This window comes from Saccharopolyspora erythraea NRRL 2338 (assembly GCF_000062885.1).
Classification (GTDB): Bacteria; Actinomycetota; Actinomycetes; order Mycobacteriales; family Pseudonocardiaceae; genus Saccharopolyspora_D; species Saccharopolyspora_D erythraea.
This window is the reverse complement of record NC_009142.1, coordinates 4171218-4227994: the sequence shown is the minus strand read 5'-3', so window position 1 is coordinate 4227994 and position 56777 is coordinate 4171218. Positions and strand designations below refer to the sequence as shown.

Genomic DNA, 56777 nt, shown 5'->3' with positions numbered 1-56777 from the left:
CGGTCCACTGTGACCTCGGAGGAGTCGGCGCCGCGCACCGACCCGTCGCGCGGGCCGAGGACCTCGGGGATCGCACCGCGCTCGGAGAGGCCGCGGCGGATCTGGTCGACCTCGGTGGCGTCCACGCCGTCAGCCACCAGCACCGCGATCTTGCGGGTGGCGATCGAGTCCATCACCGCGTTGGCCTGGCTGAGCGCGGGCGAGCTCATCCCGTGGTTGGGCCGGACCTCGTCGGCCGGCGGGTTGACACCGATGCCTTCGGCGACGGCGACGGCCATGCCGTGGTCGATGTGGTTGATCTGCTCGACCACCGCCTCGCGCACGTGGTGGTGGTCGACCTTGCCGAGCTCGAAGCGGAACGCGTCGACGATGTGCTCCTTCTCCCAGGCGGCCATGCTGTTCCAGAACAGCGTCGCCTGGCTGTAGTGGTCCTGGAAGCTCTCGCTGCGCCTGCGGATCTTGTGGCCTTCGACCTTCTCCTGGTAGTGGCTGAACGCACCGCCGCCGCCGACCACCGGGCAGCCGCCCGCCAGGCTGTTCGGCGAGTAGCTGGTCCGTCCCCTGTGGATCTTCTGCTGCCCGTGGCCGTCGCGCTGGTTGTTGGACACCTCGGCCAGCGGCCGGTTCACCGGGATCTGCGCGAAGTTCGGGCCGCCCAGCCGGATGAGCTGGGTGTCCAGGTAGGAGAAGTTGCGCGCCTGCAGCAGCGGGTCGTTGGTGAAGTCGATGCCCGGCACCACGTTGGCGGTGTGGAAGGCGACCTGCTCGGTCTCGGCGAAGAAGTTGTCCGGGTTGCGGTCGAGCACGAGCCTGCCCACCGGCCGCACCGGCACCTGCTCCTCCGGGATGATCTTGGTCGGGTCCAGCAGGTCGAAGTCGAAGTCGAACTCGCGTTCCTCCTCGACCAGCTGCACGCCGAGCTCCCACTCGGGGAACTGCCCGGCCTCGATCGACTCCCACAGGTCGCGGCGGTTGAAGTCGGGGTCCTTGCCCGCCGCCTTCTGGCACTCGTCCCAGGCCAGCGAATGCGTGCCCAGCATGGGCTTCCAGTGGAACTTCACGAACGTGCCCTTGCCCTCGGCGTTGACCAGCCGGAAGGTGTGCACCCCGAAGCCCTGCATCATCCGGTAGCTGCGCGGCAGCGCCCGGTCCGACATCAGCCACATCACCATGTGCAGCGACTCCGGTTGCAGCGACACGAAGTCCCAGAACGTGTCGTGCGCCGACTGGGCCTGCGGGATCTCGTTGTCGGGCTCGGGCTTCACCGCGTGCACGAAGTCGGGGAACTTGATGCCGTCCTGGATGAAGAACACCGGCATGTTGTTGCCGACCAGGTCGTAGTTGCCCTCGCTGGTGTAGAACTTCGTCGCGAAACCGCGCACGTCGCGCACCGTGTCGGCCGAGCCGCGCGAGCCGGCGACGGTGGAGAAGCGGACGAAGACCGGCGTTCGCTGGCTGGGGTCGGACAGGAACCGCGCCACCGTGTAGTCGGCCATCTTGCGGTCGTAGGGCTGGAAGTGCCCGTAGGCGCCCGCACCGCGGGCGTGCACGACGCGCTCCGGGATCCGCTCGTGGTCGAAGTGGGTGATCTTCTCCCTGGCGTGGAAGTCCTCCATGAGGGTCGGGCCGCGCTCGCCCGCCTGCAGGGAGTCGTCGGTGTGGTCGACGCGGACGCCCTGCTGGGTGGTGAGGTGGGTGCCCTGCGGGTCCTGGCGTACCTGATCGAGCTGCTCGTTCTTGTCGCGGTGCTGCGAAGCCATAGGGGAACCCCCGGGTGTGACGGTCACGGTCTGCAGAAGCAGGTTTCCCCGCGGCACCGGAGGTTTAAGCTCAGCCGAACGCGGGCAGGTGCCCGATGATCTCCGGGGCGCCGGCCACGATCAGGAAGTGCACCGCCCGTCCGGCCAGTCCGGCCAGCAGGAACCAGCCGAACCGGATGCCCGCGGCGCCGGAGGCGAAGCACATCAGGGTGAACGGCGGGATTCCCGGGATCGCGCTGAGGAACAGCACACCGCGGCCCCACCACGGGCGTTGCTCGTTCTTGTGCCGGAACCGCTCCATCCACCGGGCCCACCGGCTGCCGGCCCTGGCCCGGGTCATCCTGCCGAGCCGTTCACCGAGCGTGACGCTTCCCTTGCCCGCCAGGTAGAACAGCGTCTTGCCCGCCACCTGGCCGACCGCGGCCGCGAGTCCCAGCGCCCACCACACCGGGCCTTCGACGGTGGAGAGCACACCCAGCAGGTAGAGCTCGATGTTGACCACGGGGAACACGCTGCCCAGCGCGGCGGTGCCCGCGGTGGCCAGCAGCCATCCGATCATCGACATGCACCGTGGTCGCGAGGGGATCGGGCAGGCATCGGTCGTACTCCAGACAGCGGTAGGGGCCGCACGAGACTACCGGGTGTGTTCGGCGGCTCGGCCCCGGCGTGGGTCAGTCCTCGGCGTCAGGGTCCCAGCTCAGCAGCCGGACCCGGCTCACCGTGCGCAGGTGCCGTCGCATCGCGGTGACCGCCGCGCGCGGCTGCCGGTCCCGGATCGCCTCGGCGATCCGCTCGTGCTGCGCCAGCGACTTGGACGGCCGGTTCGGCTGGCGCAGCGACTCCTCGCGGCTCTCGGCGATCTCGGCCGCGATGGTGCGCATGAACTCCGCCAGCATCGAGCTGTGCGCGGCGGCGGTGACGGCGGCGTGGAAGCGCTGGTCACCGGCCTCGCCCCGATCGCCGGACTCGATCTGCGCGCGCATGTCGGCCAGCGCGGCGTCGATCTCGGCGAGGTCCTCGTCGGTGCGCCGTTCGGCGGCCAGCTCCGCCAGCTTGGTCTCCAGCGCCTCGCGCGCCTCCAGAACGTCGGGCAGGCGGCGCTTGCGGGCCACGAGCTCCTCGACCGGCTCGGCGTCGAGGCGGCCGCGGCGCAGGTAGGTGCCGCCGCCGTGGCGCACCTCGACCAGGCCCTGCACCTCCAGCACCACGATGGCCTGCTTGACCGAGGCGCGGCTGACGCCGAGCCGCTCGGCGAGCTGGCGCTCGGGAGGCAGCCGGTCGCCCGCGCCGAGCCCGGAGTCGGCCACGTGCTCCCGCAGCCGCTGCACGACCTGCTCGTACAGCCGCGGGCGGGCCAGCGGGCGCAGGGCCTCGGACAAGTCGGAATCCTCCGTCGGACCGGGAAGATCGGTCGCTAGTAAGGCTAGCACCGGGGGGCAGTGGCGCAGTGGCTGAGCCAATCAGCTCTTGACGCCGCGATCGACTCGGCGCAAAGTGGTTCAGCCAGTGAGCCACTGTGCCCGGGATCACCCCGCTCGGCGGAGCGCCCGGCACGGCCGACCTGAGCGAGGAGGGGCAGTGCCGCCCGAAGTCGTATCGATCCTTGCGCTCGTCGCCTGCTTCGTCGTCGCCACGACGTTGTCGGTGAACATGGGCGTGCTCGCCTTCGCGGCGGCGTTCCTGGTGGGAACGCTGGCCGGAGGGCTGTCCGAGGACGAGATCTTCGCCGGGTTCCCCGGCGACATCTTCGTCGTGCTGGTGGGCGTCACCTACCTGTTCGCCATCGCCAGGGCCAACGGCACCACCGACTGGCTGGTCCGGTGGTCGGTCCGGCTGGTCGGCGGCCGGCTCGCGGTGCTGCCGTGGGTGATGTTCGGCATCGCCGCGCTGCTGACCGCCATCGGCGCGGTCAGTCCCGCCGCGGTCGCCATCGTGGCGCCGATCGCGCTGAACCTCGCCGCCCGGCACGGGATCAACCCGCTGCTGATGGGCGCCATGGTCGTGCACGGAGCGCAGGCCGGCGGGTTCTCGCCCATCAGCGTCTACGGCGTGATCGTCAACGGCGTGGTCGCGGGCAACCGGCTGCCGGGCAGCCCGCTTGTGCTCTTCGCGGGCAGCTTCGCGGTGAACCTGGTGATCGCCGGTGTCGTGTTCGTGGCGCTGGGCGGAATCCGGTTGGTCCGAGCCGCGGCCACGGTCGGCGCCCCCGCGCCGAGCGGCGGTGCCGACAGCACCGACGCCGATGTGGCTCCCACCGAAGATCCGCGGCTCAATCGCGACCGGGTGTGCACCCTGCTCGGCCTGGCGGCGCTGGTGGTCACGACCCTGGGCTTCGGCCTCGACGTCGGGCTGGTGGCCATGACCGTGGCCGTGGTGCTCACGCTGATCTCGCCGAAGGCCGCGGCCGGCGCGCCCGCCGAGGTCACCTGGCCGACGGTGCTGCTGATCTGCGGCGTGCTGACCTACGTCGGAGTGCTCCAGGAGATGGGCACCATCGACTACGTCGGCAATGCGGTGGCCACGGTCGGAATTCCTCTGCTCGCCGCGCTGCTGCTGTGCTACATCGGCGGGGTGGTCTCCGCGTTCGCCTCGTCGGTCGGGCTGATGGGCGCGCTGATCCCGCTGGCGGTGCCGTTCCTCACCACCGGAAGCATCGGGGCGGTCGGCATGGTGACCGCGCTGGCCGTGTCGTCGACAGTGGTGGACGTCAGCCCGTTCTCGACCAACGGTGCGATCGTGCTGGCCAACGCCAAGGGCGTGGACCGCGAGGTGTTCTTCCGCAGGCTGCTGGTCTACGGCGCGATCGTCACGGCGGTGGCGCCGGCGGTGGTGTGGCTGGTCTTCGTCGTGCCGGGTCTGGGTTGACCCCGGACCGTGGTCGCTGCCGGGTCCGGGTTGGAGGAGCGAAGAGGTGGAGGTGCACATGGGTGCCGCAGAGCAGGTGCTGTTCCCGAAGCTGCGGGAGCCCGACGAGCGGGAGGCGCTGCGCTTCGGCGAGCGGTCCCTGGACTACCGCGAGCTGGCCGGGGTGACCGCGGCGCTGGCCGAGCGCGTCGGGCGGGCACGGAGGGTCGCGGTGTGGGCGACCTCGGTGCCGGAGACCTGCGCGGCGGTCGTCGGCGCGCTGGCGGCGGGGGCGGCCGTCGTGCCGATCAACCCCAAGGTCGGCGAGCGCGAGCTGGCGCACATCGTCGGTGACAGCCGGCCGGAGCTGCTGCTGGTCGCGCCGGGGTTCGAGGCGCCGGAGGGGCTCGGGGACATCCCGGTCCACGAGGTCGACCTCACCGTCCGCGGCGGGGAGCTGCCCGCGGAACCGGACGAGGAAGAGGCGGCGCTGATCGTCTACACCTCCGGCACTACCGGGCCGCCCAAGGGAGTGGTCCTGCCGCGCCGGGCGATCCGGGCCAACCTCGACGCGCTGGCCGAGGCCTGGGAATGGACCGCGCGGGACGTGCTGGTGCACGCGCTGCCGCTGTTCCACGTGCACGGCCTGATCCTGGGCACGCTCGGACCGCTGCGGCTGGGCGGAACCGTGCACCACCTCGGGCGGTTCTCCTCGCAGGGCGTGGCCGAGGAGCTCTCCGGCCCGGCCACGATGATGTTCGGCGTCCCGACCATGTACCACCGGCTGGCCGACGACGCGGAGAAGGACCCGCGGATCGCCGAGGCGGTCGGCGGGGCGCGGCTGCTGGTGTCGGGTTCGGCGGCGCTGCCCGCCGTCGAGCACGAGCGCATCGAGCGGCTCACCGGGCAGCGGGTCGTCGAGCGCTACGGGATGAGCGAGACGATCATGAACTGCGGGGTTCGCGCCGACGGCGACCGCAGGCCCGGCTACGTCGGCAGGCCGTTCGCCGGAGTGGAGCTGCGGCTGGTCGACGAGCAGGGCGCCGAGATCACCGAGAGCGACGACGAGACCGTCGGCGAGATCCTGGTGCGCGGCCCGAACCTGTTCACCGGCTACCTCAACCGCCCCGACGCCACCGAGGCCGCGTTCACCGACGGCTGGTTCCGCACCGGCGACGTCGCGACCCGGGCGGCGGACGGCTACATCCGCATCGTCGGCCGCCGCGCCACCGACATCATCAAGAGCGGTGGCTACAAGATCGGTGCGGGCGAGATCGAGAACGCGCTGCTGGAGCATCCCGCGGTCGCCGAGGTCGCGGTCACCGGCGAGGCCGACCCCGACCTCGGGGAGCGGATCGTGGCGTGGGTGGTGCAGGCCGCCGAGGTCGCCGAGCAGGAGCTCGCCGACCACGTCGCCAAGCTGCTGACCCCGCACAAGCGGCCGCGCGTCGTGCGGTTCGTGGAGGCGCTGCCGCGCAACGAGATGGGCAAGGTCATGAAGAAGGCGCTGGCGGGGTGAGGTGCCGCCATGGCTGAGACCGGTGCCCGCGTCCTGGTGGAGGCCATCGCGCGGCGGTTCGAGCGGTTCGAACCGCCCGCGGTGGCGTGCCGGGAGCCCGACGGCCCGCTGGGCTGGCCCGGCTACGGCGCCCAGCGCGAACGCGCGGCCCGCGCGACCGGCTCGGACGAGTCGGTGGTGTGCGGGCGGGGCGTGGTCGGCGAGCTCGAGGCCGTCCTCGTCGCGTTCGACTTCGGCTTCCTCGGCGGTTCCGTCGGCCAGGACGCGGGTGCCCGGATCGTGGCGGCCTTCGATCACGCCAGGGGGCACCGGCTGCCGGTGATCTCGCTGGTGGCTTCAGGCGGCAGCCGGATGCAGGAGGGAATCCTGGCGTTGAGCCAGCTCCAGCGCATCGCCGAGGCGTGCCTGCGGACCCGTCGGGAGGGGATCGCGCACATCGCGGTCCTGCGCAACCCGACGACCGGCGGCATGTGGGCGTCGCTGGCGGCGGGCGCCGACGTCGTGCTTGCCCAGCCGGGCGCGGCGGTGGCCTTCGGCGGTACCCGGGTGCGCGATCCGCGCGCGACGGGCGAGCCGTTCACCGCCGAGGGCAAGTTCGCCGACGGCCAGGTGGACCGGATCGTCGACGACGCCGAGCTGCCCGGCGTGCTGGCCGAGCTGGTCCGGCTGCTGCATCCGTCGCGGCTCGCCGGGCCGCCGGAACCGGCGCCGCTGCCCGAGGCCCCGGACGTGCCCGATCTCCCGGCCTCCGGCTGGGAAGCGGTCAGCCGTGCCCGCGCCGCTGATCGGCCGCGCGCCGGGTGGTACCTCGACCGCTACTTCTCCGCCCGGTTCGAGATCAGCGGCGACCGCGCGGGCGGGACCGACCCGGGGATGCTCTGCGGACTGGGGGAGCACGCGGGCAGGACGGTGGCATTCGCGGCGCAGACCGGCACGGCCAACACCCCGGCCGGCTTCCGGACCGCCGCGCGACTGGTGCGGCTCGCGGACCAGCTGGGCATCCCGGTGCTGACCCTGGTCGACACCCCCGGCGCGGCCAACGGCGCCGAGGCCGAGCGCGACGGGGCCGGGCCGGCCATCGCCGAGCTGTTCACGGCGGTGGCCGCGGCGCGGGTGCCGGTCACCACGCTGGTCATCGGCGAGGGGGGATCCGGCGGGGCGCTGGCGCTGACTTCGCCGGACCGGACCTGGATCACCGCCGACGCCTACTTCGCGGTGATCGTGCCCGAGTCCGGGGCTGCGATCCTCAAACGCGACCCGTCCGAGGCTCCGGAGGTCGCCGACCTGATGCGGCTGCGTCCGCAGGACCTGGTGGCACTCGGTTTCGTCCGGGGCATCGCCCGGTGACGAGATCACGCCAGCGAGTGAGTGGAACGCCTGCTCTGGGCCGTCCCCGCTGCTTTCGGTGATCAAAGACACCTGTCGGTGGTGGCGGACCGGGTGATTTCGTGTTCTAAACTCAGGCTAGCCTGACCAAGGTAAGGCTAGCCTGAGTAAAGGAGCGGGGGCCGGATGGACCGGACTGGGATCGCGGGCAAGGTCGCGTTGGTGACCGGCGCCGGCCGGGGGATCGGCGCCGCGGTGGCCACCGCCCTGTCCGACCTGGGGGCCACCGTCGCCGCCGTGGACATCGACGCCGACGAGGGGACCGCGGTCGCGGCGCGACTGGCCGAGCAGGGCGGCAAGGCCGGACCCTATGTGGCCGACGTCGCCGACGCCGCGTCCGTGGCCGGCGTCGTCGACCGGGTCGAGCGCGACCTCGGGCCCGTCGACATCCTCGCCAACGTCGCGGGCGTGCTGCACCCGGGCAAGGTCCACGACCTCGCCGACGAGGACTGGCACCGCACCTTCGCGGTGAACACCGACGGCGTGTTCCACCTCTGCCGGGAGGTCACCCGGCGGATGGTCCCGCGCGGGCGCGGCTGCGTGGTGACCGTCGGGTCCAACGCCGCGGGCGTGCCCCGCCACGGCATGGCCGCCTACGCGGCCTCCAAGGCTGCGGCGACGCTGTTCACCAAGTCCCTCGGGCTGGAGCTGGCAGAGCACGGCATCCGCTGCAACGTGGTGTCGCCCGGCTCGACCGACACCGACATGCTGCGCGCGCTGGCCGGCGAGGGCGACGCGAGCCAGGTGATCGAGGGCTCGCCGGAGACGTTCAAGGTCGGCATCCCGCTGCGCAAGCTCGCCGCGCCCGAGGACGTCGCCGACGCCGTGGCCTTCCTGGCATCCGACCGCGCCGGGCACATCACCATGCACGACCTGTACGTGGACGGTGGCGCGACGCTGCGCGCCTGACCTGCTCGCCAGCACCGCGACCGGTGCACGGAAAGGTTCACATGACCATCGACAGTGATATCGACACCGCCGGGGATCTCGACGAGATCGGCAAGCTGCTCGCCGCCGACGACGCCACCCGCCTGCTGGAGGCCTACGAGCCCGGCTCGTCGTTCTTCTTCTCCTCGGCGCGGGCGACGATGCTGGCGCGCGGTGTCGACGCCACCGTGCCCAAGATCGAGTGCGGGCGCAGCGGTCTTTCCGATCGGGTGGCGCAGTTCCTGACCGGTGCGCGCGACTTCGGCCGCCGCAACCCCCTGGTCGTCGGCGCGGTGCCGTTCGGCGAGAACCTCCCGGCGCACCTGGTGCTGCCCAGGGAGGTGGTGCGCGCCGCGCCGCCGAACGTGATGGTGCCCAGCGCGTCCGCGCCGAGGCCGCTGTCCTGCCGGATGCGGCAGGTGCCCGCGCCGGAGGAGTACGAGCGCGGTGTCGCCCGCGTCCTGCGGCGGATGCAGAGCGGGGAGCTGAGCAAGGTCGTCCTGGCCCGCTCGCTGGAGCTCTCCGCCGACGAGCCGATCGACGTGCGGCGGCTGCTGCGCAACCTCGCGCTCAAGGACCCCGGCGGCTACACCTTCGCCGTGGACCTGCCCGCGAGGGGCCAGGACGGCACCCGCGACTCCTTCGGGCCGCACCCGGAGCTGCACCGCACCTTCGCGGGTGCGAGCCCGGAGCTGCTGGTCTCCCGCCGCGGGATCAGCGTGCGGTCCAACCCGATGGCCGGTTCCCGGCCCCGCAGCGCCGACCCGCTGGAGGACCGGCGCCGCGCCGAGGAGCTGGAGGACTCGGAGAAGGACCTGCGCGAGCACGCCGCGGTCGTCGAAGCCGTCACCGACGCGCTGCGGCCGCTCTGCACCACGCTGCGGGTGCCCAGGCGCCCTTCGGTGGTCGCGACCGCCGCGATGTGGCACCTGGCCACCGAGATCACCGGCGAGCTGCGCGATCCGGACACCTCGTCGCTGGACCTGGCCGTCGCGCTGCACCCGACTCCGGCGGTGTGCGGGACCCCGACGGCCGAGGCGGGCCGGGCCATCACCGAGAACGAGCCGTTCGACCGCGGCTACTACGCGGGCGTGGTGGGCTGGTGCGACGCGGCCGGCGACGGCGAATGGGTCGTGGCGATCCGCTGCACCGAGGTCGAGGACGCCTCGCTGCGCCTGTACGCGGGAGCGGGCGTCGTCGCGGGTTCCGACCCCGCCGACGAGCTCGCCGAGACCTCGGCGAAGTTCCGCACCGCGCTGGCGGCCATGGGCCTGGACCACGCCCTGTGAGGGAGGATCACCTTGACTGACGACGAGATCCTGCCTGGGTGTCCGACCTGGCCCGCCGAGTTCGCCGAACGCTACCGGGCGGCCGGCTACTGGCGCGGTGAGACCTTCGGCCGGATGCTGCGGGACCGCGCGAACGCCCACCCCGACCGGGTCGCGGTGGTCGACGGCGACCGCAGGACCACCTACGGCGAGCTCGACGCGCGCGCCGACCGCCTGGCCGCCGGCCTGCGCGGGCTCGGCATCACCGCCCGCGACCGCGTCGTGGTGCAGCTGCCCAACATCGCCGAGTTCTTCGACGTCTGCTTCGCGCTGTTCCGCATCGGAGCCGTCCCGGTCTTCGCGCTGCCCTCGCACCGGCTGACCGAGATCGGCTACTTCTGCGAGTTCAGCGAGGCGGTCGCCTGCATCACCACCGACGTCGAGGCGGGCTTCGACCACCGGGTGCCGGCCGCCGAGGTCGCTCGGCGGGTGCCGGGGCTGCGCCAGGTCCTCATCGCGGGAGACCCGGGCGACTCCGGTTTCATCGCGCTGGAGCAGATCGACGGCGAGCCGACGGACGACCCGGGCCCGCGGCCGGGCGACATCGCCTTCCTCCAGCTCTCGGGCGGGAGCACCGGCGTGCCCAAGCTGATCCCGCGCACGCACGACGACTACATCTACTCCTTCCGTGCCAGCAACGACATCTGCGGCGTCACCGAGGACACCGTCTACCTCGGCGCGCTGCCGATCGCGCACAACTTCCCGATGAGCTCGCCCGGCACGTTCGGCGTCCTGCACGCCGGGGGCCGCGTCGTGCTGGCGCGCAGGCCGAGCCCGGACGAGGTCTTCCCGCTCGTGGAACGCGAACGCGTCACGATGGTCGCCGCGGTCCCGCCGCTGGCGCTGGTCTGGCTGGACGCCGCGGCCGGCACCGAGCACGACCTGTCGAGCCTCCAGGTGCTGCAGGTAGGCGGCGCCAAGTGCAGCGAGGAGGTCGCGCGCCGGGTCCGGCCGGTTCTGGGCGCCACCCTCCAGCAGGTGTTCGGCATGGCCGAGGGGCTGGTGAACTACACCCGCCTCGACGATCCGGAGGAGGTCGTGCTCACCACGCAGGGCAGGCCGATCTCCCCCGGCGACGAGGTGCTGGTGGTGGACGACGGCGACCGGCCGGTCGCCGCAGGGGAGACCGGGCACCTGCTCACGCGCGGCCCCTACACGATCCGCGGCTACTACAAGGCCGACGAGCACAACGCCAAGGCGTTCACCCCGGACGGTTTCTACCGCACCGGCGACGTCGTGGTCGAGGGCAGGGCCAAGGACCAGATCAACCGCGGCGGCGAGAAGGTGGCCGCCGAGGAGGTCGAGAACCACCTGCTGGCCCACCCGGCGGTGCACGACGCGGCGGTGGTGTCGATGCCCGACGACTACCTGGGCGAGCGCACCTGCGCCTTCGTGGTCCCGCGCGGCACGCCGCCGAAGGCCCGCGAGCTCATCCGGTTCGTCCGGGAGCGCGGGCTCGCCGGGTACAAGGTTCCGGACCGGGTGGAGTTCCTCGAGCGGTTCCCTCGGACCGGGGTGGGCAAGGTCAGCAAGCGAGACCTCCGGGAGGTCATCAGCCGCGAGCTGGTACCGGAGCTCGGCAAGGACGCAGGACGATGAGCGGGGGAGCGGTGGCGCTTCCGGCGATCGCACCGTATTCGGTGCCACGACAGGAAGAGCTCCCGGCCAACCGGGTGGACTGGCGGCCCGCGGCCGACCGGGCGGTGCTGCTGGTGCACGACATGGAGCGGCACTTCGTCAACGCCTTCACCCCGGGCCGGGAGCCGCTGACCGAGGTCGTGGCCAACATCCGCACCCTGCGGGCGAGCGCGCACGCCGCGGGCGTGCCGGTGGTCTACTGCGCGCAGCCCAGCGGGCGGCCGGGTGCGACACCGGTCCGGTGCGCGGAGCTCGCACCGGACCGCTCGCGCCGCCGTCAGGTCACTTCGACCAAGGCACCTGCGGAGACCGGTAGAAGTCGATCCCGAGCGCGGTCAGCCGGGGCCCCTGCGCGGCCAGCCGCTTCCTGAACGACTCCCAGTCGTGGGTGGCCGCCGGCGACCAGCCCAGCTCGGCGATGGCGGGCAGCCTCGGGAACGCCATGAACTCGATGTGGTCGGAGTTCTCCAGCGTCTCGCTCCACAGTGGAGCCTCCACGCCGAGCACTGCTTCCTCCGGCACGCCCTGCAGGTACCGGCCGGGGTTCCAGCGGTAGGCGGTGGCCACCTCGATGTAGCCTGCCCAGCTCAGCCCCAGCTCGGTGTCGGCGTCGTACTTCATGTCCAGGTAGGACTTGTTCGCCGGGGAGAGCAGGACCTTGTTGCCGCGGGCGACGGCCGGGGCCAGCAGCGGGTCGGAGTCGGTGGTGCCCCAGTACTGCAGCACCGAACCCGCCTTCGGCTCGGCCTTGGCGTACTCGTGCCAGCCGACCGCGGTCTTGCCGTACTTCTCGACCATCGGCAGGACCCGGCCCATGAACGTCTTGTAGTCCTCTTCGGACGTCGAGTGCGCCTCGTCGCCGCCGATGTGCAGGTACGGGCCGGGGGTGATGGCCGAAAGCTCGCGCAGCACGTCGTCGACGAACTCGTAGGTGATCTCCTTCGGCACGCACAGCGAGCTGAAGCCGACCTCGATGCCGGTGTAGAGCGGCGGGGCGACGCCGTCGCAGTTCAGCTCGGCGTAGGAGGCCAGCGCCGCGTTGGTGTGACCGGGCAGGTCGATCTCGGGCACCACGAGGATGTGGCGCTCGGCGGCGTAGTTGACGATGTCGGTGTAGTCCTGCTGCGTGTAGTAGCCGCCCGGGCCGCCGCCGACCTCGGTGCTGCCGCCGTATTCGGCCAGCCGCGGCCAGCTCTTGATCTGGATCCGCCAGCCCTGGTCGTCGCTCAGGTGCAGGTGCAGGCGGTTGACCTTGTACATCGAGATCTGGTCGATGTAGCGCTTGACCTGCTCGACGTCGAAGAAGTGCCGGGCGACGTCCAGCATCGCCGCGCGGTGGCCGAAGCGCGGCTGGTCGGTGATCTCACCGCCGGGCACCGTCCACGGCCCCTGCTGCACCTGGTCGCTCTCGACCGAGGCGGGCAGCAACTGCCGCAGCGTCTGCACGCCGTTGAACAGGCCCGCGGGGGTGCCCGCCTCGATCCGCACGTTCTCCCCGGTCACCGCCAACCGGTAGCCCTCGGCGCCGAGGTCGTCCGAGCGCTCGATCTCGAGGGCGATGTCGCCGGGGCGCGGGTCGGCGCCGACGACCGGCAGCTCGAACCCGGTGGAGGGGCGCAGGATCTCGCCGAGCTGGTCGCCGACGGCCTTGGCCTCGCCCTCGGCGCTGATCCGGGCTTTCTCGCCGAGCGAGAACTCGACGGCGGGATCGGGCTCGACGTGGGCCGGGGCGGGGATCACCTGGTGCATCCGGGAGTCCTGGGCTTCGACGCCACCCGCGACCGGCGCGGTCAGCAGACCGCCGGTCAGCAGTGCGCCGGTGAGCAGCGCCGCCACCGACGTCGCGCGGCGGGTCGGCAGGTGCTGCGATGATCGTTTCATGGTCTCACCGCTCGGGTCGGGGACAGCTGACCCACAAAGGTATAGACCAAATCCTGAGCGATAGAAGCGTCCGAACGGACGTACCGGACACCGCGCCCACCCGGGCTCGGGCCCGCGGGCGCGGGCTCAGCCGCCGCGCCCGCGGGTGAGCACCGCGCCTGCCGAGGCCAGCGTCACGCAGCACAGCCCGGCGACCTGCCGGTCCGCGAGCACCTCCGACAGCAGCAGGAGGCCCGCCGCCGCGCCGACGGCGGGTTCGAGGCTCTGCATTACGCCGACGGCGCGCGGCGGCAGCCGGCGCAGGGCCATCAGCTCCAGCGAGTAGGGCACCACCGCCGACAGCAGTGCGAGGCCGAGGCCGGGCAGCAGAGCGGCGGTCGAGAGCAGCGCCGTCCCGGACTCGGCGATGCCGAACGGCAGCGCCAGCACGGCCGCCCACGCAACCGCCAGCGCCAGCGGAGCGCCGTCAGCGGCGAGTTCCCCAGCCCGGCGGCTCAGCAGCAGGTAGCCGCCCATGCCCGCCGCCGACAGCAGCGCCAGCCCGACACCGACCAGCGGTGGCGCCGGGCCGGAAGGAGCGCAGAGCAGCAGGACTCCGGCGCCCGAGAGCAGCGCCCAGACCACGTCACGGGGCCGCCGGGATCCCGCGAGCGCCACCGTGAACGGGCCCAGCAGTTGCAGGCTCACCGCGACGCCGAGCGGAAGGTAGCGCAGTGCCGGATAGATGATGTTCATCGCCGCGATCGCAGTGCCGAACCCGACGATGAGCCCCCGCGGCCGCCACCCCGCGGGAATCCGCGGTCGCCACAGGGCGAGCAGCACCGCCGCGGCCAGCCCGAGTCGCAGCGTCACCACGCCTGCCGGCCCGACCACGCCGAACAGGTGCTTTCCCCATGCCTGCCCGAACTGCACGCTGCACACCGCACCCAGCACGAGCAGGGGCGGTGGTAGTCCGCGGTGCGCACGGCCTCGGCCGGTTCGGGCTGGCGGGGATTGCATGGCCCGAGTCTGCGATCACGGAGCCGTGCAGGTCCATTTCACATTTCTACCTACTACTGTGAAGAATCGACTACATGATCGACCTGCGACGCCTGCACGTGCTGAGGGTCCTGCGCGAGGAAGGCACCGTGACGGCCACCGCGCGGGCGCTGCACCTCACCCCGTCGGCGGTGTCCCAGCAACTGCGCCAACTGGCCGCCGACGTCGGCGCGGAGCTGCTGAACCACGAAGGACGACGGGTGGCGCTCACCTCCGCCGCGCACGTCCTGCTCGGCCACGCCGACACGATCGCCGCCGAGTGGGAACGCACCCGGGCCGACCTGGCCGAGCACTCCGACGGGGCGGCGGGGCGGGTGCGCATCGCCGGTTTCGCCAGCAGCTTCGGGTCCCTGCTCGTCCCCGCGGCCGCACGAGTGCGCGAGGCGAACCCGCGGCTGGAGGTCAGCCTGGCCGAGACCGACATCGACCAGGGCCTGCGGCGGTTGCTCGCCGGCCGGGCCGACATCGCGGTCCTGCCGGTGCCCGGAACGCCGCCGCTCGACGACCCGCGCTTCGACCAGCGAATCCTCCTGCGCGACCGGCAGGACCTCGTGGTGTGGACCGGTCACCGGCTGGCCGGCCGCGACGCGGTCGAGCTCGCCGAGACCGCGAGCGAGGACTGGATCGCGCCCCACCACGACCAGCACGAGCTGATCAGGGTCGCCTGCGCCGCCGCGGGCTTCACCCCGCGGGTCGCGCACGAGGCGGCGGAGTGGAGCTGCGTGCTGAGCCTCGTCGAAGGCGGCTTCGGCGTCTGCCTGCTGCCCGCGCTCGCCGGCGTCGCCGCCCACCGCGGACTCGTGCGGATCCCGCTGCTCGGCGAACCGGCCCCGGCGCGCAGCGTCCTGACCTGCGTCCGCAGGGGCAGCCGGGCGCAACCGGCCATCGCCGTCGTCATGGCGGCGCTGGAGGATGCCGCCCGCCGCGTGTCGAGCGGCTGATGCGGCACCGCACGGGCGGTCCGCGCCCGCCAACACCCGGCCCGGGGTCCCGTCAGCCTCCAGGGCGCAGAGCCGGGCGCAGGGCGTCGAGCACCGCCGGATCCTCGATCGTGGACGGCACCTTCGTCTGGCCGGTGTCGGCGATCTCGCGCATCGACTTGCGCAGGATCTTGCCGGAGCGGGTCTTGGGCAGCCCGTCGACGACGCTGACGTCCCGGAAGGCCGCGACCGGGCCGATCTGGTCGCGGACGGCGGCAACCAGCTCGCCGCGCAGCTTCTCCTCGTCGACCTCCACCCCGGCCTTGAGCACCACGAAGCCGCGCGGGACCTGGCCCTTCAGCGCGTCGCGCACGCCGATCACCGCGCACTCGGCCACCGCGGGGTGCTCGGCCAGCACGGCCTCCATCGAACCGGTCGAGAGGCGGTGCCCGGCGACGTTGATCACGTCGTCGGTGCGGCCCATGACGAACACGTAGCCGTCCTCGTCGACGTGCCCGCTGTCGCCGGTCAGGTAGTAGCCGGGGTAGCGCTCCAGGTACTCGCCGCGGAACCGGTCGTCGGCGTTCCACAGCGTCGGCAGCGTCCCGGGCGGCAGCGGGAGGCGGATGCAGATCGCGCCGTCCCGGCCGGTGGGCACGGGTTCGCCCGACTGGTCGAGGATCTCCACCTGGTAGCCGGGCACCGGCACGGTCGGCGAACCGGGCTTGACCGGCATCGGCTCCAGCCCGCGCGGGTTGGCGCAGATCGGCCACCCCGTCTCGGTCTGCCACCAGTGGTCCACGACCGGGATGCCCAGCTTGCCGACGGCCCACTGGTAGGTCTCCGGGTCCAGCCGCTCCCCGGCCAGGAACAGCGACCGCAGGCTGGAGATGTCGTGCTTGGCCAGCTCGACCGCGTCGGGGTCGACCCGCTTGATGGCCCGGAACGCCGTCGGCGCGGTGAACAGCGACTTCACCCCGTGCTCGGCGATCACCCGCCAGAACGCGCCGGAGTCGGGCGTGCCCACCGGTTTGCCCTCGTAGACGATCGTGGTCGCGCCCGCCAGCAGCGGTCCGTAGACGATGTAGGAGTGGCCGACGACCCAGCCGACGTCGGAGGCCGTCCAGAACACCTCGCCCGGCCCGATGTCGTAGATGGCCGACATCGACCACCGCAGCGCCACCGCGTGCCCGCCGTTGTCGCGGACCACGCCCTTGGGCCGGCCGGTCGTGCCGGAGGTGTAGAGGACGTAGAGCGGGTCGGTCGCCGCCACGGGCACGCAGTCCGCAGGTTCGGCCCCGGCCACGGCGTCGTCCCAGTCGAGGTCGCGCTCGCCGAGCGCGGCGGTGGCCTGCTCGCGCTGGAGCACGATGACCCGGTCGGGCCGGTGCTCGGACAGCCGCAGCGCCTCGTCGACGATCGGCTTGTACTCCACGACGCGGTTGGGCTCCAGCCCGCACGAGGCCGCCACGATCACCTTCGGGCGGGCGTCGTCCACGCGGGCCGCGAGCTCCCGGGGGGCGAAGCCGCCGAAGACCACCGAGTGCACGGCACCGATCCGGGCGCAGGCCAGCATCGCCACCGCCGCCTCGGGCACCATCGGCAGGTAGATCACCACCCGGTCGCCCCGCTCGACCCCCTGGGCGCGCAGGGCGCCCGCGAACACCGACACCCGCTCCAGCAGCTCCCGGTAGGTCCACCGCGACACGGTGCCGGTCATCGCGGAGTCCCAGACCAGCGCGTCCTGCTCGCCGCGGCCGTCGCGCACGTGCCGGTCGAGAGCGTTGAAGCAGGTGTTGAGGACTCCGTCGGGGAACCACCGGTACAGCGGCGCCCGCGAGTCGTCGAGTGCCCGGCTCGGGCTCCGCTCCCAGTCGATCGCGTCGGCCGCGTCCAGCCAGAACCCTTCCGGGTCCGACGAACTCCGTTGGTAGGCGTCGGCGTATGCGCCCATGACGATGTACCTCCCGCGCGTGCCGGACTGCTGACCGTGAGTGTCCTACCGCACCCGCGCGCTCGGCACCACCACGGCGCCGCGGCGGTGAACGAACGCCGAGCGGTCGGCGGACTTCAGCCCGGCGGGTGCGGGCCGCGACCGCCGGTGGTCACTTCGGCGACCGCCCCCGTCCACTTGTCGCCAGACGGGCCGAATCGGCGCGACAGGGCGTGATCGATCGAACACAATCCTTTGCAGGCCGGGGATTCGGGCTAACGACACACCGGGGTGGACCGACAACCGGTACGGAGGTGCTACCGGAGATGAGCACGGACACGTCGACTACGACGGAAACCGATTCGAGCGGAGCGGACCAGGCCGACCTGCCCACCGCGCCGCGCAGCGTGGTGTGGAGCGGCGGCCACTCCTACGTACTCGAAGGTGTCAGAGGCGCCCGCTGGGCCGGCGTCGACGACCGCCGCCGTGCCCGGTTCCTCACCGACGCCGACCTCCGCCGCCGGGGCTGGAGCCACCGTCCACGTTGAGCACCCCGCCGGGGGACGGACTGCCCAGCCGCCAGGACCGTTGCCCGAGGTGTGTGGCACCCTGATCGGTGCCGGATGCGCATACCCGCATCCGGATGCGGGTAGTTCGTGACAACCGTTTCGGGGAGGGGCTCGTGGTGCAGGACGCCGACGGCACCACGGAGAACACCGCGCGGGGAACCGGCTCGGAGCCGGACCCGGAGCGGTCGCGGCCCGCCGGATCGGAACAGGGGGCCGACCCCGGACTCGCGCGGATCAGGGAAGCCGCCGCCGGCGTCTGGGACGATCCGTGGCTGACGCTGCCGAACCTCCTCAGCGCGATCCGCCTGGCCGGCGTTCCGCTTTTCCTGTGGCTGCTGCTCGGCCCGCAGAACGACCTGCTCGCGCTGCTGGTGCTCGTCATCAGCGGCGCGACCGACTGGCTGGACGGCAAGCTGGCCCGCTGGTTGAACCAGTACAGCCGGGTCGGGGAGCTGCTGGACCCCGCCGCCGACCGCCTCTACATCGTCGCCACCCTGGTCGCGTTCGTGATGCGCGACGTGGTGCCCTGGTGGGTCGCCGCGGCGCTCATCGGACGCGACGTGGTGCTCACGCTGTGCCTGCCGGTGCTGCGCTACCACGGCTACGAGCCGCCCGAGGTGCACTACCTGGGCAAGGCGGCCACCTTCTGCCTGATGTACGCCTTCCCGCTGCTGCTTCTCGTGCAGGGCGACTTCACCTTCTCCGCGGTGGTCCGCCCGATCGCCTACGCCTTCACGTGCTGGGGCGGCGCGCTCTACCTGTGGGCGGGACTGCTCTACCTGTCCCAGGTCGTGGCCGCGGTCCGCGCGGCGCGCAGGGCGGCGCGGACCTGACCCGGGTGCCTTGCGGCCCGCGCTGTCGGCGAAATACGCTCGCCGGACCCGCCGGGCGATCTTCACCCGGTGGGAGCACACGGCTCTGGCAACACAGGAAGGGCGGGACCAGGTGACGGCCCCCGAACGGATCAGGTACACCAGCGAGCACGAGTGGGTTCTGCCCAGCGGTGAGGGCACCGTTCGCGTCGGAATCACCGACTACGCCCAGCGTCAGCTCGGCGACGTGGTCTTCGTCCAGCTCCCCGACGAGGGGAGCAAGGTGAGCGCGGGCGAGAGCATGGGCGAGGTCGAGTCGACCAAGAGCGTCTCGGAGCTCTACGCCCCGGTGGAGGGCGAGGTCGTCAAGGGCAACGAGCGCCTGGGCGACGAGCCGGACCTGGTCAACACCGACCCGTTCGGCGACGGCTGGATGGTCGAGATCCGGCCTGCCGACCCTGCCGCGCTCGACCGGCTGCTCGACGAGAACGCCTACCGGCAGTTGACCGACCAGGACTGATCGTCGATCTCGGCGGTGTCCTCGACCTTTGTCGGGACTCGCGCGCAACTCGCCGTTGACGACACGGTACGTTGGAAGACACTTCGCACGATCTATCCGCGTAGAGGAGAGCTCAGGTGAGCCACAACAGCGGCTCCGGCGACGTTCCGCCGGAGCAGTCACCGGAGACCACCTCGGTCTTCAGGCCCTTCCTCTCGGAGCCGGAAAGCACCGAGAGCGCGCCCGCGGAGCAGCCTGCCGCGTCCGGGGTGGACGCGCTGCCCGCAGGCGCCGCCCTGCTGGTGGTCAAGCGCGGCCCGAACGCGGGTTCGCGATTCCTGCTCGACCGGGACACGACCAGCGCCGGACGCCATCCGGACAGCGACATCTTCCTGGACGACGTCACGGTCTCGCGGCGGCACGCCGAGTTCCGCCGGGAGGGCAACGACTTCGTGGTCGTCGACGTGGGCAGCCTCAACGGCACCTACGTCAACCGCGAGCCGGTGGACACCTCGGTGCTCGCCAACGGCGACGAGGTGCAGATCGGGAAGTTCCGGTTGGTCTTCCTGACCGGCCCGATCGACGGGGGACAAGGCCGCTAGGTCGGCGTGAGGAACGGGCATCGGGGCGGCGCCGAGCAACCGGCGCCGCCCCGGTCGTTCGTGGTACTGCGCGAACCCGCGCGGCGACCCGGCCGGACCCGCCCGCGGATGCGCCGGCGCCCCAGCCGAATCACGTGTTTGCAGTTGGGTTTCGGGGCCTTCCGACCGCCCCTACGGGGCCGGTCGGCGGTGTATCGTGCTGAGTGTTGCTCAATGGTGAGCTCAGGTATCGGTTCTCGGCCTGCCGAGGCGCCAGGCCGCGGAAAACGGTGGCTGATCGACAGCCGAGGGATGGGCGTGTCCGCCGTATCGCGGGTAGCGTCGGAGACGCCGGTGCGAGATCCTCGACGAGGACGTCACGCCCCGGCGCGCTGGAGGAGGCGATTTGACGATGAGCAGTGAGATGCGCGTCGTCGGCGTGCGAGTGGAACTACCAGCCAACCAGCCGATCCTGTTGCTGCGCGAGACCGAGGGCGAGCGCTACCTGCCGATCTGGATCGGCTCGGTGGAGGCGACCGCCATCGCGTTGGAGCAGCAGGGCGTGCGCCCTGCGAGACCCCTGACCCACGACCTGCTCAAGGACGTCATCGGGGCGCTGGGGCGGGACCTGGAGCAGGTCCGCATCACCGACCTGCAGGAGGGCACGTTCTACGCGGAGCTCGTCTTCGACGGTGACGTGCGGGTCTCGGCCAGGCCGAGCGACTCGGTCGCGCTGGCGCTGCGGGTGGGTGTGCCCATCCACGCCGACGAGTCGGTGCTCGACGAGGCCGGGCTGATCATCCCGGACGAGCAGGAGGACGAGGTCGAGAAGTTCCGGGAGTTCCTGGACTCGGTCTCGCCGGAGGACTTCCGCGGCGCCGACACCTGAACCGGCGCCCGGTGCGGGCTTGGACGGGCCCCCGGCGCGCGGTCGCGCCGGGGGCCTCGTCGTCTCCCCGCGCGTCGCGTTGACCTCCCCCCTGGGCGGGCTTACCGTCGAAGACACGCGAATCGCCCGCTTGTGATTCCCGTGCGAGCTGCTCGTGCGGCGCGGGCGTTCGCAGCCCTGAGTCACGCACGGTCCAGGGCCTTGGCGGTCGGTCGGCATCATGCCGGACGAGGGGAGGCAGGCGTGGTCGAGCAGGCACCCAACCGGGATGCTGCCGCGGAGCAGGGTGAGCTGTTCCCGGACGCCTCGCTACCGGACGAGCTCGTCGGCTACCGCGGTCCGGCCGCCTGCCAGATCGCGGGTATCACCTACCGCCAGCTCGACTACTGGGCGCGCACCAAGCTGGTGGGGCCGTCCATAAGAGGTGCGGCGGGCTCGGGCTCCCAGCGCCTGTACTCGTTCAAGGACATCCTGGTGCTCAAGGTGGTCAAGCGACTGCTGGACACCGGTGTTTCACTGCACAACATCCGCGTCGCCGTGGACCACCTGCGCCACCGCGGCGTGCAGGACCTGGCCAGGATCACGCTGTTCAGCGACGGCACGACCGTCTACGAGTGCACCTCCGCCGAGGAGGTGGTCGACCTGCTGCAGGGCGGCCAGGGGGTTTTCGGCATCGCCGTCAGCGGGGCGATGCGGGAGATCAGCGGAACCATCCACGAGTTCCCCGCGGAGCGCGCCGACGGTGTGGAGGTCACCACGTCGGCCACCGACGAGCTGGCACGCCGCCGCCGGGACCGCCAGACCGGCTGACACCCGGCGGAGGCCGATGGGCCGGATGGGTGCGGTGCGTGGCCGCCGGGCGTGGTGCGAGGGTCCTCCCACGCCTCCAGATCAGGTAGGCTTCCCTGCATCGCAGACCCCGCGCGGGAGAGTCCGCGCCGGTAGGACACCGGTGCGGCGCCGAAGGAGCAACCACTCCCCGACAACCTCTCAGGCCAACCGGACCGCGCGGGCGAGATACCTCTGGAAAGCGGGTCGTCACGGCAGTGGTGACCCCGCCGACGGTGCAAGCCCGGGTGCGATCCGGGTGAAGCTCTCAGGCGTTCGCGCAGCGGACATTGACAGAGGGGGAGGGCAGCACCCGCCGTGCTGCCGAACCCTGTGTCCGCCGCGAAAGATCGAGGTTTGGCGATGACCGACGTGACCCATGACCGCATCCCGCTCGCCGCGCTGGAGCACGGCACCCCGTTCGCCGACCGCCACGTGGGTCCCGCTCCCGCCGAGCTGGCCCACATGCTGGACGTGATCGGGGTCGGCTCGCTGGAGGAGCTGGGCCAGAGCGCGGTCCCGGAGGGCATCCGCGAGCGAGACCTGCACCTGGCGCTGCCCGAGCCGGCCACCGAGGCGCAGGCCCTGGCCGAGCTGCGCGAGCTGGCCGGGCGGTGCCGCCCGCACGCCGAGATGATCGGCCTGGGCTACTACGGCACCGTCACCCCGCCGGTGATCCTGCGCAACGTGCTGGAGAGCCCGGCCTGGTACACCGCCTACACGCCGTACCAGCCGGAGATCTCGCAGGGGCGCCTGGAGGCGCTGCTGAACTTCCAGACGATGGTCGCCGACCTGACCGGGGTGCCGGTGGCCAACGCCTCGATGCTGGACGAGGCTACCGCGGCCGCCGAGGGCATGACCCTGGTCCGGCGGGCCGGGCGGTCGAAGTCGCCGAGGTTCGTCGTCGACGCCGACACCATGCCCCAGACGCTGGAGGTGCTGCGGACCCGCGCCGAGCCGCTGGGCATCGAGGTCGTGGTGGCCGACCTGTCAGAGGGCGCCTCCGGCCTGCCCGAGGGCGAGTTCTTCGGCGCGCTGCTGGCCTACCCGGGTGCCTCCGGCGCGCTGCGCGACCACGAGGCGGTCATCTCCGAGGTCCACGAGCGCGGGGCGATGGCCGTGGTGTCCGCCGACCTGCTCGCGCTGACGCTGCTGCGCGCGCCCGGTGAGATGGGCGCGGACGTCGTCGTCGGCACGACCCAGCGCTTCGGCGTGCCGATGGGCTTCGGTGGCCCGCACGCCGGCTACATGGCGGTCCGCAAGGGCATCGAGCGCCAGCTTCCGGGCCGGCTGGTGGGCGTCAGCGTCGACAGCGACGGCAACCTGGCCTACCGGCTGGCGCTGCAGACCCGTGAGCAGCACATCCGCCGCGAGAAGGCCACCAGCAACATCTGCACCGCGCAGGTCCTGCTGGCGGTCGTGGCGTCGATGTACGCGGTCTACCACGGTCCGGCGGGGCTGAAGGCGATCGCGACCAGGGCGCACCGGATGGCCTCCGTGCTGGCCGAGCGGCTGCGCCGCGGCGGCGTCGAGGTCGTGCACGGGGAGTTCTTCGACACCGTCGTCGCCCGGGTGCCCGGCAAGGCCGACGACGTGGTGTCCACCGCCCGCCGCGAGGGTGTGAACCTGCGCCGCGTGGACGGCGACCACGTCGGCGTGAGCTGCGACGAGACCACCACCCGCGCCCGGCTGGCCGCGGTGTGGAAGGCGTTCGGGCTCCCCGAGCAGCCCGACGTCGACGAGCTCGACGCCGAGACCCCGGACGCGCTGCCCACCAGCCTCCTGCGCACCTCCGAGTACCTCACGCACCCGGTGTTCCACACGCACCGCTCGGAGACCTCCCTGCTGCGCTACCTGCGGGAGCTCTCCGACAAGGACGTCGCGCTGGACCGCAGCATGATCCCGCTGGGCTCGTGCACGATGAAGCTCAACGCGACCGCCGAGATGGAGTCGATCACCTGGCCGGAGTTCTCCGGGCTGCACCCGTTCGCGCCCGCGCAGGACGCCGAGGGCCTGCTCAGGATCGTCTCCGACCTGGAGGGTTGGCTGGCCGAGATCACCGGCTACGACGCGGTGAGCCTGCAGCCCAACGCGGGCAGCCAGGGCGAGTTCGCCGGTCTGCTCGCCATCCGGGCCTACCACCACAGCCGTGGTGAGGCCGAGCGGGACGTCTGCCTCATCCCGGCCAGCGCGCACGGCACCAACGCCGCCAGCGCCATCATGGCCGGTCTGCGCGTCGTGGTGGTGCGCTGCGACGACCAGGGCAACATCGAGATGGACCACCTGCGCGAGGTCGTCGAGGAGCACAAGGACGACCTGGCCGCGATCATGATCACCTACCCGTCCACGCACGGCGTCTACGAGGACACCGTGCAGGAGGTCTGCGGGCTGGTGCACGACGCGGGCGGGCAGGTCTACGTCGACGGGGCCAACCTCAACGCGCTGATCGGGCTGGCCCGGATGGGCAAGTTCGGCTCCGACGTCTCGCACCTGAACCTGCACAAGACCTTCTGCATCCCGCACGGCGGCGGCGGGCCGGGCGTCGGCCCGATCGGTGTCCGCGCGCACCTGGCGCCGTTCCTGCCGAACCACCCGCTCCAGCCCGCGGCGGGCCCCTCCACCGGGGTGGGACCGATCAGCGCGGCGCCGTGGGGCAGCGCGTCGATCCTGCCGATCTCGTGGGCCTACGTGCGGATGATGGGTTCCGACGGTCTGCGCCGGGCGACGCTGACCGCCGTCGCGGCCGCAAACTACGTCGCCCGCAGGCTCGACGAGTACTTCCCGGTGCTCTACACCGGTTCGGGCGGCTTCGTGGCCCACGAGTGCATCCTGGACCTGCGGCCCATCACCAAGTCCAGCGGCATCACGGTGGACGACGTCGCCAAGCGGCTGGCCGACTACGGCCTGCACGCCCCGACGATGTCGTTCCCGGTCGCGGGCACGCTGATGGTGGAGCCCACCGAGAGCGAGAACCTGGCCGAGCTCGACCGCTTCTGCGAGGCGATGATCGCCATCCGCGCCGAGATCGACAAGGTCGCGGCGGGGCAGTGGCCGGCTGACGACAACCCGCTGGTCAACGCCCCGCACACGGCCGCGTCCCTGGTCGGGGAGTGGAACCACGCCTACGGCCGCGACGTCGCGGCCTACCCGCTGGGCACCCGCGTGGCGAAGGTGTGGCCGCCGGTGCGGCGCATCGACGGGGCCCGCGGCGACCGCAACCTGGTGTGCTCCTGCCCGCCCCTGTCGGCCTACGAGGGGTGACTGCCGGTCTCGGAGACATGCACTACGGTGGGTCACTCACGTGACCACCTCCGAGAGGAGTGAAAGCAATGCTCGCAATCAGTGAGAGCGCCGCAGAGGTCATCAAGGTCGTCCTGGCCGGCGGCGACTCGGCGGAGGGGTCCGGCCTGCGGATCGCCCCTGCGGGCGACGGCCTGCAGGCCTCCATCGCCGAGGAACCGCAGGCGGGTGACCAGGTCGTCGAGGAGTCCGGGGTGCGGGTGTTCCTGCCGGAGCAGGCCGCGTCCCTGCTGGACGACAAGACGCTCGACGCCGAGCGGGACGACAACGGCGAGCTGAGCCTGGCCGTCCGCGACTGACGCGACAAGACTCGACCGCCCGCCCGGACCTCATCCGGGCGGGCGGTTCGTTTTCGGGGCCGGTGTGCTCGATGGCCCGTGTTCTCGCGGGCTGGGGCTTTCGAGAGCCGGGTTGCTGCCAGGGATTGGCCAGAACGTGTCGATGGCAACTATCCTCGGCCGGCGGCTGTCCGACGTGGGCGGCCGGTGAGCGGGGAGGAATGCGGGCGTGACCACGACGCTGGCCATGCACATGAGCGACGGGCTGCTCAACGCGCCGACGTCGCTGCTGTTCGGCGGGGTGGCCATCGCGGGCGTGGGCCTGGCGCTGGTGCGGGCGCGCGCCGACCTCGACGACCGGACCGCGCCGATGGCGGGGTTGGTCGCGGCGTTCGTCTTCGCCGCCCAGATGATCAACTTCCCGGTGCTGCCGGGCGTGTCAGGGCACCTGCTCGGCGGCGCGCTGGCCGCGATCCTGGCCGGACCGTGGGTCGGAGCGCTGTGCGTGTCGATCGTGCTGGTGGTGCAGGCGCTGCTGTTCGCCGACGGCGGGATCACCATGCTCGGCGCCAACATCACCAACATGGCGCTGATCGGCACGGCCACCGGGTACCTGGTGGCCCTGGCCCTGCGCCGGCTCGCCGTGCGCAGCCGGGCGGGCCTGCTGGTGACGGCCTTCGCCGCGGCGTTCGTCAACACCGTCGCGGCCTCCTGCGGGTTCGTGCTCGAGTACGCGATCGGTGGCGCGGCCGGGTACGGCACCGGCGCGGCGGCGCTGGCGGTGATCGGCGTGCACTGCCTCATCGGCATCGGCGAGGGCATCATCACCGCGGCGACCGTGGGCGCTGTAGCCGCCGCGCGGCCCGACCTCGTGCACCTGCTGCGCACAGCGCGGCCGCGAGCAGTGGAGGAGAAGGCGCGATGACGGTTGTGGCGCGCAAGCGCGGCGCGGGTTTCCTGCTCGGGTTCGGCCTGGTCGCCCTGCTGATGGCGGCGGTGCTGTCCTACTTCGCCGACTCCGACCCCGACGGGCTGGACGCGGTCACCCAGCAGGGCTGCACGGTGGTCGAGACCGAGCAGGGCGAACGGCTCGACGGGCACTGCATCGCCCAGAACGGCACCGACCACCCGCTGGCGGACGGGCCGCTGGCCGACTACACCGTCGGCGGGGACGACCGGTTGACCGGTGTCGCCGGCGCGATCGGTGTGGTCGCGACCCTGGGGGCCGCGGGCGCCCTGTTCTGGGGCCTGCGGCGCCGGGGGACCAGCGGCCGCGGGGATGCCGGGGACACGCCTGGGGAGGACTGAGTGGGCGCCGGTCACGTCAGCGCCCTGCACCTGCCCGGCCCCTCGCGAGTGCACCGCGTGGCGCCGGAGGTCAAGGTCGTGGCGGCGTTGCTGGTCGTGGTGTGCGTGGTGGCCACGCCCAGGCAGGTGTTCTGGGCGTTCGCCGGCTACGCCGTCCTGCTTTTCGGACTGTCCAGGTTGGCCGAGGTGCCGTTGAGGTGGCTGTCGAGCCGCCTGCTGATCGAGCTGCCGTTCGTCGTGCTGGCGTTCCTGCTGCCGTTCACCGCCGCAGGGCCCCGCACCGAGGTGCTGGGTCTCGCGCTGTCGGTGGAGGGGCTGCTGGCGGGCTGGAACGTGCTGGCCAAGGGGACGCTCGGCCTGGCGACGTCGTTGCTGCTGGCCGCGACGACCGCGCCGAACGAACTGCTGCTGGGCATGCGGCGGCTGCGCGCACCGGCGATGCTCACGACGATCGCCTCGCTGATGCTGCGCTACGCCGAGGTGGTCGTGGGGGAGGCCCGGCGGATGCGGGTCGCGCGGATCGCGCGCGGTCACGATCCGCGGTTCCTGTGGCAGGTCGGCGCCACGGCGCGGGGCGTGGGCAGCCTGTTCATCCGGTCCTACGAGCGAGGTGAACGGGTGCACCTGGCGATGCTGTCGCGCGGCTGGAGCGGTGCCGTGCCGGACGCGCGGGCGGGCCGCACCCCGGCCGCCGCGTGGGCGCTGGGTATGGTGCCTCCCGCCATTGCCGTGCTGGTGCTGGGAGCCGCGCTGTGGACCGCATGACCGACGCCACCGACGGGGCGACGCAGACCAGGGCCACGACCGCCCTGCGGGTCGAGGGCCTGCGCTACAGCTACCCGGACGGGCACGAGGCCCTGCGCGGGGTGGACCTGAGCATCGCGCACGGCGAGCGGGTCGCGCTGCTGGGGCCGAACGGTGCGGGCAAGACGACCCTGACGCTGCACCTCAACGGTGTGCTGCGCGGTGACGCGGGGCGGGTGTCGGTCGGCGGGCTGGAGCTCACCGAGCGCCACGTCCGGGAGATCCGCAGGCGGGTCGGAGTGGTGTTCCAGGACCCCGACGACCAGCTGTTCATGCCCACGGTGCGCGAGGACGTCGAGTTCGGACCGCTGAACTTCGGATTCCGCGGTGCGCAGCTGGAGCAGCGCGTCGACGACGCGCTCTCGGCGGTCGGCATGACCGAGCACTCGGGAAGATCACCGCTGCACCTGTCAGGCGGCCAGCGCAAGCGGGTGGCACTGGCGACAGTCCTGGCGTGCGACCCGGAGATCCTGGTCCTCGACGAACCGTCGTCGAATCTCGAGCCGGTCGCCCGGCGCGAGCTCGCCGAGCTGCTGCTCGGCCTCGGCAGGACGATGCTGATGGTCACCCACGACCTGCCCTACGCCCTGCAGCTGTGCCCGAGGAGCGTTCTGATCGACGACGGCGTCGTGGTCGCCGACCGGCCCACCCGGGAACTGCTGGCCGACACCGAACTGCTCGCCGCGCACCGCCTGGAGCTCCCCTTCGGCTTCCGCCTCGACTAGCCGCGGCGGGGTCCACATCGGACTGTCGGCGGGTCGGTTCATCGAACCGCGGCGAGGCCCGCCGTGGCCGCTGATGCGATGGAAGTGCACGACGCGGCATGGTTGCCGGCGTGACCGCAACCCTGCATGCCGTGGCCGCGAACGCCCAGCACGTGTGCGAGTTGCTCGGCGAACTCCGCGCGGAACAGCTTTCCTTGTACGGGCATGCGGAGCCCGCCCATGCCGACCCTGCCGACTTCGCTGCACCCCGTGGGCTGTTCCTGCTGGCTTTCGCCCAGCAGCGCCCGATCGGATGTGGTGGTGTGCGGACCTACGAGCCCGGTGTCGCCGAGGTGCGCAAGATGTTCGTGCGGCCCGGCTACCGCGGACGTGGCATCGGCCGTCGCCTGCTCAACGAGCTCGAGGCAAGTGCGCGCGCGGGCGGTGCCCTCGAGGTCAGGCTCGAGACCGGCACGCGCAACGTCGAGGCGCTACAGCTTTACCGCACCGCCGGGTACCGCTCCATCCCCTCCTATGTGCCAGGGCGGGGCGAAGTCAACGTCGCATTCGCCAAGGCGCTGCACTGAAGGCGTGCTTCCACAGTGGGTGGGAAGTGGCGCGCGCTCCGTCATCCACTGTGGTCGGCAGGTCCGCGGAGCGGCGGTCAGCGATGCACCGGCTCGTGGACCTGCGCCCGTGCGTCGGGGGCTGCGCCCTCGGCCCAGCGCAGCAGGTCCCGGCACAGCTCGATCAGGCGTTGCCGCAGGACCGCGGCCTCCTCGGCGAACTCGCGCTGAAGCCGCACGTAGTCGGCGCGGCCGTCCGGCGTTTCGATCCGGACGGGGGTGTAGCCCAGTTCGCTCAGGTCGTAGGGGCTGGCGCGCATGTCCAGCTCCCGGACGCGCACGGCGAGGTCGAAGCAGTCGGCGACCAGTTCGGCCGGTACGAACGGGTCGAGCTTGTAGCTCCACTTGAACAGGTCCATGTTCGCGTGCAGGCAGCCCGGTTGCTCCAGCCGAACCTGGTCGGCCCGCTCGGGCTGCAGCGGGTTGAGCGGACGGGCCTGCGGAGTGAAGAAGCGGAACGCGTCGTGGTGCGTGCAGCTCAGGTTCGACGACTCGACGACCTCGTCGGTGCCTGCGTGCCCGAGCCGCAGCGGCCAGCCGGAGTGGCGGATCTGCTCGGGCGAGGTGCGGTAGACCATCGCCCACTCGTGTAGCCCGAAGCACCCGAGCCGCGGCTGCCGCGAGGCGGTGGCGCTGAGCAGCCCGAGCACGAACTCCGCGGTGCGCAGGCGGGCATCGGTGATCGTCTCGCGGCTCAGCGCCACCCCGTCGCCGGTCTCGGTGTACCCGCGACGGGCGAGGAACTGCTCACCACCGGCCAGCGCGACGCCGAAGCCCGGCTGCCAGCGCTCCAGCCGGGACGGGCGGAACGAGTAGTAGGTGAACAGGAAGTCCAGCACCGGGTGCTTGCGGCCGTCGTGGCGCCGTTGCCGGTGCGGTCCCGTCCACTGGCGGACCCGGTCCCGGTGGGCGCTCTCGCGGGCCCGCCACTCCGCCTCGGACAGCACAACCATCGCAGGCCAGGGTAGTGCAGGCCGCTGCCCGGCCGAGCGGGCGCCGGGCGGCGCCGCGGGCGGTCAGCCGACGAACCGGACCCAGTCGAGGTTCAGGAACCCGCCGTCCTGCTCGGAGGAGAAGACGAGGTAGACGTCGTGCACGCCGGACAGCGGCTGGATCTCGACCGGAACCGACTTCCAGGCACCGCCCGACGGGGTCACGTTGATCTTGGCGATCGGTGGGGCGTTGTAGTCGTCGACCCTGATCTCGATCTTGGCCTTCTCGCCTTCGGAGGTCCACTTCGCCAGACGCGCCGAGACCTCCCTGGTTGGCGAGGTGCCGAAGTCGACGTCGTCGAAGCGCAGCCAGTCGCCGTTCGCGACGGAGCCGACGTACCGACCGGCGCTCGGGGCGTCCGCCACCGCGACGGGCAGTACGCGCGACCGCGCGGAGCTCGCCTCGGCCTCCAGCCCGTCGTAGGGATCGGGCGGGTCTCCGGACTCGGGGACCGAGTCCGGCTCGTCGGCCACCGGGGGCTGCCCGGCCTGGCCGTCGCCGGGAGGGAGCCCGGGGGTCCCTGAACGCCCGTAGAGGAAGCCCGCCCCCGCTGCGGCGACCACCAGCACGACGGCCAGCGCGCCGAGCGCGGCGGCCACCCACGGACGCATCCGGCGCGAGTGCTCCTGAGGGACGGCCGTCGTGGTGGCGCTCTGGGAGGCCGGTTCGGACGAGCCGGGCGGCTCCTCCGCGGAGCCGGGCCGGGTCGTCAGCGTGCGCAGGGCGGGCGCCGCCGGGTCCAGGACGGCGTCGAAGGGCGCTTCCCCCGCGTCGCGCACCAGACCCATCAGCCGGCGGCGGACCTCGTGCAGCGGCATCCGCCGGGCCGGGTCCTTGACCATCAGCCCGCTCAGCACCTCGCCGAGCGGCCCGCTCATCTGGTGCTGAGGAACCGGGCCGTGGATGATCGCGCTGAGGGTGATCAGCGGGTCGCTGTCGCTCTCGTAGGGCAGCCGCCCGTGGGCCGCGGAGTAGAGCGTCGCGCCCAGGCTCCACAGGTCGGCCGCGGGGCTGGGCGCCTCGCCCTGGGCGATCTCCGGCGCGACGTAGGCCGGGGTCCCGAGCACGATCCCGGTGCGGGTCAGCGTCGACTCGGCGGCGTTGCGGGAGATGCCGAAGTCGCCGAGCTTGACCTGCCCGTGCTTGCCCAGCAGCACGTTCCCGGGCTTGACGTCGCGGTGGACGATGCCGACGCGGTGAGCCGCCTGCAACGCCGCCGCGACCCCGTCCACGAACACCGCCAGCTGCTCGTGGCTCAGCCGGGTGCGCTTGAGCACGCTCGACAGGCTCTCCGCGGGCACCAGCTCCATCACCACGAACGGGCCGCCCGCGTCGTCGGCGACGTCGTAGAGCATCACGACGTTGGGATGGGTCACCACGGCCAGCGAGCGGGCCTCGCGCAGCGCGCGCTCGCGGAACTCGGCCGCCTCCTCTTCCGGCACCCGCGGCGAGAGCCGGACTTCCTTGACGGCCACCGGGCGGTGCAGGAGCACGTCGGTTCCCGCCCACACCGCGCCCATGGCGCCGGTGCCGATCCTGGAGTCCATCCGGTATCGACCGGCGATCACCCGAGTGCCGCCGGTGGAGGTGAGGTCATTCGGGACGAACACCGGCCGATCATCTCTTACGACACACTGTCGTGTGAAATCTTCCGCCGATCGGGGTGGATTGTGATGTCGTCACGTGACATCCCGCTCCCGCCGCGCTCCCGCACCGACGCCGTTGCGTCGGCCGGTGGCGTGGTCGCGGCGGGAGCGGGACGGGTCACCCGGCGGTGCGGACGTGGGTGCCGTCGCGGACGGTGCCCACGTACTCCTCGACCAGGTCCTCCAGCGCCACCACGCCCAGCGGCCGGCCCGTGGCGTCCACGGCGGTCGCCAGGTGGCTTCCTGCACGGCGCAGCCAGGTCAGCGCCTCGTCGAGCCGGGCGTCGGCGGGGACCGTCGGCAGCCGGCGCACGCGCGCCGGGTCGACCGGGGTCGCCGGTTCCTCGCCCGCCTTGTCGAGCACGTCCTTTATGTGCAGGTAGCCCAGCAGGGTCCCGTCCTGGCCGCGGACCGGGAAGCGGGAGAAGCCGGTCGTCGACACCGCGTGCTCCACATCGCCCAGGGTGAAGTGGCCGGGCAGCGTGGTCAGCTGGTCCAGCGGTACCAGCACGTCGCGCACGACGTGCTCCACGGAGGACAGCGTCTGGGCGAGCCTGCGGTGCTCGGCCTGCTCCAGCAGGCCCTCGCGCCGGGACTCCACCAGCAGCTCGGCCAGTTCGGTCGAGGTGTAGGCGGTCTCCAGCTCGTCCTTGGGCTCGACCTTGAGCAGCCGCAGCACCGCGTTGGCCATCATGTTGAACAGCGCGATGAACGGGCGGGCGAGCTTGACGAAGCCCACCAGGAACGGCACCAGCCACAGCGCCAGCCGCTCCGGGTCGGCGATGGCGAGGTTCTTGGGCACCATCTCGCCGATCAGCACGTGCAGCACGACCACGAGCGCCAGCGCGATGGTGAACGCCACGGCGTGCAGCACCGGACCCGGGATCCGCAACGGCGCGACCAGCACCTCCAGCCGGTGCGCCACGGCGGGCTCGCCCAGCCGTCCCAGCCCCAGCGAGCACAGCGTGATGCCCAGCTGGGCGCTGGTGAGCATCAGCGAGCCCTCCTGGTTCGCCCGGATGACGGTCCTGGCGCGTGCGACGCCCTGGTCGACCAGCGCTTCGAGCCGGTCCCGCCGCGAGGACAGCAGTGAGAACTCCGCGCCGACGAACAGCGCGTTGAGCAGCAGCAGCGCGATGCCGAGGACGATGGCAAGCGAGTCGCTCACCGGGACACCTCCTCGTGCTCGGCGACCCGGCGGGTCAAGCGCAGCTCGGCGACGCGGTGCCGGTCCATGCGGGTCACCACCAGCTCCCAGTGGCCCTGCTCGACCTGGTCACCCGTCCTGGGGATCCGGCCGAGCTCGGCCAGCACCAGGCCGGCCACGGTCTCGTAGTCGCCCTCGGGCATCGCGAATCCGGTGGCGTCGGCGAGCTCGTCGGCGCGCAGCAGGCCCGAGATGATCCAGGAGTCGCGCGCCAGCGGCCGAACGGCCGCGGCCTCGCGTCCGTCGTGCTCGTCGCGGACGTCGCCGATGATCTCCTCCACGACGTCTTCCAACGTCACGATCCCGGCCGTCCCGCCGTACTCGTCGACCACCAGCGCCAGCTGCAGGCCGGAGCCGCGCAGCCGGTTCAGCAGCGAGTCGCCGTCGAGGGTTTCCGGCACGGTCGGCACCGGGCGCGACAGCGACCCCATCCGCGTGGTGTCGCGCTGGTCGGCCGGGACGCCGAACGCCTGCTTGACGTGCACGACGCCGTGCACGTCGTCGAGGTCGCCGCCGTGCACCGGGAACCGCGAGAAGCCGGTGCGCCGCGCGAGCTGGAGCAGGTCCAGGACGGTGGCGTCGGCCGCCAGCGACTCCACCCGCATCCGCGGGGTCATCAGCTCGTCGGCGGTGCGGTCGCCGAAGCGCAGCGACTTGTCCATCAGCTCGGCGGTCGCCTCGTCGAGCGTGCCGTGCTCGGCGCTGGAGCGCACGATCGAGCCGAGCTCGTCGGGGGAGCGCGCCGAGCGCAGCTCCTCCTGCGGCTCCACGCCGAAGCGCCGCACCACCCAGTTCGCGCTGTTGTTCATCGCGTCGATCAGCCAGCGGAAGATCTGCGAGAACGCCGCGTGGTAGCCGGAGACCGCGCGCGCGGTGGCCAGCGGCCGGGCGATGGCGAGGTTCTTTGGCACCATCTCGCCGAAGACCATCGACAGCGTCGTGGCCAGCAGGATCGCCAGCGCCAGCGAGAGCGCGCCCGCGGCCGACTCGGGCACGCCGAGCGCGGTGAAACCGGGGCGCAGCAGCTCACCGATCAGCGGCTCGGCGACGTAACCGGTCACCAGCGTGGTCAGGGTGATGGCGACCTGCGCGCCGGAGAGCTGGAACGACAGCGTGCGGTGCGCCCGCTGGACGCTCTGGGCGCGCCGGTCGCCGACCTGCGCGGCGTGCGCGTCGACCGTGCTGCGTTCCAGGGATGTCAGGGAGAACTCGGCGGCGACGGCGAGGCCGGTGCCGAGCGTGAGCAATGCCACGAACAGAAGGCCGAGGGCCGACAGCAGGATCTCCATCACCGGCCACCTCGGAAGCGGGCGCCGGAGACGTGAAGCGGAAAGCCGGGACTTCGTCCCGGCCTGGTACTGCCGTCAGGTGATTGTGCCTGGGGCACGGAAGAGGTCACTCCTCAACGGAAAGCGAAAAATACGGCACGAGTATATCCCGGTCGGACCAGTGCTCGGGTAACGACATCGGCATCACCGCCGGGCACGTCCCTGGTCGCGGGCGTCCCGCCCGAGCATCGCCAGCAGGCGCGTCTGCTCGTCGGCGTCGTCGGGCACCGGTAGCGGCGGGTCGAAGATTCCCATGTCCTGCCATGACGCGACCTGCGGTTCGAACACCGTGCGAACCACCGCGACGAGGTCGGGGTCCAGGCTGGTGTCGGACCGGATTCCGCAGGCCAGGTCCCACGCGTGGACGGTCAGGTCCAGGGTCATCTGCCAGCCGTAGTCCTCGGCCGGGATCACCCCGCCGGTCACGTGCACCTCGCCCGTCGCCGCGCCCGGCCGGTCCCACGCCTGCCGCGCCTGCGCGCTTGCCTCGGTCCAAGCCCCCTTCGGGTCGGCGCCGAGCACGTCCCCGTCGAAGCGGTCCCCGACCTCCTCCAGCGTGGCGCCGTCGAGCAGCCGCGGTGCCCAAAGCTGCTCGGACACCAGGTGCTGCACCAGATCGCGCACCGTCCACTGCGCGCACGGTGTGCCGTTGTCCCACTGGTCGTCGCCGATCGCGCGCACGCGGGTGTCGAACTCGGTCATCGCCCTGCGGTGGGCGTGCAGCAGTCGCATGCGTCCATCGTGGCTCGGAAGGCGGATGTGAGCATGCTCACGCACTATTGGCGCAGAAGTTGAACTGGGGGCGGAAGGCCTGGTCACGCGGTTGGTGTGATCGGCATCTCCGCACGTCGCCGGGGTGGCGGAATTCGCCAGCGGCGGCTTTGCGACTGGTGGCCCAGACCACCGTACGAGGGCGTAGCCTGCCGCAGAGTTGGCGGCTACCGCCGCGTAAAGATACGTACGAGAGGACGTGATCGTGAGTTCAACGGCCACGGTTGCGGACGCGCCGCAGCGGGGCTTCTTCGGGCACCCCCGCGGACTGTCCACGCTGTTCTTCACCGAGATGTGGGAACGCTTCTCCTACTACGGGATGCGCGCGATCCTGGGGTACTACCTGTACACCGCCGTCGCCGAAGGCGGGCTCGGCATCCCCGAGTCCACGGCGTTGTCGGTCGTGGGTGTCTACGGTGCCTCGGTCTACATGAGCGGCATCTTCGGCGGCTGGTTCGCCGACCGGATCATCGGCGCCCAGTGGGCGGTGTTCTACGGCGGGCTCGTCATCATGCTGGGCCACATCTGCCTGGCCATGCCCGGCGGTGTGGCCACAGTGGTCGGCGGCCTGGTGCTGCTGGTGATCGGCACCGGCCTGCTCAAGCCGAACATCTCCGGCATGCTGGGCAGCCTCTACGGCGAGCACGACACCCGCCGCGACGCCGGGTTCTCGATCTTCTACATGGGCATCAACATCGGCGGTTTCCTGGCCCCGCTGGTGTGCGGCTGGCTCGGCGAGAAGGTCAACTGGCACCTCGGCTTCGGCGCGGCCGCGGTCGGCATGGCGCTGGGCCTGATCCAGTACGTCATCGGCCGCAGGAACCTCGGCACCGCCGGTCTCAAGCCGGTCAACCCGCTGCCCGCCGAGCACAAGGGCCGCGTGCTCGGCCGTGCCGTCGCCATCGCCGTGCTGGTGGTCGGTGGGATCGCGGTGCTGGGATTCAGCGGGGTGATCGGGCTCGACGGCATGGTGAACCTGATCAGCCTGCTCTCGGCGGTGCTGCCGGTCGTCTACTTCGCGGTGATGCTCAGCAGCAAGCAGATCACCAGGATCGAGCGGGACCGGCTGGTCGCCTACATCCCGCTGTTCCTGGCGACCGCGCTGTTCTTCCTGCTCTTCGAGCAGCAGCCGAACACGCTGGCCAACCTCGCCGAGGCCGACACCCAGCTCGGTGTCCTCGGCTACGAGATCCCGGCGTCGTGGTTCCAGTCGATCAACTCGCTGGCGATCATCGCGCTGGCACCGGTGTTCGCGACGCTGTGGATCAAGCTGGGTGAGCGGCAGCCGTCGACCCCGCAGAAGTTCGTGGGCGGTCTGCTGTTCGTGGGCCTGGCGTTCCTGTGGGTCGTGCTCTCCAAGAGCGCGGCGGGCGACGGCGGCAAGCACATGGCGCTGATGCTGGCGATGGTCTTCGTGATCATGACCATCGGTGAGCTGATGCTCTCGCCCGTCGGGCTCTCGGCCTCCACGAAGCTGGCCCCGAAGGTGTTCGCCTCGCAGACGCTGGGCCTGTACTTCCTCGCCCCGGCGATGGGGCAGGGCCTCGGGGCGCAGGTCGTGAAGCTGTACTCGGTGGAGAACCAGCAGCTCTACTTCGGGATCGTGGGCCTGGCGACCATCGGCTGCGCGGTGCTGCTGGCCGTGGGCGCCAAGAGCATCAAGAAGTACATGCACGGCGTGAACTGACGCGAGCCACGACCGCGAAGCCGGTCCCGGCAGCTTCCGGGACCGGCTTCGCGCCGCCACGGGGCTAGCGCAGGCGGACGGCCTTCGGCTCCGGCTGCGGCTTGGCCGGGTCCGGCAGCGGGTGGCCGGGAACGCTGACGTCGTCGGCGGGAACCGTCCCGCGCACGAGGTAGTCGACCCCGATCCGGTCGGCTTCGGCGTTGCTGCCCAGGGCGAAGACGCCGTGCCCGCCGGCGCCCTTCTCGGTCACCAGGACCGAGGAAGGCAGCGCGCGGTGCATCCGCAGCGCTCCCTCGTACGGCGTGGCGACATCGCCCTCGGAGTTGAAGATCAGCACGGGGGGCAGGCCGCGTCCGGTGATGTGCAGCGGCCGCCGGCGCGGGGCGTGCCAGCTCGCGCAGGGTGCGACGGTCCACGAGTTGTACCAGGCGGCGAAGGGGTGCTCGCGCGCGATCGCGGCCGAGTCGCGCTCCCACTGCTCCCGCCGCGTCGGCCACGGCGCGTCCGCGCACTCCACTGCGTTGTAGATGGCGTTGCTGTTCTCGGCGGCCTCGTCCTTGGGCAGGACGCGCCCCACGAGCTCCCGGTCGTCGTTGTGGTTGCGCATGGCGCTGAACCCGTGCGCCAGACCGGTCCAGCCGTGCTCGCCGTAGAGCGCGTCGAAGGTCATGCCGATGAACTCCGCCGGGCCGAGCGGGCCGCGCGGCTGGGCGCGCAGCCCGTGCAGGATGGCCTCCCACGCGCCGCTGACCGCGGCGCGGTCGGTGCCCAGGTGGAAGACGTGGTCGTGCTGGGCGATCCAGTCGAAGTACAGGCCCAGCCGGTGCTGGGCGGCGACGTCCTGGCTGAGGTTGTTGCGGTACCAGACCGCCGAGATGTCCGGGTTGACCGCGCTGTCCAGGACCATCCGGTCGACGTGTTGCGGGAACAGCTCGCCGTAGACCGCGCCGAGGTAGGTGCCGTAGGAGTAGCCGAGGAAGCTGATGCGCTCCTCGCCCAGGGCCTGCCGGATGCGGTCCATGTCCTTGGCGTTGGACGGTGTAGTCAGATGGGGCAGGTAATGCCCGGCGCGCTGCGCGCACCCGTCGGCGTACTCGTCGGCGCGCTGCCAGTTGAGCTCGCGGGTGTGCGGCGAGTCCGGGTCCGGCAGCGGGTTCTTCCAGTAGGCGGCCGGATCGACGCAGGTGATCGGGGTGCTGTGCGCGGTGTGCCGGGTGTCGAAGCCGATGATGTCGTAGTGGGCCAGCACCTCCGGTGGCAGTGACCGGGAGAGCCCGCCCGCGAAGGCGACTCCGGGTCCGCCCGGCCCGCCCGGGTTCACCAGCAGCGAGCCGCGCCGGGCGGCGGGGTCGCGGGCGGGCAGCTTCGACACCGTCAGCCGCACCGTCGCGCCGTCGGGATCGTCGTGGTCGAGCGGTACGTCCAGCGGCGCGCACCGCATCTCCGGGTACGGGCGGCTGACGTCCTCCGGGCACGGCCCCCAGGCCGGCCCTTCGGCGTGCGCGACCGGGCCGGCCGCCGTGGTCGCGACCACGGCGGAACCGGCGAGGCCGAGCGCGATCGATCGTTTCACCGATCACTCCTAGCTGAGCTCGCAAACTGTCGAAAGTGGACTTTCGTCGAGCCTAGGAGGTCCGGTGCTCGCGTAAGGCGGTTCGCGCCCGCGTGTCGGGTGCGCGAACGAGGGAAAATGTGCTAAGTGCGGGTTTTCCCGACGTCGCATGTGGAGACGGGTCGCCAGTCCGTGCGGATTCGGTGTTATGCGCGAACCCGCGCGATTGCCTCGACGACGCGCTCGACGTCCTGCTCGGTCGTGCGCCAGTTGCTGAACGCCGCCCGCAGCGCCGGTACTCCCTTGTAGACGGTCGGGGTGAGGAAGAGTTCGCCGGTCTCGGCGAGCGCGTGCGCCAGCGCGGCGACCGCGGCCTCGGTCGGGTCGTCCTCCAGCGTGAAGCACACGACGTTGAACCGCACCGGCGCGAGCATCCGCAGTCCTGGCAGCTCGGCGACGCGCTCGCCGAGGAAGCGGGCCAGATGGACGGTGCGCTCGACGATCTCCCGGTGGCCCGCGCTCCCGTAGGCGGTGAGCGCGAACCACGCGGGCAGCGCGCGCAACCGGCGCGAGCTCTCCGGCGTCAGGTGCACGAAGTCGGGGTTCTCGCCGGGAAGACCGAGGTATGCCGCGGAGTTCTGGAAGATGCGCACCTGCAGGTCCGGCCGCGTGCTGAACTGCACGGCGCTGTCGTAGGGCACGTTGAGCCACTTGTGCAGGTCCACGCACACCGAGTCGGCCTGGTCGATGCCTTCGACGAGGTGGGCGTGGGCGGGGGAGAGCGCCGCGAACGCTCCGAAGGCGCCGTCGACGTGCAGCCAGAACGGGAAGCGCTCGCGCAGCTCGGCGATCGCTCGCAGGTCGTCGAAGTCGACGCTGTTGACGGTCCCCGCGTTGGCCACCACGATCGCCGGCCGCCCGTCGAGGCCGGCCAGCGCGGCCTCGAGCCGGTCGACGTCGACGGCCTCGCGGTCGGGCAGCGTGGGCACGAGGCGGACCGCGCCGCGGCCGAGCCCGAGCATCGACAGGGCCTTGTAGATCGTGGAATGCGGGCTGCCGGACAGCACCGGGACGTCGCCGAGCGCCCCGGCACCGGACTCGGCGGGGGAGACGCCGATGCGCTCGCCCGCCCATTCGCGGGCGATGGCCAGCCCGGTGAAGTTGGACATGGTCGCGCCGCTGACGAACGCGCCGCGGTGATGTCCGCCGAGACCGAACAACTCGCCCAGCCACCGCACCGTCTCGCGTTCGAGTTCCGCGGCCGACGAGTCCTGCGCGCTCACGGCGTTCTGGTCGTAGGTGCCGGTGAGCCAGTCGCCCACGAGGGCCGCGGGCGTGGTCCCGCCGGTGACGAAGCCCAGGTAGCGGGGCCCGGCGCTGCCGGAGAAGCCCGGCTCCCAGCGCTGGTGGAAGCGCGCCGCGGCGCCCTCCGCGCCGACTCCCTCGACCGGCAGCGCCGCGGGCTCCGGCATGGTGGGCGGGACGCCGACCGGCCGGGTCGCCAGCCCGGCCAGCGCGCGGACGGCCCGGTCGCGGGCGTCGGCCAGCAGCTCGGGGAAGCGTTCGAGGTCGGCGGCGAGGATCGGGTCCAACGTGGTGCTCCAGTCGGTGCGAGGACGGCGGATCCGACCCTAGACCGGCGCGGCGTGGGCGGCGCGGTCCAATCCGCACCCGCTGGACCGGTCCGCTGAGGACTCCGACGGCGCCCGGATGCGCGGCTACAGCCCGCGGTGGCGGCGCACGCTCTCCTCGACCAGGTCCAGCACCGGTCCGAGGTCGTCGGCGGGCAGCCCCATCGCCAGGTGCGAGACGAGTCCTTCGAGGACCAGTTCGAGGTAGGCGGTCAGCACGTCGACGTCGACGTCGTCGCGCAGGTTGCCCGCGTCGCGCTGCCACTGCAGGCGCGCCTTCGTCGCGGCGGTCAGCTGCTCGGAGCGCTGCGCCCACCGCTGCCGGAAGTCGGTGTCGGTGCGCAGCCGGCGCGAGACCTCCAGGCGGGTGCCGAGCCAGTCCGCGCCGGGCGTGCTGGTGCCGTCGCGCGGCTCGTCGAGCAGGTTGCGCATGACCTGCACGAGCCCCTGCTCGGCGACGACGTCGGCCATCCGCCCGGCGTCGTCCTCGGCCAGGGCCAGGAACAGCGACTCCTTGTCCTTGAAGTGGTGGAAGATCGCCCCGCGCGACAGGCCGGTGGCCTCCTCCAGCCTGCGGACGGTCGCTCCCTCGTAGCCGTGGCGCGCGAAGCAGGACCGGGAGCCGTCGAGAATCTGACGGCGCCTGGCATCGAGGTGATCCTGACTGACCCGGGGCATGAGCTGATCGTGGCAGGCGGTACCCGCTGATTGCAATCCGTACGTACGTTTTGCGGCGGCGTGTCCCGCGAGATGTCATTAGCAAATCCGTCCCGCCAGTACAAGGGGTGCGAGTGCGGCGGCAGAGCAGTAGCTTCGAAAGCCAGCCCACTACAGGTGGTGATCATGGTGACCCTGTCGATCGACCCCAGTGCCGCCGATTTCCCCACATCCCGCCTCCGCACCCGCGCGGAGGCGGAGGCCTACGTGGCGACGGTGTGCTTCAAGACCGGACCTCCCAGGCTGCACGGCATCGAGCTCGAATGGACCGTGCACCACGACGACGACCCCAGCAGACCGCTAGACCCCGAGGTGCTGATCTCCGCACTCGGCCCGCACGCCCCTCCCTCCCTGGTTCCCGGCAGCCCGCACCGGCCGCTGCCGAACGGGTCCTCGCTCACCGTCGAACCCGGTGGCCAGGTCGAGGTCTCCAGTCTTCCCTCACCCTCCGTGCGTTCCCTGTTCGACGTGGTCGCCGCCGACGCCGACCACCTCCGGCGGCTGCTGCGGCCCAGCGGCCTGTCCCTGGGGGAGCAGGGCACGGACCCGTGGCGGCACCCCCGGCGGGTGCTCCAGGTCCCCCGCTATGCGGCGATGGAAAGCGCGTTCGACCGCATCGGCATCGACGGCAGGCTGATGATGTGCAGCACGGCCGGGGTGCAGGTGTGCCTCGACGCGGGTGAGCCGCACCGGATCGCCCCGCGCTGGGCCGCGCTGCACGCGCTGGGCCCGGTGATGCTCGCGACCTTCGCCAACTCCCCGAAGCTCTTCGGCCACGACACCGGCTGGCTGTCGACCAGGACCCGCGCGGTGCTGCGGACCGACCCGCCGCGCACCAGACCGGGCCCGGTGAGCCCCGACCCGGCGACGGGCTGGGCCCGGCGGATGCTCGACACCGCGCTGGTGTGCCTGCGCCGCGACGGCGTGGACTGGACGGTGCCCGGCGGCATCAGCTTCGCCGAGTGGATCAGCGGCGCCCTGGCCGGGCCGCCGACCATGGACGATCTCGACTACCACATGAGCACGGTGTTCCCCCCGGTGCGCGCGCGCGGCTACCTGGAGGTGCGCTACCTGGACGCGCAGCCGGGCGACGACTGGATGCTGCCCGCGGCCGCGCTGATCGCCCTGTTCGAAGCGGAGTCCACGGTCGACGAGGTGCTGCGCCTGACGGCCCGGACACCGGGCCGCTGGATGCACGCGGCCCGGCACGGCCTGGCCGACCCGGTGCTGGCGAGCACCGCCGAGGCGGTCTTCGGGCTGGCCCTGCGCCGGATGGACCACGTCGACTGCCCGCCGGACCTGCCCGGGCGGCTCTCGGCCCACGTGGCGCGGCGGGTCGCGGGCAACCGCGACCGCAGGCTTTGATGCTGGAGGTATGACCAGTGCAGACCAGGAAGAGCCCCGCCGAGATGGGCGTGGAGCAGTTGCGGGCGCACGTGGCCGACGAGCTGGCCCGCACCAGGCGGCGCAGCGCGGTGCTGACCGACTCGGTGGATGACGAGGACCTGATCAAGCAGCACTCACCGCTGATGTCGCCGCTGGTGTGGGACCTGGCGCACGTGGGCAGCCAGGAGGAGCTGTGGCTGGTGCGCGACGTCGGCGGCGCGCCCGCCATCCGGCCGGACATCGACGATCTCTACGACGCTTTCAAACACTGCCGCAAGGACCGGCCGGAGCTGCCGCTGCTCGGGCCGGCCGAGGCCCGGAAGTACGTCGGCACGGTGCGGGACAAGGTCTTCGACCTGCTCGACCGGGTGCGGCTGGAGGGCAGGCAGCTGGTGGACCGGGCGTTCGCCTTCGGCATGATCGTGCAGCACGAGCAGCAGCACGACGAGACCATGCTGGCCACCCACCAGCTGCGCACCGGCGCGCCGGTGCTGACCGCCGACCCACCGCCGGTCGCCGCTGACGCCGGGTCGCTGCCACCTGAGGTGCTGGTGCCCGGCGGACCGTTCGTGATGGGCACCTCGACCGAGCCGTGGGCGCTGGACAACGAGCGGCCCGCGCACGAGGTCGAGGTCGACGCCTTCTTCATCGACACCACTCCGGTGTCCAACGGCGAGTTCCTGCGCTTCATCGACGACGGCGGCTACGACCGCGCCGAGCTCTGGTCGCCGGAGGGCTGGGCCTACCGCTGCCGCGCCGAGCTGCGCGCACCGCGGTTCTGGGAGCGCGACGGCGACGGCGACCGGTGGCTGCGCCGCAGGTTCGGCCACGTGGAGCCGGTACCCGCGCGCGAACCCGTCGTGCACGTCAGCTTCCACGAGGCGCAGGCGTACGCGACCTGGGCGGGCAAGCGGCTGCCGACCGAGCAGGAGTGGGAGAAGGCCGCCCGCTTCGACCCGCGCAGCGGGCGGTCGCTCCGCTACCCGTGGGGTGACCAAGACCCGTCGCCCGAGCACGCCAACCTCGGGCAGCGCCACCTGCAACCGGCCGACCTGGGCGCCTACCCGGCGGGTGCGGCACCGTGCGGGGCGCGGCAGCTGATCGGCGACGTGTGGGAGTGGACGGCGACGGACTTCCTGCCGTACCCGGGGTTCTCGGCGTTCCCGTACCGGGAGTACTCGGAGGTCTTCTTCGGGCCGGACTACAAGGTCCTGCGCGGCGGCTCGTTCGGCACCGACGCGGCGGCATGCCGGGGCACGTTCCGCAACTGGGACTACCCGATCCGGCGGCAGATCTTCGCCGGCTTCCGCTGCGCGCGGACGCCGCGCGCAGGCGAAACCCGGTGAGGCGGTCAGCATGTGCCGCCACGTCGGATACCTGGGCCCGCCCGTCCCGCTGGACGAGCTGCTGCTGACCCCGGAGCACTCGCTGCTGGAGCAGAGCTGGGCACCGCGGGACATGCGTTCGGGAGGGACGGTCAACGTCGACGGCTTCGGCGTGGGCTGGTACCGGGACAGCACCCCTGAACCGGCCCGCTACCGCACCGAGCGGCCACTGTGGACCGACACCTCGTTCACCGAGCTCGCGGGCGGGGTCCGCAGCTCGGCGGTGCTGGCCGCGGTGCGCTCGGCCACCGTCGGCATGCCCGTGGTGGAGACCGCGTGCGCGCCGTTCAGCGGTGACCGCTGGCTGTTCAGCCACAACGGGCGGGTCGACGGATGGCCGGACGCGCTGGCCAAGCCGGCCGCCGAGCTCGACGTCGTCGACCTGATGACGCTGGACGCCCCCACCGACTCGGCCGTGCTGTGGGCGCTGCTGCGGCAACGCCTGCGCCGCGGGCAGGACCCGGTGGAGGCCGTCGCGCGGCTGATGGGCGAAGTCCTCGCAGAGTCCCCTGGCTCGCGGATGAACCTGCTGCTCACCGACGGCGCCGCGCTGATCGCCACCACCTGGTGGCATTCGCTGTGGGTGCGGGAGGCCGGGGAGTCGGTCACGCTGTCCTCCGAGCCGTTCGGCCCGCAGCAGGACTGGACGGAGGTTCCGGACCGCAGCCTGGTCGTCGCCGACACCACCGGTGCCCGCGTGATTCCGTTGTCCGAGCTCGACGTCAGCTGAGCACCGCGGCGGGCAACCACCCCCGCCGCTTCGACGACATCCCGCCCGCGGGGGAGACGCGGGTGCGCCACGGACGGCACCCGTCCAGATTGGAGTTCCGCGATGAGCGAGCCCGAACTGATCGTCCACTTCACCGAGGCCGATGCCGCCCGCCAGCTGAGGGAAGACGCCCGCGCCGGGCTCACCGACAGCCCGAAGTGGTTGTCCCCGAAGTGGTTCTACGACGCCGCGGGCAGCGAGCTGTTCGAGCGGATCACCGAGCTGCCGGAGTACTACCAGACCAGGGCCGAGCACGAGATCCTGCGCCGCCACGCGGTGGAGATCGCCGAGCTGACCGGTGCCGCGACCCTGGTCGAGCTCGGTTCGGGGTCCTCGGAGAAGACCCGGCTGCTGCTAGAGGCGCTGCGCAAGACCGAGACGCTGCGCGAGTTCGTCCCGCTGGACGTCTCCGAGTCCGCGCTGCGCGCGGCGACGACCGCGATCGCCGTCGACCACCCGGAGCTGACTGTGCGCGGCGTGGTCGGCGACTTCACCACCGAGCTCGCCGCGTTGCGCGCGGGCACCGGCCGGATGGTCGCGTTCCTGGGCGGCACCATAGGAAACCTGCTGCCCTCGGAACGGGCGGAGTTCCTCGCCGCGGTGCGCGCGGCGCTGCGGCCGGGCGAGTGGCTGCTGCTCGGCACGGACCTGGTCAAGGACCGGCAACGCGTCGTCCGCGCCTACGACGACGCGCGGGGCGTCACCGCCGAGTTCAACCGCAACGTGCTGCGGGTGCTCAACCGGGAGCTGCGGGCCGACTTCGTCCCGGAGGACTTCACCCACGTCGCGCTCTGGAACACCGAGCAGGAGTGGATCGAGATGCGGCTGCGGGCCACCCGCGCGATGCGGGTCCGGGTCGCCGAGCTGGACCTGGACGTGGACTTCGCCGAAGGCGAGGACCTGCGCACCGAGGTATCGGCGAAGTTCCGCCGGGAGCGGGTCCGCGACGAGCTGGAGGTCGCGGGCTTCGGCCTGCACCGCTGGTGGACCGACGACGCGGGCGACTTCGGCCTGTCGCTGGCGGTGGCGAGATGACCTGGTCCGGCCGGCTCGGCCGGTGATCTTCTCAGCGGCCGCCTCCGCTGGGAGGATCGGCGGTGTGAACCCGTTGAGCAAGCTCGCGAAGTCCCTGGGCAAGCGGCAGTGGTTCGCCGACATGGGCAAGAAGCTGGTGCCCGCCGACCTCGCGGTGCAGAAGCGCACCGGCGGCCGGATCAGCCTGCTGCGCGCTGCCGGACTGCCGTACCTGGTGCTGACCGCCACCGGGCGCAGGAGCGGACAGCCGAGGTCGGTGCCGCTGCTCTACGCCCCGCATGGCGACGAGTTCGTCGTCGTCGGGTCGAACTGGGGGCAGCGGCACCACCCGGCGTGGTCGGCGAACCTGCTGGCCGACCCGGAGGCGACGGTGCAGGCGCGGGGCCGCGAGATCCGGGTCCGCGCGCGGCTGGTGACCGGTGACGAGCGGGAGCGCCTGTGGCGCGGCGTCATCACCGACACCTGGCCCGCCTACGACGAGTACGCCAGGCGGGCCGGTGACCGCGACATCCGGGTCTTCGTGCTCTCCCGCACCGAATGAGCTCTACAGCCGTCCGTTGACGCGCAGCAGCCGCAGGGCGTCGACGGTGACGCTGCCGCGCCACTCCGCCTCGGCGACCGGGGACCAGGCGAGGAAGTCGAAGTTCCAGCCGCCGTCGTCCTGCTGCGCGGCGGCGAGCCGGTCGAGGTGCGCCGCGACCACCGCGTCGCCGAACAGTTCGCGGGCGATGGAGTCCGGCCGGGGCGCGTAGTCCAGCGGTCCGTGCACCTCGCCCGAGGCGTCGGGATCCAGCTCGACCAGCCCGCCGTCCAGCAGCAGCGCCCCGACGGTCCGGAACGCCTTGTTCGCGCGCTCCACGTCGGGGACGTGCTGGAGGAACGCGAGCATGCCGAACATCTCGTAGGCGTTGACCCCGGGGCCGGCGTTCTCCACGCGGGACCACATCACGTCGGTTGCCCGGTCGAGCCACGGGTGCGTCGTCGCGCGCGAGTGCAGCACGCCCGCGATCTGGCCGGTGGACACCGGTGAGGCCGGCAGCCCCGGTTCGGGCACCCACCAGGGGGCGTGCGGCCAGCCCTCGACGCCGGGGTCGACGAAGGTGGCACCGCCTTCGCCGGGCGCGTTGCGTTCCAGCCAACCGCAGGCGCCCGCCACCAGCTCGGCGTCCCACGCGCCGGCTTCGTCGAGCGTCCGCAGGGCCATCGCGATCGCGGCGGGCTGGGTGTGCGGGCAGCGGCCGTCCGGTTCGAGGGCGTGTCCGAATCCGCCGTCGGAGTTGCGGTACGCGGCGACGGCGTCCCGGACGGCTCGGGCAGGCCCGTCCCGGAACAGGCGCTCGAACCGCCTCCGGTCCAGGACCCGGGTCTGGGCGCCGATGAACTTCTCCGCCGCGTCGATGTCAGGTTCGCGCATGCGCCCATTCGACCGCCTCGTCGCCGGCGGCGTATTGAACGAATCGGCCTACCGGTTCGGGCCGCCGACGACGCCGACCAGGATCGACCAGCCCAGCAGCCCCCGAGTCCGGGTGAGGTAGGCGGACTGGTTGGCGCGGGCCTGGGCCAGGATCTCCTGCCGCTGCGCGTGGTCGGGGTTGTCCCGGGCCCACCGGTGGGCGTTGGCCCAGCGCCCGGACTCGTAGCGGTCCCAGTCGTCGACGCTCGCCGAGACCAGCCCGGTGACGTCCACGCCGTGCTCCTCGGCGATGTGGACCAGCTCGACCAGGCTCGGCACCTCCTCGTCGGGCTCGCCGTCGTCGAGGTGCACCTCGCCGATCGCGATGCGCCCGCCGTCCCGGACGGCCCCGCACATCCACCCCAGCGCCGGCCGGTAGCCGTCCAGCGCGAAGCTGGCGCCGATGCAGGTGACGACGTCGTAGGCGCCGGCCTCGGGCTCGAACTCCGCGGCGGGACCGACGACGGTGCGCACGGCGGCACCCGCCTGCTCCGCCCGCTGGACGGCGGCGGCCGCGAAGTCCTCGTTGATCTCCAGCCCTGTCACGTCGGCACCCCGGGCGGCGAGCTCGACGTTCCACCAGCCGCGGCCGGAGCCGACGTCGAGGACCCGGTCCCCGGGCGAGACCTCGAGGTAGTCGGCCACCAGCCGCAGCTTCTCCTCGCTGGTCGGGTTCTGGACGTCGTGGGTGCTCTCCACGACCGAGTAGTAGTTCACGTCTGCCACGGGACAGCACCGTATCCCCGGCGCGGTGGCCGCCCGCCCACCGGTCAGTCCGCGGACGTGCTCTCGGTGTCCAGCTCGGGCGTCATCGAGGTGAACCCGGACAGGCACCGGAAGCACGGCATGCCCGCCGGCTGGTGGGCGACCTCGGCGAGGTGGGCGGGGATCTCCAGGCCGCAGTAGGTGGGCCATGCGGCAGGCCGCACGCCGTCCGGGGGCATGACCGACAGGTGCGCGTGGCGACGTGACTCTCCCACGACACCCGCGGCGTAGCGGACCGACACCGTGCGGCTCATCGCGCCACCTCGCCGACGCGACGAGAGCCGCGCGGGCACCGCCGCTGCGGTGCCGGCGACGGGAGTGCTGTGCGCCCGGCGGCGGGCGCGGGCGTGCTCGGTGAGGACGTGATCTCTGCTCCTGGGCGGTGCGCTCCCGGAAGTGCCCCCGGGGGCCGATCGCGATGGGCCGTTCGGACGCGGCCGGTGAACCGGACCATTGTCTCCACCTCCGACGGCGGGACGCGACCACCAACACGGGATGACGCGAGAATCAGTCGGATTAGACCCGTTCGGCCTAGCGTGCTCGGTTGTTGCGCCGGTCCCGCACACCCCGTCCGGAGCAGTCCCCCGTGGAACCGGTCGCGAGGTTCGTCAGAGCGAACGCAGGATCAGCAGCACCGCGCTCCCACCGGCGAGCGCCAGCACGCACGGGCGCATCCACCCGGCGTCCAGGTGGCGGCGCAGCGGCCCGGAGAGCGCGAAGCCCGCGGCCATGAAGGGGAGCAGCAGCAGGCTGCCGAAGATCTGCGGACCACCGATCTGGCCGGCGAGTCCGAGCGCCACCAGTGACAGGACGCTGCCGAAGACGATGTAGGCCGACAGCGTCGACCGGATGCGGGGCCCGGCCTCGTGCTGGTAGAGCAGTGCGACCGGAGGCGCACCGATCGACGAGGCGGTCCCCATCGCACCGCCCGCGAAACCGGCGGCCATCAGCGCGGCGGGCGTGGGTTTCGGACGCCACGACACGACCGACAGCACCAGGCACACCAGCACCAGCGCGCCGATGGCCACCGAGAACTGCCGCACCGGGAGCGCTGCGACGGCGTAGACGCCCAGGACGGTGCCCGGCAGCCGCCCGGCCACGGCGAACGACGTGCCGCGCCAGTCGACGTGGCCGAACTCGCGCCGCGTCGCCATCAGCGCCAGGACCAGCGAGGCGACCAGCAGCGGCACCGGCACCAACGCCCGGTCGACCAGTGCCAGCAGCGGCGCGGCGAGCAGGTTCATCCCCAGCCCGGCGCCGCCCTGCACCACGGCACCGACGAGGACGACCAGTCCGGCCAGGCCGAACATCACCACCGTGGACACCGACGTCCTTCCTCACCTGGGGCGGGACCGGTCGCGCCCCCGCGGCGACAGGGGGGAGGTGCCGCCGGTGCGCGACCGGTGGATCAAGGCTACACCCGCTGTTTCGCGCCGCTAAGGGTCGCGTCCGGCGTCCCACCGCCGGGACGACCGGCGACAATGACCGCATGGAACAGGCGCCCCGGAGGCCCACGATCAAGGACGTGGCGCGCTCCGCCGGAGTTTCGTACCAGACCGTCTCGCGCGCGATGAACGACAAGGCCGACATCGACCCGCGGACCAAGCGGCGGGTGCTGGCGGCCGCCGACGCGCTCGGGTACCGGCCCAGCCGGTTCGCCCGCGGTCTGGTCAACCCGGGTTCCACCACCCTCGGCCTGGTGGTGCCCGACGTGGGCAACCCATTCTTCCCCGAGGTCATCGCCGGCGTGATCGGCGCGGCTTCGCGGCGGGGCTGGCACGTCGTCGTGGTCAGCGGCGAGGGCAGGCCGGAGCAGGGCGCGCGGCTGCTGAGCTCGCTCACCGCGCAGGTGGACGCGGTGGTGGGGTACCTGGACCGCACCGACACCGACGAGTGGACCGCGCGGGTCCCGCTCGTGCTGCTGGACCAGGAGCACCCGGTCGCCGGTTCGGGGGCGGTCTCGGTGGACGTCGACGCGGGCGTGCGCGCGGGTGTCGGGCACCTGCTCGACTCCGGTCACGAGGTCATCGGGATGATCGACTGCGACGCGGGCTGCGACCGCAGCCAACGCCGGCGGACGTTCCTCGACGTGCTGCGCGAGCGCGGTACGGGCGACGCGGAAACCTACGTCGAACGCGGCGAGCAGTCGGCCGACGGAGGCGCCGCCGCCGCTCGGCGGCTCCTCGCCAGGCATCCCGAGATCACCGCGGTGTTCGCGTTCAACGACCTGGTGGCGGTGGGAGCGTTGCGGGCGTTGCGCACCAGCGGGCTGCGCGTGCCGCAGGACTGCGCGGTGCTCGGCTTCGACGGCCTGGCGCTGGGGGAGTGGGTCGAACCCAGGCTCACCACGGTGCGCATCGACAAGCACCGCCTCGGAGAGCTGGCGATGCAGGAGGTCGGGAGGCTGTTGGAAGAGCCGTCGGCGAAGACCTCGGAGCCGGCCCCCGTGCTCAGGCCGGAACTCGTGATCCGCGAGTCGGCCTGAGGCGGTCGCGGGGAGGTTCCAGATCCAAGTCACCGCGTCGGCGCTGTCCTCGCCGGAAAGCTTCTGAGACCCCGCGGCGGAGCGAGCCGGCGCCCGCACCGCAAGCGACTGCCGCCGCGTGCGAACAGCCTTGGTCCTTCGGAGGACGCCCGCTGTGCCGTTGACAGCTCAGCGGACTGCGGGCAATGCTGTGAACGTTCACGTGAACGTTCACGGGAGGACCGCGCCCCATGCCGACCGAAGTTGCCGCCGAGCGGCGGTTGTTCACACCCGGCGGCGTGGTCGCGGCGTGCGCGGGGTTCGCCCTGATCGGCGCGTTGCAGGCGCTCTACGGCCCGGCCATCCCCGCGCTGCGCGCCGATTACGGGCTCGGGCCTGCCGCGGCGGGCCTGGCGCTCAGCGCGCACTTCGTCGGCGGCCTGTTGGGAGTGCTGCTGTTCCACCGCGCGTTCGGCAAGCACGGCAACCGGCTCCTGCTCGCAGCGTCGTACGCGGCGATGGCGGTGGGGATCCTCGGCTTCGTGCTGTCGCCGTCCTGGCCGCTGGCGCTGGTCGGCGCACTGGTGGCCGGGCTCGGCTACGGCGGCGTCGACTACGGCCTCAACCACCTGTTCGCGCTCGGTTTCCAGCGGCGCGGCACGGCGATGCTCAACGTCCTCAACGGTTTCTTCGGCGTGGGCTCGGTGCTGGGACCCGCGGTGCTGTCCGTCGCCGGTGCCGAGAACTACGCGCCGGTGTTCGCCGGGTTCGCCGTCCTGGCGGCGGTGCTGGTCTTCGCGCTGGGAGGTGTCGGTGACCGCTGGCAGCCGGAATTCCACGTCGAGCCGGCGGCACCGCGTTCCGGCGCGCTGCGCCGCAGCCTGGTGATGGTGGTCGCCTTCGTCGTGCTCTACGTGCTCAACGTGGGGGTCGAGGCCGGCGTGGGCGGCTGGGAGCCGACGCACCTGGAGTTCGCGGGCTACAGCGCGGAGTCGGCCGCGCTGGCCACGGCGGTGTTCTGGCTGATGATGACGGTGAGCCGATTCCTGGTCGTCCCGCTGACGCTGCGCCTGACGGAGGCGACGATCATCGCGGGCTGCTGCGCCGGGATGGCGCTGTGCCTCGGGCTCGCGGTCGTACCCGCGCTGAGCCCGTGGGCCTACGCGGGGGTGGGCCTGTTCATCGGGCCCGTGTTCCCGACCGGCCTCCCGTGGCTCTACCGCAGCACACCGGGAGCCGCGGGAGCCGGCGCCCACGTAGTCGCGGCCTCGATGGTCGGCGGGGTGCTCTTCCCGCCGCTGCTGGGAGAGCTCATCGAGCTGTGGACGCCGGTCTCCGCGCCGATCGCCCTCTTCGGCGTCAACGGGCTCTGCCTGGCCGTGCTCTGGTGGATCTGGCGGCGGACCGCGGACCTGCGGCGCCCACGGCCCGGTGCCCAATTGGACGACAGAGCGAAGCGCACCCGCGGCCAGGGCTGAGTGCGGTCCTCGAACAGCCGCAGCTGCGTGGTCGGGAGATGCCGGCCGGGTACGAGCTCCGCGCGCGGGAGGGCTGCTTTGTCGTGACGGCGAACGGGCTCGGCGGCCCAGCCCGCGGATTCGCTGACGATGCCAGTCAGCGCGTCAGGTGGCTGCTGAGCCGGTCCAGGAACTCGGCCTGTGCCGGGACCAGCTTGCGGCGCGCGGTCTCGGGGGCGAACCACTCCGCGCGGTCGACCTCGGGGAAGAGCTGAGTCCTGCCGGATCGGGGCGGCCACTGCATCTCGAACTCGTTGCTGGTCAGCCGCGAGACGTCGAAGTCGCCCTCGGCAGCCCAGGCGATCACGACCTTGCCGGACTTCTGCCTGACGGTGCCGAGCTCGACGAGGTCCTCATCGGACAGCGCCAGTCCGGTCTCCTCCTGCACCTCGCGGATGGCGGCGGCTCGCGGGTCGTCGCCCTCCTCGTACTCGCCCTTGGGGATCGACCAGGCGCCCTCGTCCTTGTTCTTCCAGAACGGCCCGCCCGGGTGCACGAGCAGAACCTCGAGCTCCTCGCCCCGGACCCGGTACAGCAGTACCCCCGCGCTGCGCCTGCCCACGGCTACCTCCCCGTCTCGCCGACGGCCCGAGGATAGGTCGCGCGATCGCCGGAGTGCCGCGCAGGGCGGGATCGGGGACCCTGGGCGGGTGGAGCGGATCGTGCTGCACGTGGACCTCGACCAGTTCATCGTGGCGGTCGAGCTGCTTCGGCGCCCCGAGCTGCGCGGGCGTCCGGTGCTGGTCGGCGGCGTCGGCGATCCCACGCGCCGCGGGGTGGTGGCGGGCGCGTCCTACGAGGCGCGCGAGCACGGCGTCCGCTCCGGCACGCCACTGCGCACGGCCGCCGCGCGATGCCCGGACGCGGTCTTCCTGCCGCTCGACCGCGACGCCTACCTCGCGGTGTCGGCCGAGTTCATCGACGTGCTCCGCTCCGGGGGCGGGATCGTCGAGGAGGCGGGCTGGGACGAGGCGTTCATGCTGCTGGACACCGATGACGCGTGGCAGAGCGCGCTGCTGGTGCAGGCCGCGGTGCGGGAGCGGACGGGCCTGGCGTGCTCGGTCGGCATCGGGGACAACAAGCTGCGCGCCAAGCTCGCCTCCGGTTTCGCCAAGCCGGCCGGGGTTTTCCGGCTCGACACCCGCAACTGGTGGGAGGTCGTGGGCGAACGCCCGCCAGAGGCGCTGTGGGGAATCGGCAGGAAAACCGCGACGTACCTGTCCGAGTTCGGCATCTCGACCGTGCGCGAACTGGCCGGCGCCGATCCCGCCGCGCTGGCCGCGCGGTTCGGCCCCAACACCGGTCCGTGGCTGGTCGCGCTCGCCCGCGGCTACGACCCCACACCGGTGACCGACGAGCCGTACCAGGCGCGTTCTCACGGCAGGGAGGAGACCTTCGAGCGCAACCTCGTCGACCCCGACGAGGTGCGTGCGAACATCGCCAGGCTCGCCCACCGGGTCGCGGCCGACCTCGCCGCCGGTGACGAGGTCGCGCGCCGTGTGGTGGTCAAGGTGCGCCACGCCCCGTTCAGCACGCACACCCACGGCCGGGGCCTGGAATCCCCGACGCGGGAGCCCGAGGCCATCGAGGCGGCGGCGCTGCTCGCGCTGTCGGCGTTCGACCTGGACCGCCCGATCCGGCTGCTCGGGGTCCGCGCCGAGATCCGGTGACCGCCCGCACCGGTGAGTGCGCCCGATGCTCCCGATACATTCGGCGGTGAGCCGATCGAGGAGTGTGTTCGCATGGATCTGCCCGACTTGCCGGATGTTCACGAGCTGGCCCGGCAGGACACGGAGGACGGTGTGCAGCAGCAGATCGTCGGCGCGATCGTCGACCACGGAGGTGAGATCCTGCTGCTGCGGCGCCTGCCCGCCGACTTCCGGGGCGGGGCGTGGGAGTTCCCGTCGGGCAAGGTCGAGCCGGGCGAGGACCTGATGACCGCGCTGCACCGCGAGGTCGCGGAGGAGACCGCGCTGACCATCGCGCGGGTCACCGGCTACCTCGGCTCCTTCGACTACACCTCGCGCGCCGGCAGGCACAACCGCCAGCACACCTGGTCGGTCACCGTCGACGGCGCCGACGACGTGCGCCTGACCGAGCACGACGCCTACACCTGGGTGCGCGCCGACCAGGAGCACCCGGTCAGCGACGACCTGAAGAAGCTGATCAGCGCCCACTTCGGCTGACCGCCGTCCACTTCGGCGCTGGTACCGCGCCTTTTCACGCCTGCCACCACTCCACCGCGCACATGGCCGGGCATGCCTGCTGGGAATGCCTCGCGCCGCTGCTGCTTGCGTGCCGCGATGCACGACCGGCCGTGGCTGCACGCGGCGGTGCACCTGCAAGTCCTGCCGCGGCGTGCCTGTTCACCTACGCCGTGCTCGGCGGGACCCGACCCCGCCCCGCACCGGGCGCCGCCCGCGGTGCGGGCAGGGGTGCTGGTCGGCACGCTCGCCGTCCACGACGTGCTGGCCAAGCTCATCCACGCCGATCCGTCGGAGGGTGTTGCAGAGGCGCAAGCCCGCGTTGCCGACGAGCTCGTGTACTACGGGAGCGCATCGGTGGAGCTGGCGCTGATCGTGCTGGTGTGCCTGTCGTGGCCCGCGCTCCGAGCGCGCGTACCCGGCCCGGCCGCGCGCTGAAAACGGCCCGCGACACAAGAACGGGGCCCGCGCGCTTGTGGCGCGCGGGCCCCGTCCGCGGTTCCCCGCCGGATCCGGCGGGAGATCAGGAGCGGATCATCTTGCGCAGCACGTACTGCAGGATGCCGCCGTTGCGGTAGTAGTCGGCCTCACCGGGGGTGTCGATGCGCACCTTGGCGTCGAACTCCACAGTGGAACCGTCGGCCTTGCGGGCGGTGACCTTCACCGTCTCCGGGGTCTCACCGTCGTTGAGCTTGGTGATCCCGGAGAAGTCGTAGGTCTCGGTGCCGTCCAGCCCCAGCGACTTCGCCGAGGAGCCCTCGGGGAACTGCAGCGGGATGACGCCCATGCCGATGAGGTTCGAGCGGTGGATGCGCTCGAAGGACTCGGCGATGACGGCGCGCACGCCCAGCAGCCGGGTGCCCTTGGCCGCCCAGTCGCGCGAGGAGCCGGAGCCGTACTCCTTGCCGCCCAGCACCACCAGCGGGGTGCCCTGCGCGGCGTAGTTCTGCGCGGCGTCGTAGATGAACGACTGCGGGCCGCCCTCCTGGGTGAAGTCGCGGGTGTATCCGCCCTGCACGTCGTCCAGCAGCAGGTTGCGCAGCCGGATGTTGGCGAAGGTGCCCCGGATCATCACCTCGTGGTTGCCGCGGCGGGAACCGTAGGAGTTGAAGTCCTTGCGCTCGATGCCGTGCTCGCTGAGGTACTTGCCCGCGGGCGAGTCCGGCTTGATCGCACCGGCCGGGGAGATGTGGTCGGTGGTGACCGAGTCGCCCAGCAGCGCCAGCACCCGCGCACCGGTGATCTCCTCGACCGGAGCCGGCTCCATGCCCATGCCCTCGAAGTACGGGGGCTTGCGCACGTAGGTGGAGTCCGCGTCCCAGTCGAAGGTCTCGCCCTCGGGGGTGGGCAGCGAACGCCAGCGCTCGTCGCCCTTGAACACGTCGGAGTAGTCCTTGGTGAACATCTCCTGCGTGATGGCCGAGTCGATGGTCTGCTGGACCTCCTGCGGCGACGGCCAGATGTCGCGCAGGAACACCGGGTTGCCCTCGGTGTCGTCGCCCAGCGGGTCGTTGGAGAAGTCGAAGTCCATCGTGCCCGCGAGGGCGTAGGCGATGACCAGCGGCGGCGAGGCCAGGTAGTTCATCTTGACGTCGGGGTTGATCCGGCCCTCGAAGTTCCGGTTGCCCGACAGCACCGAGGTCACCGACAGGTCGTTCTCCTGCACCGCGGCCGAGATCTCCTCCGGCAGCGGACCGGAGTTGCCGATGCAGGTGGTGCAGCCGTAGCCGACGAGGTGGAAGCCCAGCTTCTCGAGGTACGGCCAGAGACCGGCCTTCTCGTAGTAGTCGGTGACGACCTGCGAACCCGGGGCCATCGAGGTCTTCACCCACGGCTTGCGGGTCAGGCCCTTGTCGACGGCGTTGCGGGCCAGCAGCGCCGCACCCAGCATCACCGACGGGTTGGAGGTGTTGGTGCAGGAGGTGATCGAGGCGATCACCACGGCGCCGTGGTCGAGCTCGAACTCGCCGTACTCCTCGGACTTCACCAGGATCGGGTTCGACGGACGGCCGTTCGACCCGTTGGCCGCCGAGTGCACGACCGGCTTGTCGCCCTCGCCGTGGTGGGTGACCGAAGGGGCGTCGCTGGCCGGGAACGACTCCTTGCCCGCCTCGTCCAGCGCGGCGTCGTCGGCGGTGCCGGTGACCTGGACGTAGTCGGTCAGCGACTTGCGGAACGACGGCTTCGCGGCCGAGACCTCGATGCGGTCCTGCGGGCGCTTCGGGCCCGCGATGGACGGGACCACGGTGGACAGGTCCAGTTCCAGGTACTCGGAGTAGTCCGGCTCGACGCTCGGGTCGTGCCAGAGGCCCTGCTCCTTGGCGTAGGCCTCGACGAGGTCGACCTGGGCCTGGTCGCGGCCGGTCAGCTTGAGGTAGCGGATCGTCTCGTCGTCGATCGGGAAGATCGCGCAGGTCGAGCCGAACTCCGGGCTCATGTTGCCGATCGTGGCGCGGTTGGCCAGCGGCACCGAGGCCACGCCCGAGCCGTAGAACTCGACGAACTTGCCGACCACGCCGTGCTTGCGCAGCATCTCGGTGATGGTGAGCACGACGTCGGTGGCGGTGGCGCCCGCCGGGATCTCACCGGTGAGCTTGAAGCCGACCACCCGCGGGATCAGCATCGACACCGGCTGGCCCAGCATCGCGGCCTCGGCCTCGATGCCGCCGACGCCCCAGCCCAGCACGCCCAGGCCGTTGACCATGGTGGTGTGCGAGTCGGTGCCCACGCAGCTGTCGGGGTAGGCCTGGCCGTTGCGGGCCATCACGGTGCGGGCCAGGTGCTCGATGTTGACCTGGTGCACGATGCCGGTGCCGGGCGGGACGACCTTGAACTCGTCGAAGGCGCCCTGGCCCCAGCGCAGGAACTGGTAGCGCTCCTTGTTGCGGCCGTACTCGAACTCGACGTTGCGCTCGAAGGCGTCGGGCTTGCCGAACACGTCGATGATCACCGAGTGGTCGATGACCAGCTCGGCGGGGGCCAGCGGGTTGACCTTGGAGGTGTCGCCGCCGAGGTCCGCGACCGCCTCGCGCATGGTGGCCAGGTCGACCACGCAGGGGACTCCGGTGAAGTCCTGCATGATGACCCGCGCGGGGGTGAACTGGATCTCGGTCGAAGGCTCGGCCTTGGCGTCCCAGCCGGCCAGGGCGCGCACGTGCTCGGCGGTGATGTTGGCACCGTCCTCGGTGCGCAACAGGTTCTCCAGCAGGATCTTGAGGCTGTAGGGCAGGCGCTGCGCGCCGTCGACCGCGTTCAGCCGGAACACCTCGTAGGAGGCGTCACCGACCTTCAGCGTGCCGCGGGCGCCGAAGCTGTCCTTGCTCGCAGGTGCAGTCACGTTCAACTCCATCTCGCGACGGGCGCAAGTTCGGGAACGACAGCGAGTCTCGCGCACGTCGGCCGAGCATGCGCGTGGACCCGGTGTCTCAGCACTAACAGTACGCTTGTCCTGTATTTGTCCTCAAGGCAGGGGGGACAAAGTTGGATCACATCTTCCGCACCAGGCAAGATGTGCCGAATTTCCGGGAGATGAGGCGCCGAAGCGGATCGCTTCGTGCAAGGTGTCGATCTTTGCCCTGACCCGGCAGGCGCTCGGCGGCGCTCGGGGAAGCCGGAAACCGGCTCGGAATTGGTCAGGCCAACATGCTTCCATGTCGACCGTGCGCAGCCTCCTCCAGCATCCCCGCTCCGGTGCCCTCGCCGTCGCGGTCGCCTCCGCCTTCTGCTTCGGCGGCTCCGGTCCGTTCGCCAAGCCGCTGATCAACGCCGGCATCCCGCCGCTGCAGGTCGCCTGGCTGCGGCTGGCCGGTGGTGCGCTGCTGATGCTGCCGTTCGCGCTCCGGCACGCCGCGGTGGTCCGCCGCGAGCCGAAGCTGCTGCTCGGCTACGGCGTCTT

53 protein-coding genes and 1 riboswitch (2 of these 54 cut by a window edge) are annotated in these 56777 nt (G+C 72.0%); of the genes, 33 read left to right on the top strand and 20 right to left on the bottom strand.

Annotation, left to right across the window (positions count from 1 at the left end; all coding sequences use genetic code 11):
• From SACE_RS18720 to SACE_RS18710, 3 genes are all read right to left on the bottom strand, one after another.
• A protein-coding gene (locus SACE_RS18720) for a catalase (RefSeq protein ID WP_009947893.1) crosses the window boundary here: on the bottom strand, positions 1-1760 show its 5' portion. It extends 346 nt beyond the left edge of the window; 1760 of the gene's 2106 nt are visible here — the first part of the coding sequence; the start codon lies at positions 1758-1760; its stop codon lies off the left edge, out of view.
• Positions 1761-1830: 70 nt separating this feature from the next.
• The gene (locus SACE_RS18715; protein ID WP_011874178.1) at positions 1831-2319 is read right to left on the bottom strand and encodes a VTT domain-containing protein; all 489 of its coding nucleotides are present in this window, start codon (positions 2317-2319) and stop codon (positions 1831-1833) included.
• Positions 2320-2431: 112 nt separating this feature from the next.
• Entirely contained in the window at positions 2432-3139 is a 708-nt protein-coding gene (locus SACE_RS18710) for a FadR/GntR family transcriptional regulator (RefSeq protein WP_009947895.1), read from the bottom strand.
• A gap of 199 nt (positions 3140-3338) precedes the next feature.
• Here SACE_RS18710 and SACE_RS18705 point away from each other — a divergent pair, with 199 nt between their 5' ends.
• The 7 genes from SACE_RS18705 (at position 3339) to SACE_RS36570 (ending at position 11773) form a co-directional block, all read left to right on the top strand.
• Positions 3339-4625 (top strand): SLC13 family permease, encoded by a 1287-nt coding sequence (locus tag SACE_RS18705; protein WP_009947896.1) that lies wholly within the window; start codon positions 3339-3341, stop codon positions 4623-4625.
• A 58-nt stretch (positions 4626-4683) separates the two neighbouring features.
• On the top strand, positions 4684-6123 hold the full coding sequence (locus SACE_RS18700) for an acyl-CoA synthetase (RefSeq protein ID WP_011874177.1): 1440 nt from the start codon (positions 4684-4686) through the stop codon (positions 6121-6123).
• 9 nt (positions 6124-6132) lie between these two features.
• The gene (locus SACE_RS18695; RefSeq protein WP_009947898.1) at positions 6133-7470 is read left to right on the top strand and encodes a carboxyl transferase domain-containing protein; all 1338 of its coding nucleotides are present in this window, start codon (positions 6133-6135) and stop codon (positions 7468-7470) included.
• Between the two features lie 165 nt (positions 7471-7635).
• Entirely contained in the window at positions 7636-8418 is a 783-nt protein-coding gene (locus SACE_RS18690; protein ID WP_009947899.1) for a 2,3-dihydro-2,3-dihydroxybenzoate dehydrogenase, read from the top strand.
• Positions 8419-8459: 41 nt separating this feature from the next.
• Positions 8460-9725: an isochorismate synthase DhbC gene (gene dhbC / locus SACE_RS18685; RefSeq protein WP_009947901.1), complete on the top strand. Its 1266-nt coding sequence runs from the start codon at positions 8460-8462 to the stop codon at positions 9723-9725.
• Positions 9726-9737: 12 nt separating this feature from the next.
• Positions 9738-11363 carry a (2,3-dihydroxybenzoyl)adenylate synthase gene (locus tag SACE_RS18680; RefSeq protein WP_009947902.1) on the top strand — a complete coding sequence of 542 codons (1626 nt, stop codon included), beginning with the start codon at positions 9738-9740 and terminating at the stop codon, positions 11361-11363.
• Entirely contained in the window at positions 11360-11773 is a 414-nt protein-coding gene (locus SACE_RS36570; protein ID WP_029621762.1) for an isochorismatase family protein, read from the top strand. Before SACE_RS18680 ends, SACE_RS36570 begins: the two co-directional genes overlap by 4 nt.
• On the opposite strand, the gene SACE_RS18675 is transcribed toward SACE_RS36570, so the two are convergent.
• Entirely contained in the window at positions 11685-13283 is a 1599-nt protein-coding gene (locus SACE_RS18675) for a beta-N-acetylhexosaminidase (RefSeq protein WP_011874175.1), read from the bottom strand. The genes SACE_RS36570 and SACE_RS18675 overlap by 89 nt on opposite strands.
• A 126-nt stretch (positions 13284-13409) precedes the next feature.
• Positions 13410-14282 carry an EamA family transporter gene (locus tag SACE_RS18670; RefSeq protein WP_044547440.1) on the bottom strand — a complete coding sequence of 291 codons (873 nt, stop codon included), beginning with the start codon at positions 14280-14282 and terminating at the stop codon, positions 13410-13412.
• A 74-nt stretch (positions 14283-14356) separates the two neighbouring features.
• Between SACE_RS18670 and SACE_RS18665 the strand changes: the two genes are divergently transcribed.
• A complete protein-coding gene (locus tag SACE_RS18665) occupies positions 14357-15262 on the top strand; it encodes a LysR substrate-binding domain-containing protein (protein WP_009947907.1) in 906 nt (301 codons plus the stop codon).
• A gap of 52 nt (positions 15263-15314) precedes the next feature.
• Here SACE_RS18665 and SACE_RS18660 read toward each other — a convergent pair whose 3' ends face one another.
• Complete coding sequence (locus tag SACE_RS18660; RefSeq protein ID WP_009947908.1) at positions 15315-17195, bottom strand: propionyl-CoA synthetase; 1881 nt, start codon at positions 17193-17195, stop codon at positions 15315-15317.
• Between the two features lie 305 nt (positions 17196-17500).
• Here SACE_RS18660 and SACE_RS18655 point away from each other — a divergent pair, with 305 nt between their 5' ends.
• The 13 genes from SACE_RS18655 to SACE_RS18595 all read left to right on the top strand — a co-directional run bounded on the left by SACE_RS18655 (position 17501) and on the right by SACE_RS18595 (position 28333).
• Positions 17501-17722 carry a hypothetical protein gene (locus SACE_RS18655; protein WP_009947909.1) on the top strand — a complete coding sequence of 74 codons (222 nt, stop codon included), beginning with the start codon at positions 17501-17503 and terminating at the stop codon, positions 17720-17722.
• 95 nt (positions 17723-17817) lie between these two features.
• Complete coding sequence (gene clsA / locus SACE_RS18650; protein WP_241867280.1) at positions 17818-18576, top strand: cardiolipin synthase ClsA; 759 nt, start codon at positions 17818-17820, stop codon at positions 18574-18576.
• Between the two features lie 112 nt (positions 18577-18688).
• Positions 18689-19075 carry a glycine cleavage system protein GcvH gene (gene gcvH / locus SACE_RS18645; protein ID WP_009947912.1) on the top strand — a complete coding sequence of 129 codons (387 nt, stop codon included), beginning with the start codon at positions 18689-18691 and terminating at the stop codon, positions 19073-19075.
• A 116-nt stretch (positions 19076-19191) separates the two neighbouring features.
• Positions 19192-19656: a glycogen accumulation regulator GarA gene (gene garA, locus SACE_RS18640; protein ID WP_009947913.1), complete on the top strand. Its 465-nt coding sequence runs from the start codon at positions 19192-19194 to the stop codon at positions 19654-19656.
• Between the two features lie 391 nt (positions 19657-20047).
• On the top strand, positions 20048-20524 hold the full coding sequence (locus tag SACE_RS18635) for a bifunctional nuclease family protein (RefSeq protein ID WP_011874172.1): 477 nt from the start codon (positions 20048-20050) through the stop codon (positions 20522-20524).
• 243 nt (positions 20525-20767) lie between these two features.
• Complete coding sequence (locus SACE_RS18630; RefSeq protein WP_009948274.1) at positions 20768-21334, top strand: MerR family transcriptional regulator; 567 nt, start codon at positions 20768-20770, stop codon at positions 21332-21334.
• 104 nt (positions 21335-21438) lie between these two features.
• Positions 21439-21541: riboswitch (glycine riboswitch) on the top strand.
• A 174-nt stretch (positions 21542-21715) separates the two neighbouring features.
• A complete protein-coding gene (gcvP, locus tag SACE_RS18625) occupies positions 21716-24613 on the top strand; it encodes an aminomethyl-transferring glycine dehydrogenase (protein WP_009948275.1) in 2898 nt (965 codons plus the stop codon).
• A 68-nt stretch (positions 24614-24681) separates the two neighbouring features.
• A complete protein-coding gene (locus SACE_RS18620; protein ID WP_009948276.1) occupies positions 24682-24951 on the top strand; it encodes a HesB/IscA family protein in 270 nt (89 codons plus the stop codon).
• Positions 24952-25159: 208 nt separating this feature from the next.
• Positions 25160-25855 carry an energy-coupling factor ABC transporter permease gene (locus SACE_RS18615; protein ID WP_009948277.1) on the top strand — a complete coding sequence of 232 codons (696 nt, stop codon included), beginning with the start codon at positions 25160-25162 and terminating at the stop codon, positions 25853-25855.
• A complete protein-coding gene (locus SACE_RS18610; RefSeq protein ID WP_011874171.1) occupies positions 25852-26238 on the top strand; it encodes a PDGLE domain-containing protein in 387 nt (128 codons plus the stop codon). Before SACE_RS18615 ends, SACE_RS18610 begins: the two co-directional genes overlap by 4 nt.
• Complete coding sequence (gene cbiQ / locus SACE_RS18605) at positions 26239-27003, top strand: cobalt ECF transporter T component CbiQ (protein WP_011874170.1); 765 nt, start codon at positions 26239-26241, stop codon at positions 27001-27003.
• The gene (locus SACE_RS18600) at positions 27000-27767 is read left to right on the top strand and encodes an energy-coupling factor ABC transporter ATP-binding protein (RefSeq protein WP_011874169.1); all 768 of its coding nucleotides are present in this window, start codon (positions 27000-27002) and stop codon (positions 27765-27767) included. The genes cbiQ and SACE_RS18600 overlap by 4 nt, the downstream gene beginning before the upstream one ends.
• Before the next feature lie 110 nt (positions 27768-27877).
• The gene (locus SACE_RS18595) at positions 27878-28333 is read left to right on the top strand and encodes a GNAT family N-acetyltransferase (RefSeq protein ID WP_157355950.1); all 456 of its coding nucleotides are present in this window, start codon (positions 27878-27880) and stop codon (positions 28331-28333) included.
• Positions 28334-28410: 77 nt separating this feature from the next.
• Here SACE_RS18595 and SACE_RS18590 read toward each other — a convergent pair whose 3' ends face one another.
• The 5 genes from SACE_RS18590 to SACE_RS18570 all read right to left on the bottom strand — a co-directional run bounded on the left by SACE_RS18590 (position 28411) and on the right by SACE_RS18570 (position 34278).
• The gene (locus SACE_RS18590) at positions 28411-29325 is read right to left on the bottom strand and encodes a hypothetical protein (RefSeq protein ID WP_011874167.1); all 915 of its coding nucleotides are present in this window, start codon (positions 29323-29325) and stop codon (positions 28411-28413) included.
• A 63-nt stretch (positions 29326-29388) separates the two neighbouring features.
• The gene (locus SACE_RS18585; protein WP_009948287.1) at positions 29389-30975 is read right to left on the bottom strand and encodes a protein kinase domain-containing protein; all 1587 of its coding nucleotides are present in this window, start codon (positions 30973-30975) and stop codon (positions 29389-29391) included.
• 154 nt (positions 30976-31129) lie between these two features.
• Positions 31130-32179, bottom strand: a complete 1050-nt coding sequence (locus SACE_RS18580) for a hemolysin family protein (RefSeq protein WP_009948288.1) — start codon at positions 32177-32179, stop codon at positions 31130-31132.
• A complete protein-coding gene (locus SACE_RS18575) occupies positions 32176-33507 on the bottom strand; it encodes a hemolysin family protein (RefSeq protein WP_009948289.1) in 1332 nt (443 codons plus the stop codon). The genes SACE_RS18580 and SACE_RS18575 overlap by 4 nt, the downstream gene beginning before the upstream one ends.
• 183 nt (positions 33508-33690) lie before the next feature.
• Positions 33691-34278, bottom strand: a complete 588-nt coding sequence (locus SACE_RS18570) for a TIGR03086 family metal-binding protein (RefSeq protein WP_009948290.1) — start codon at positions 34276-34278, stop codon at positions 33691-33693.
• 244 nt (positions 34279-34522) lie between these two features.
• On the opposite strand from SACE_RS18570, the gene SACE_RS18565 reads away from it, so the two are divergent.
• On the top strand, positions 34523-36004 hold the full coding sequence (locus SACE_RS18565; RefSeq protein ID WP_011874166.1) for a peptide MFS transporter: 1482 nt from the start codon (positions 34523-34525) through the stop codon (positions 36002-36004).
• A gap of 64 nt (positions 36005-36068) precedes the next feature.
• Here the strand turns inward: SACE_RS18565 and SACE_RS18560 are convergent, their stop codons facing one another.
• From SACE_RS18560 to SACE_RS18550, 3 genes are all read right to left on the bottom strand, one after another.
• A complete protein-coding gene (locus SACE_RS18560) occupies positions 36069-37577 on the bottom strand; it encodes an alpha/beta hydrolase (RefSeq protein WP_009948294.1) in 1509 nt (502 codons plus the stop codon).
• Positions 37578-37762: 185 nt separating this feature from the next.
• Positions 37763-39148, bottom strand: a complete 1386-nt coding sequence (locus SACE_RS18555) for a pyridoxal phosphate-dependent decarboxylase family protein (protein ID WP_011874165.1) — start codon at positions 39146-39148, stop codon at positions 37763-37765.
• A gap of 126 nt (positions 39149-39274) precedes the next feature.
• Positions 39275-39865, bottom strand: coding sequence for a TetR/AcrR family transcriptional regulator (locus tag SACE_RS18550; protein ID WP_009948296.1), 591 nt, complete (start codon positions 39863-39865; stop codon positions 39275-39277).
• A 165-nt stretch (positions 39866-40030) separates the two neighbouring features.
• On the opposite strand from SACE_RS18550, the gene egtA reads away from it, so the two are divergent.
• The 5 genes from egtA to SACE_RS18525 all read left to right on the top strand — a co-directional run bounded on the left by egtA (position 40031) and on the right by SACE_RS18525 (position 45020).
• Positions 40031-41269 carry an ergothioneine biosynthesis glutamate--cysteine ligase EgtA gene (gene egtA, locus SACE_RS18545; protein ID WP_011874163.1) on the top strand — a complete coding sequence of 413 codons (1239 nt, stop codon included), beginning with the start codon at positions 40031-40033 and terminating at the stop codon, positions 41267-41269.
• A 44-nt stretch (positions 41270-41313) separates the two neighbouring features.
• Entirely contained in the window at positions 41314-42636 is a 1323-nt protein-coding gene (egtB, locus tag SACE_RS18540; RefSeq protein ID WP_009948298.1) for an ergothioneine biosynthesis protein EgtB, read from the top strand.
• 10 nt (positions 42637-42646) lie between these two features.
• Entirely contained in the window at positions 42647-43405 is a 759-nt protein-coding gene (gene egtC, locus SACE_RS18535; protein WP_009948299.1) for an ergothioneine biosynthesis protein EgtC, read from the top strand.
• Positions 43406-43507: 102 nt separating this feature from the next.
• Complete coding sequence (gene egtD, locus SACE_RS18530) at positions 43508-44479, top strand: L-histidine N(alpha)-methyltransferase (protein ID WP_009948300.1); 972 nt, start codon at positions 43508-43510, stop codon at positions 44477-44479.
• Between the two features lie 64 nt (positions 44480-44543).
• Positions 44544-45020, top strand: coding sequence for a nitroreductase family deazaflavin-dependent oxidoreductase (locus tag SACE_RS18525; protein ID WP_009948302.1), 477 nt, complete (start codon positions 44544-44546; stop codon positions 45018-45020).
• Positions 45021-45023: 3 nt separating this feature from the next.
• Here the strand turns inward: SACE_RS18525 and SACE_RS18520 are convergent, their stop codons facing one another.
• The 4 genes from SACE_RS18520 to SACE_RS18505 all read right to left on the bottom strand — a co-directional run bounded on the left by SACE_RS18520 (position 45024) and on the right by SACE_RS18505 (position 48022).
• The gene (locus tag SACE_RS18520) at positions 45024-45893 is read right to left on the bottom strand and encodes a prenyltransferase/squalene oxidase repeat-containing protein (RefSeq protein WP_009948303.1); all 870 of its coding nucleotides are present in this window, start codon (positions 45891-45893) and stop codon (positions 45024-45026) included.
• Positions 45894-45941: 48 nt separating this feature from the next.
• Positions 45942-46658, bottom strand: a complete 717-nt coding sequence (locus SACE_RS18515; RefSeq protein WP_009948305.1) for an SAM-dependent methyltransferase — start codon at positions 46656-46658, stop codon at positions 45942-45944.
• 44 nt (positions 46659-46702) lie between these two features.
• Positions 46703-46951, bottom strand: coding sequence for a hypothetical protein (locus SACE_RS18510; protein ID WP_009948306.1), 249 nt, complete (start codon positions 46949-46951; stop codon positions 46703-46705).
• A gap of 354 nt (positions 46952-47305) precedes the next feature.
• Positions 47306-48022, bottom strand: coding sequence for a sulfite exporter TauE/SafE family protein (locus SACE_RS18505; protein ID WP_009948307.1), 717 nt, complete (start codon positions 48020-48022; stop codon positions 47306-47308).
• 164 nt (positions 48023-48186) lie between these two features.
• Between SACE_RS18505 and SACE_RS18500 the strand changes: the two genes are divergently transcribed.
• Together SACE_RS18500 and SACE_RS18495 are read left to right on the top strand one after the other, a co-directional pair.
• On the top strand, positions 48187-49182 hold the full coding sequence (locus SACE_RS18500) for a LacI family DNA-binding transcriptional regulator (protein ID WP_009948308.1): 996 nt from the start codon (positions 48187-48189) through the stop codon (positions 49180-49182).
• A 230-nt stretch (positions 49183-49412) separates the two neighbouring features.
• The gene (locus tag SACE_RS18495; RefSeq protein WP_009948309.1) at positions 49413-50639 is read left to right on the top strand and encodes an MFS transporter; all 1227 of its coding nucleotides are present in this window, start codon (positions 49413-49415) and stop codon (positions 50637-50639) included.
• A 136-nt stretch (positions 50640-50775) separates the two neighbouring features.
• On the opposite strand, the gene SACE_RS18490 is transcribed toward SACE_RS18495, so the two are convergent.
• Positions 50776-51240, bottom strand: a complete 465-nt coding sequence (locus SACE_RS18490) for an NUDIX hydrolase (RefSeq protein WP_009948310.1) — start codon at positions 51238-51240, stop codon at positions 50776-50778.
• 88 nt (positions 51241-51328) lie between these two features.
• Here SACE_RS18490 and SACE_RS18485 point away from each other — a divergent pair, with 88 nt between their 5' ends.
• The 3 genes from SACE_RS18485 to SACE_RS37720 all read left to right on the top strand — a co-directional run bounded on the left by SACE_RS18485 (position 51329) and on the right by SACE_RS37720 (position 53320).
• Entirely contained in the window at positions 51329-52348 is a 1020-nt protein-coding gene (locus SACE_RS18485; RefSeq protein ID WP_009948311.1) for a DNA polymerase IV, read from the top strand.
• A gap of 72 nt (positions 52349-52420) precedes the next feature.
• On the top strand, positions 52421-52864 hold the full coding sequence (locus SACE_RS18480; protein WP_009948313.1) for an NUDIX hydrolase: 444 nt from the start codon (positions 52421-52423) through the stop codon (positions 52862-52864).
• Between the two features lie 117 nt (positions 52865-52981).
• Positions 52982-53320: a cytochrome c oxidase assembly protein gene (locus SACE_RS37720; protein ID WP_157355951.1), complete on the top strand. Its 339-nt coding sequence runs from the start codon at positions 52982-52984 to the stop codon at positions 53318-53320.
• Positions 53321-53405: 85 nt separating this feature from the next.
• Here the strand turns inward: SACE_RS37720 and acnA are convergent, their stop codons facing one another.
• Positions 53406-56231, bottom strand: a complete 2826-nt coding sequence (acnA, locus tag SACE_RS18470) for an aconitate hydratase AcnA (RefSeq protein WP_009948316.1) — start codon at positions 56229-56231, stop codon at positions 53406-53408.
• Positions 56232-56532: 301 nt separating this feature from the next.
• Here acnA and SACE_RS18465 point away from each other — a divergent pair, with 301 nt between their 5' ends.
• A protein-coding gene (locus SACE_RS18465; protein WP_009948317.1) for an EamA family transporter crosses the window boundary here: on the top strand, positions 56533-56777 show its start. 697 nt of this gene lie beyond the right edge of the window; only the first 245 of its 942 coding nucleotides appear in the window; its start codon is at positions 56533-56535; the stop codon falls past the right edge of the window.

Bases quoted from the DNA above. Each gene is read 5' to 3' on its own strand.
- SACE_RS18665 (WP_009947907.1), top strand. From the start codon at position 14,357: ATGATCGACCTGCGACGCCTGCACGTGCTGAGGGTCCTGCGCGAGGAA.
- SACE_RS18570 (WP_009948290.1), bottom strand. From the start codon at position 34,278: ATGCGACTGCTGCACGCCCACCGCAGGGCGATGACCGAGTTCGACACC.
- egtC (WP_009948299.1), top strand. From the start codon at position 42,647: ATGTGCCGCCACGTCGGATACCTGGGCCCGCCCGTCCCGCTGGACGAG.
- SACE_RS18675 (WP_011874175.1), bottom strand. From the start codon at position 13,283: ATGAAACGATCATCGCAGCACCTGCCGACCCGCCGCGCGACGTCGGTG.
- clsA (WP_241867280.1), top strand. From the start codon at position 17,818: ATGCGGGTAGTTCGTGACAACCGTTTCGGGGAGGGGCTCGTGGTGCAG.
- SACE_RS18655 (WP_009947909.1), top strand. From the start codon at position 17,501: ATGAGCACGGACACGTCGACTACGACGGAAACCGATTCGAGCGGAGCG.
- SACE_RS18670 (WP_044547440.1), bottom strand. From the start codon at position 14,282: ATGCAATCCCCGCCAGCCCGAACCGGCCGAGGCCGTGCGCACCGCGGA.
- egtA (WP_011874163.1), top strand. From the start codon at position 40,031: ATGGTGACCCTGTCGATCGACCCCAGTGCCGCCGATTTCCCCACATCC.
- SACE_RS18510 (WP_009948306.1), bottom strand. From the start codon at position 46,951: ATGAGCCGCACGGTGTCGGTCCGCTACGCCGCGGGTGTCGTGGGAGAG.
- SACE_RS37720 (WP_157355951.1), top strand. From the start codon at position 52,982: ATGCACGACCGGCCGTGGCTGCACGCGGCGGTGCACCTGCAAGTCCTG.
- SACE_RS18700 (WP_011874177.1), top strand. From the start codon at position 4,684: ATGGGTGCCGCAGAGCAGGTGCTGTTCCCGAAGCTGCGGGAGCCCGAC.
- SACE_RS18635 (WP_011874172.1), top strand. From the start codon at position 20,048: ATGAGCAGTGAGATGCGCGTCGTCGGCGTGCGAGTGGAACTACCAGCC.
- SACE_RS18690 (WP_009947899.1), top strand. From the start codon at position 7,636: ATGGACCGGACTGGGATCGCGGGCAAGGTCGCGTTGGTGACCGGCGCC.
- egtD (WP_009948300.1), top strand. From the start codon at position 43,508: ATGAGCGAGCCCGAACTGATCGTCCACTTCACCGAGGCCGATGCCGCC.
- SACE_RS18620 (WP_009948276.1), top strand. From the start codon at position 24,682: ATGCTCGCAATCAGTGAGAGCGCCGCAGAGGTCATCAAGGTCGTCCTG.
- SACE_RS18500 (WP_009948308.1), top strand. From the start codon at position 48,187: ATGGAACAGGCGCCCCGGAGGCCCACGATCAAGGACGTGGCGCGCTCC.
- SACE_RS18715 (WP_011874178.1), bottom strand. From the start codon at position 2,319: ATGATCGGATGGCTGCTGGCCACCGCGGGCACCGCCGCGCTGGGCAGC.
- SACE_RS18575 (WP_009948289.1), bottom strand. From the start codon at position 33,507: ATGGAGATCCTGCTGTCGGCCCTCGGCCTTCTGTTCGTGGCATTGCTC.
- SACE_RS18695 (WP_009947898.1), top strand. From the start codon at position 6,133: ATGGCTGAGACCGGTGCCCGCGTCCTGGTGGAGGCCATCGCGCGGCGG.
- gcvP (WP_009948275.1), top strand. From the start codon at position 21,716: ATGACCGACGTGACCCATGACCGCATCCCGCTCGCCGCGCTGGAGCAC.
- SACE_RS18660 (WP_009947908.1), bottom strand. From the start codon at position 17,195: ATGGGCGCATACGCCGACGCCTACCAACGGAGTTCGTCGGACCCGGAA.
- acnA (WP_009948316.1), bottom strand. From the start codon at position 56,231: ATGGAGTTGAACGTGACTGCACCTGCGAGCAAGGACAGCTTCGGCGCC.
- SACE_RS18590 (WP_011874167.1), bottom strand. From the start codon at position 29,325: ATGGTTGTGCTGTCCGAGGCGGAGTGGCGGGCCCGCGAGAGCGCCCAC.
- SACE_RS18480 (WP_009948313.1), top strand. From the start codon at position 52,421: ATGGATCTGCCCGACTTGCCGGATGTTCACGAGCTGGCCCGGCAGGAC.
- SACE_RS18550 (WP_009948296.1), bottom strand. From the start codon at position 39,865: ATGCCCCGGGTCAGTCAGGATCACCTCGATGCCAGGCGCCGTCAGATT.
- SACE_RS18610 (WP_011874171.1), top strand. From the start codon at position 25,852: ATGACGGTTGTGGCGCGCAAGCGCGGCGCGGGTTTCCTGCTCGGGTTC.
- SACE_RS18600 (WP_011874169.1), top strand. From the start codon at position 27,000: ATGACCGACGCCACCGACGGGGCGACGCAGACCAGGGCCACGACCGCC.
- SACE_RS18520 (WP_009948303.1), bottom strand. From the start codon at position 45,893: ATGCGCGAACCTGACATCGACGCGGCGGAGAAGTTCATCGGCGCCCAG.
- SACE_RS36570 (WP_029621762.1), top strand. From the start codon at position 11,360: ATGAGCGGGGGAGCGGTGGCGCTTCCGGCGATCGCACCGTATTCGGTG.
- SACE_RS18495 (WP_009948309.1), top strand. From the start codon at position 49,413: ATGCCGACCGAAGTTGCCGCCGAGCGGCGGTTGTTCACACCCGGCGGC.
- dhbC (WP_009947901.1), top strand. From the start codon at position 8,460: ATGACCATCGACAGTGATATCGACACCGCCGGGGATCTCGACGAGATC.
- egtB (WP_009948298.1), top strand. From the start codon at position 41,314: ATGGGCGTGGAGCAGTTGCGGGCGCACGTGGCCGACGAGCTGGCCCGC.